Source organism: Bradyrhizobium sp. HKCCYLS3070 (assembly GCF_051167575.1).
GTDB lineage: Bacteria > Pseudomonadota > Alphaproteobacteria > Rhizobiales > Xanthobacteraceae > Bradyrhizobium.
The window spans coordinates 907,043-964,713 of record NZ_JBNPTI010000001.1 but is presented as its reverse complement, the minus strand read 5'-3'; the positions used below and the strand labels follow the sequence as shown (position 1 = coordinate 964,713).

Sequence of the window (57,671 nt, the reverse complement as noted above, 5' to 3'; positions counted from 1 at the left end):
CTCGCGATCGACCAGCAGGCGATCTGGCGCGACCTGCGCAAGTTTCTCGGCGAGCTCGGCATCGTGCTCGTCGACGGTCAGGACGTCACCAAGAGCGAGCGCGCCTGGATCGAGGACCACTTCCTCGCCAACATCTTCCCGCTGCTGACGCCACTCGCGATCGATCCGGCGCATCCGTTCCCGTTCATCCCGAGCCTCGGCTTCACAGTGGCGCTGCAGCTGATCCGCTCCGCCGACGGGCGCCCGATGAACGCCCTGATCCGCATGCCCGGCAAGATCGACCGCTTCATCCGCTTCCCCGGCTCCAAGGATGGCGTGATCCGCCTGATCACCCTGGAACAGGCGACCGGCCTGTTCATCGGCCGGCTGTTTCCGGGCTACACCGTGAAGGGCCAGGGCGCCTTCCGGATCATCCGCGACAGCGAGATCGAGATCGAGGAAGAGGCCGAAGACCTGGTGCGGCTGTTCGAAACCGCGCTGAAGCGGCGCCGTCGCGGCTCGGTGATCCGGCTCGAAATCGAGGCCAACATGCCGGAGGAGCTGCGCCGCTTCGTGCAGAATGCGCTCTCGACCACCGATGACGAGGTGTTCCTGGTCGACGGCGTGCTGGCGATGAACGAGCTGTCGCAACTGACGCGCGTCGACCGGCCCGACCTCGAATTCGCGCCCTATGTGCCGCGCCATCCCGAGCGTGTCCGCGACCATGGCGGCGACATCTTCGCCGCCATCCGGCAGAAGGACCTGATCGTCCATCACCCCTACGAGTCGTTCGACGTCGTCGTGCAGTTCCTGCAGCAGGCGGCGCGCGACCCGGACGTCGTCGCGATCAAGCAGACGCTGTACCGCACCTCCAACAACTCCCCGATCGTGCGCACGCTGGTGGAAGCTGCCGAAGCCGGCAAGTCGGTGACAGCGCTGGTCGAGCTCAAGGCGCGTTTCGACGAGGAGGCCAACATCCGCTGGGCCCGCGATCTGGAGCGCGCCGGCGTGCAGGTCGTCTACGGCTTTCTGGAGCTGAAGACGCATGCCAAGCTGTCGATGGTCGTGCGCCGCGAGGGCGGCAGCCTCACCACCTATGTCCACACCGGCACCGGCAACTATCATCCGGTAACGGCGCGCATCTACACCGACCTGTCCTACTTCACATCGGACCCGGTGATCGGCCGCGACGTCACGCGGGTGTTCAACTACATCACCGGCTATGCCGAGCCGATCGACATCGAGAAGATGGCGGTGTCGCCGCTCACGCTTCGCAAGCGCATGATCGAGCACATCCACGGCGAGACCAGCTTCGCCCGCCAGGGCAAGCCGGCCGTGATCTGGATGAAGATGAACTCGCTGGTCGATCCAGACATCATCGACGCGCTGTATGAGGCCTCGCAGGCCGGCGTCTCGATCGAGCTGATCGTGCGCGGCATCTGCTGCCTGCGTCCCGGCCTCCCCGGACTGTCGGAGAACATTCGCGTCAAATCGGTGATCGGCCGCTTCCTCGAGCATGGCCGCATCTACTGCTTTGGTATGGGTCAGGGCCTGCCGAGCGCCAAGGCCGCCGTCTACATCTCCTCGGCCGACATGATGCCGCGCAATCTCGACCGCCGCGTCGAGGTGCTGTGCCCGCTTCAGAACCCCACCGTCCATCAGCAGGTCCTGGAACAGATCATGGTCGCGAACCTGAAGGATACCGAGCAGAGCTGGCAATTGTTGCCGGACGGGTCGTCAACGCGTATGAAGGCCGCGAAGGGCGAGGAGCCGTTCAACCTGCACAATTACTTCATGACGAATCCGAGTCTGTCCGGCCGTGGAAAGTCGCTCAAGGAATCATCGCCGCGCCGGCTCACGCGCCGGAATGAACGCCCTCCTTCATAGGGGCTGTCTGCACCGGGGCCTTCTGCAACGGGACATGCCGTGGTGAAGCGGCCCGGCACGAGGGCCGCGAGCGTCGGTGTCATCGACATCGGCTCGAATTCGGTCCGTCTCGTCGTCTACCAGGCGATGGAACGCAGTCTCGTCACCGTGTTCAACGAGAAGGCGCTGTGCGGGCTCGGTCGCGAGGTCCAGACCACCGGCCTGCTCGCGGCCGATGCCGTCGACAAGGCGCTGACCGCGCTGAAGCGCTTCCGCGCGTTGTGCAAGGTGCAGCGGGTGGGGCAAGTGCATGCCATCGCGACCGCCGCCTGCCGCGATGCTTCGAACGGCGCTGATTTCATCGCCAAGGCCGAGAAGATCTGCGGCGTCCCGATCCAGATCCTCACCGGACCCGAAGAGGCGCGCTATTCGGCGCTCGGTGTCATTTCCGGCATTCACAAGCCCGACGGCATCGTCGGTGATCTCGGCGGCGGCTCACTTGAGCTGATCGACGTGCGCGGGCACCAGGTCCGCAGCGGCGTTACCCTGCCGCTCGGCAGCCTGGCGCTGCAGGATCTCGCCGAGAAATCGCTGAAGAAGGCGCAGCGGATCGCGAGCGAGGCGCTGACCGACCTACCGCAACTGCTGGCCGGCCAGAACCGCACCTTCTATGCGGTCGGCGGCACCTGGCGCGCGCTGGCGCGCATCCACATCATCCAGAGCGGCTATCCGCTCGGGGTGATGCACGGCTATGCGATTCCGGCGGCCGATGCGCTGGCCTTCGTGCGCCGGCTGCGTCGTCTCGTCGCCGCCGACATGCTGGCCGACATCGAAGCGATCGCCGAGGCGCGGCGCCCGCTGCTTGCCTATGCTGCGCTGGTGCTCGAGCACATCATCCGCGTCGCCAGGCCGACGACCGTCGTGTTCTCGACCTTCGGCGTGCGCGAGGGCCTGCTCTACTCCAAGCTTCCAGACGCCGAGCGCGCCAAGGACGGGCTGCTATGCGCGGCGCAGGGCCTCAACGAGCTGTTGTCGCGCTCGGCCCAGCATGCCCGCGAGCTGATCGACTGGACCGACCGCCTGTTCCGCGTGATGCACATCCGCGAGACCGAGGACGAGCGCCGGCTGCGGCACGCCGCCTGCCTGTTGTCCGACATCGGCTGGCGCATGCATCCGGACCATCGCGGCGAGCAGACCTACGGCATCGTTCTGAACGGCAATTTCGGCTCGATCAACCACGAGGGCCGCATCTTCGTCGCGCTGTCCGTGTTCTTCCGCTACGAGGGCCTGCGCGACGAGGCGGCGGCGCCTGCCCTCACCGAGCAGCTGAGCCCGGCCCAGATCGATCGTGCGCGCCTGCTCGGCACCGCGTTTCGCGTCGCGCATCTGATCTCGGCGGCGCGGCCCGGCGTGCTGCCCGCAACGCATTTCCGCACCCAGGACCGCAAGCTGATGCTGGTGTTCGAGCACCAGATGGTCGACCTCGTCGCCGACCGCGTCGGCGGACGCTTCAAGCAGCTCGCGCGCCTCGTCGGCCGCTCCGGCTCGATCGTGCGCAGCTAGATCCGGATCAGGACCGCCGAGCGCCGACCGAAATTGCGATCATGCGCCTGGCGATGACGCCATAGACCTTGCGCCAGGCCTGCTCGACCTCATCATTCCAATGCGGACCAAGTCCTTTGGCGAGGCTCCACAATAGTGCTTCGCCGACCACCGGATAGTGCTCAGGCCGGACTCCATAGCGCGCATGATTGCGGCCGAGGATGTCGGTGCTCGACAACAGACCAGTCGTCTGATCGAGGCTGCCGACGAGGACCGCCAGGGTCGCGATGAAGTCCCGTTTCAGCACGTCCATGTCGGCTGGAAACATCGCCCGACATTCCGGCGCGAGCTCGAAGACGCGGTCATAGAACGTCGTCGTCATCTGTGTAGCATTGGCAAATACCAAGTCGAACGACGACTTGACGTGCGCAATCTCATCTGCAGTCAGCATGCGCAAGTCCAATTCGAAACAATTCCAATCATGGCCCGATCAGTGGAGCTCGACGTGGTGGTGTCGCGGCGGCGCGAACGGGTTCAAGATTATAAGAAACAGAGGACCGCGCCCTGCGGTACTTGTCAAAGGCGCGGCACCGTGCCGCAGCACTGTGGATTGGTTTGCGATCCTGCCGCCAAGATGGCTGACCGACTCAGTGATCGGAGACGGTAACGGCAACAAACACGACGGCCATCGTGCTTCTCACAGGCCATCGGAGGACGCCGACACGCCAGCCGCCGACCGGCGCCAAGGCCGACTGATCCGTTGGATCGCGCAGACGGCCGCCGATGCGAATGGCGGCCGTCCGCGTCAGCCGACGCCTGGCTCACACCGCGAGGTTCATCCAGACGGATTTCGGCTCCGTGAAGTTGTCCAGCGCGGCCGTGCCGTGCTCGCGGCCCAGTCCGGAGTCACGATCGCCACCCCAAGGCAGCCGCACATCGGTGTAGCCATAGGTGTTGATCCACACGGTGCCAGCGCGCAGGCGCTTGGCGAAGCGATGGACGCGCCCCATGTCGCGGCTCCAGACGCCGGCGGCCAGGCTGTAGGCCGTGCCGTTCGCCATCCGCAGCGCCTCGGCCTCGTCCCTGAACTTGATCACGCTGACCACGGGTCCGAAGATCTCTTCCTGCGAGATCCGCATGTCGTGCGTGACGCCGGCGAAGACGGCGGGGCTGACGAAATAGCCGCGAGCGGCCGCGCGCTGGCCGCCGGTGACGAGCGTGGCGCCTTCGTTGCGTCCGATGTCGACATAGTCGAGGATCGTCTTCATCTGTCGTTCGGAGATGACCGGTCCGAGCGACGTTGCGCGATCGAGCGGATCGCCGATCCGCAGCGCCCGTGCGCGCTCGGTCAGGCGCTCGACCACCTCGTCATACACGCGCTCGTGCACCAGCACCCGCGATCCGGCCGAGCACACCTGCCCGGTGTTGAAGAAGATGCCGCTCGCCGCAGCCTTCGCGGCGGCCTCGATGTTCGCATCGTCGAAGATGATGTTGGCCGACTTGCCGCCGAGCTCGAGCGAGACGCGTTTGAAGTTGCCGGCCGCCGCCTTCATGATGCCGCGGCCGACGCCGGGCGAGCCGGTGAACGTGACCTTGTCGACATCGGGGTGGTTGACCAGCGCCTCGCCGACGGTGCACCCGGGGCCGGTCACGATGTTGAGAACACCGGGCGGCAGTCCGGCTTCGAGCGCGAGCTCCCCGATCCGCAGCGCCGACAGCGACGTCAGCTCGGCGGGCTTCATCACGACGGTGCAGCCGCAGGCCAGCGCCGGCGCTAGCTTCCACATCCCGATCATCAGCGGGAAATTCCACGGCGCGATCGCCGCGACCACGCCGACCGGCTCGCGCACCGTATAGGTCAGCGCATCATCGCGCGTGGAGACGACTTCACCGCTGATCTTGTCGGCCCATCCGGCGTAATAGGTGAGCGTATCGATGGCGGCGGGAAGATCCTGGCGCAGGATCGCCGACACCGGCTTGCCGGCATCGAGGCTTTCGAGCTCGATGATCTCGTCGGCATGGTCGCGCAACAGCTGCGCCCATTTCAGAAGGATCGCGCCGCGCTCCGCCGCACGCATCGTTCGCCACGGCCCTTCGAAGGCCTTGCGGGCCGCGGCGACTGCGAGATCGACATCCTCGGCATTGCCCTCGGCGACCGTCGCAATCGCCTGCTCGGTTGCAGGATTGAGCGACGTGAAGGTGCGTCCCGAAACCGAGGGAACATGCCTGCCGCCGATCAGGAGCTGGAACGGCTTCGTCAGATAGGACGTCCCCCTCGAGCCGCGCTCGTAATCATATGCAATCGACATCATATTTCCTCCGTTTGTTGTATACCAATGAAGGTAAGAACAAATATCTGTTCGTAAATATGATATCTGTTGCCTATGGCCGGCGGTCATATGAAGCCGACTTCACAAGCGGGCACTGATGTTGCGGATCGCGATCGAACCTGTCTGGCGCTTCTACAAGGACGACGGCCCGCAGAGCATCGTCGTGATGCTCCGCGTGCTCAGTGAAATCGGGAGGACGGGCAAGATCACCAGCGCGGCCAGTGACGCGCATCTGTCCTATCGTCACGTCTGGAATCTGATCGAGCAGTGGTCTGAATTCTTCGGCGTGCCGCTGGTCGAGACCCAGCGCGGCAAAGGATCGAAGCTCACGGCGTTCGGCGACAAGCTGGTCTGGGCCGGCGAGCGCATGCAGGCTCGCCTCGGCCCGCAGCTCGACAATCTGGCGCAGGAGCTGGTGACCGAGATCAAGCCGTTCCTGCAGCCGCATCCTGGCGTGATCCGCGTTCACGCCAGCCACGGCTTTGCCGTCGCCAAGCTGCGCGAGCTGTTGGATCGCGAGTCAGGCGTCGGGGTCGATGTCCGCTATGTCAGCAGCCAGCATTCGCTGGCCTCGCTGGCGCAAGGCGAATGCGACCTGTCGGGACTGCATCTGCCGCGCGGCGAGCTGCGTGCCCAGAACATCCAGGCCTGCCGGGATTGGCTCGATCCCAAGCAGGACTGCGTCATCAGCTTCGTGACCCGCGAGATGGGGCTGATGGTCAAGCGCGGCAATCCGCTGTCCATCCGTTCATTGGCCGATCTTGCCGACGGCAGGGCGCGCTTCGTCAATCGCGATCATGATTCCGGCACCCGCCTGTTGTTCGATCAGTTGCTCGCGTCACAAGGCATCGACGAAACCAGCATCAATGGCGCGCAGCAGATCGAGTTCACCCATGCAGCCGTCGCCGCCTATGTCGCGAGCGGCATGGCCGACGTCTGCTTCGGCGTCGAGGCCGCCGCGCGGCAGTTCGGGCTCGACTTCATCCGTATCCTCACCGAGGATTATTTTTTCGCCTGCCATAAATCGTTTCTGGAAACCGACCCGATGCGGCGGGTGCTCGAGGTGATGAAGGGCGACGAATTCCATCGCGCCGTCGCTGCCCTGCCCGGCTACCAGCCAGCCGCCACGGGATCGGTCCACACCGTCCGCGAATTCCTCGATCGGCTGGATGCGGAGTCCTGACGCCGCCCGGTCGGATGCGGCGCGTCCTGACGATCAGCTACGGCAGATCGACGCCGCGCGCCGGCACCGGCTGCAGCTCGCTCTCGGCCTGACGCTGCAGCGCGCGGCCGCGCCAGATCGAGCCGGCGATCAGCACCACACCGGCGCCGATCAGCGACATCAGCGTCTCCATGACATCGACATGGCTCGCGAGATTGGTCTTGCCGGCGAACAGCGCCGAGGTCGCCTCGATGTTGATGAGGACGGTGCCGTCGAGCAGATGGTGCAGCATCGGCTCGATCGCGGGATCGGTCGCGATCACCTCGCCGGCCACCCAGCCGAGCAGCATCGCGCCGAGCCAGACCAGCAGCGGGACCCGATCGAGCACCAGCATGATCAGCGCGGCACCCGCGATGATCAGCGGGATGCTCATGGCAAGGCCGATGATCAGCAGGGACGCCTGGCCGTTGGCGGCCGCAGCCACCGCGATCACGTTGTCGAGGCTCATCACGAGGTCGGCGAGCGCGACGATGCGGACCGCATGCCACAGCGTCGTGCCGGCCGCGATCTCGTCGTTCTCGTCCTCGGGCACCAGCAGCTTGGCGGCGATCACGATCAGTGCCAGCCCGCCGATCAATTTCAGGTATGGCAGCGCCATCAGGGTGGCGACGATGCCGGTAAAGGCGATGCGCAGTGCGACGGCAATGCCGGAGCCGGCCACCATGCCCCAGAAGCGATGCTTGCCGTGCAGGCCGCGGCAGGCGAGCGCGATGACCAGCGCATTGTCGCCCGACAACAGCACATTGATCCAGACGATCTTGCCGAGCGCGAGCCAGAAGCCCGGGCTCTGCAGGTCGGCCTCGAATTGAGCGAGCACATGGCCGAAGCTGGCGGAATCGGCGAGTTGCGATAGCCAGTTCACGGCCGGGCCTTTCAGATAAGTTCAGCGCAGAGCACGAAGGTCGTGCGGCTGAGGGGGCCCTCAGCCGCACGAGGATCGATCAACCGACGATCTCGTTGCCGGAGAAGAACTGCGCGATCTCGATCGCTGCCGTTTCCGCCGCGTCGGAACCGTGCACCGAGTTCTCGCCGATCGACTTCGCATGCAGCTTGCGGATGGTACCGTCGGCCGCCTTCGACGGGTCGGTGGCGCCCATCACGTCGCGGTACTTCAGGATGGCGCCCTCGCCCTCCAGCACCTGGACCACGACCGGGCCGGAGATCATGAAATCGACCAGTTCGCCGAAGAATGGCCGCGCCTTGTGCACGGCATAGAAGGTCTCGGCCTGATCGCGGGTCATGCGGATGCGCTTCTGGGCCACGATCCGCAGGCCGGCCTTCTCGATCAGCGCGTTGATCGCGCCGGTGAGATTACGCTCGGTCGCGTCGGGCTTGATGATCGAAAAGGTGCGCTCAATCGCCATGATATCGTCCTTGGAGGTGCGGGATTTCGGTGAGTTGCGGGCTTATATCGACGCGATCGGCCGACGGCAAGCGACCGGGGCCCCTGCCGGAGCGCGACGCCTTACGACAATTTCACAATTCTGAACATAGTCTGAAGGCTCCGTGCCACCCGTGTTCAGCTCGAAGCTCCTAGGGTGTTGGCATCGGGCGAGGACGAGCCAGCAATACGACCGGTGGCCGCCCTCTCCCAGCCTCATCCGTCGGACAATTTCGGCGCCACCAGCGCTGTCATCCAGGAGACGATCATGTTGCGCAAACTCTCCCTCATCGCGGCGGCCACCGTTGCCCTCGGCGCAGCCGCCCTCGCCCCGACTGCCGCCTCGGCTCACTGGCATGGCGGCTGGCATGGGGGCGGTTGGCACGGAGGCTACGGCGGATGGCACCGTCCGTTCTACGGCCCGCGCTTCTTCGTCGGTGGCCCGGTCTACAGCTACGGCTATGGCGGCTGCTACGTGCGCCGCGTGGTTCCGACCCCGTGGGGACCGCGCTGGCGGTGGATCAACCGCTGCTATTGATACGAGCCTCGGCGCGGCACCCGCCCCCCGCCGCACCGAACTCGCATCGCCCCGGCGTCTCCCCCACGCCGGGGCTTTTTTTGTGCATTTTCAACCTCATTTCGGGGTCTTCCGGTCGGGAGCGGGAAACAAATCGAGCGGTCACGACTTGTTACGGCATCGTCCTGCAACTGCTCGTGGAACTCCCTCATGTCTGGCCGCACCGCCGATTTCAGCGAGGCGCTCGATCGCAAGACCAGCCGGTCGATCTGCGAGGCCGTCGGCGAACGCCTGCAACGCAGCCTGCCGCCGGACGGCTCTCGTCTGCCGGCTCAGCTTGCGGACCTGATGAACGAGTTGCGAAAGCGCGACGAGACCGGGATGAGCCTCTCCGGCCGCTGAGACCGCGACAAAGCGGTTGCCTTTGGCCGCGCGCGCGGTGACAAGGCGCGCATGCTTTCCATCACCGACATCTCCATCCGCCTCGCCGGACGGCTTCTCATCGACCAGAGCTCAGTGCAGATTCCGCCCGGCGCGCGCGTCGGACTGGTCGGCCGCAACGGCACCGGCAAGTCGACCCTGTTCAAGGCGATCCGCGGCGAACTGTCGCTGGAGACCGGCAGCATCACCGTGCCGCCGCGGTGGCGCATCGGCAGCCTGGCCCAGGAAGCCCCGAGCGGGCCCGAAAGCCTGATCGAGGTGGTTCTCCGGGCCGACCTCGAGCGGCATGCGCTGCTGCAGGAGGCCGAGACCGCCCATGACGCACACCGCATCGCCGAGATCCAGACCCGGCTCGTCGACATCGACGCGCATTCCGCCCCGGCGCGCGCGGCCGCTATTCTCAGCGGCCTTGGATTTTCCGCCGCGGATCAGGCGCGAGCCTGCGCCGAGTTCTCCGGCGGCTGGCGCATGCGGGTCGCCCTTGCGGCAACGCTGTTCGCCGCGCCCGACCTGCTCCTGCTGGACGAGCCGACCAACTATCTCGACCTCGAGGGCACGCTGTGGCTCGAGGATCATCTGGCGCATTATCCGCGCACGGTGATCGTGATCAGCCACGACCGCGATCTCCTGGAAACCTCCGTCGACCAGATCCTGCATCTCGACCGTTGCAAGCTCACGCTGTATCGCGGCAGCTACTCCTCCTACGAGGAACAGCGCGCCACCCGCGAGATGCTCGATGCCAAGGCGGTCAAGCGCCAGGAAGCGGAGCGCGCGCGGCTGCAGGCCTTCGTCGAGCGCTTCAAGGCCAAGGCCTCGAAGGCGCGCCAGGCGCAGTCCCGCGTCAAGATGCTGGAGCGGATGAAGCCGATCACCGCGCTCGTCACCCAGGACGTGCACGAGATCACCTTCCCCGCACCGGAGCGACTGCTGTCGCCGCCGATCATCGCGGTCGACAACGCCTCGGTCGGCTACGATCCCGCGCAACCGGTGCTCAACAGAGTCACCTTACGCATCGACAATGACGACCGCGTCGCATTGCTCGGCGCCAACGGCAATGGCAAGTCCACGCTGGTGAAGCTGCTCGCCGGCCGGCTCACACCGTTTTCCGGCAAGGTCACGCGCGCCGACAAGCTGTCGATCGCCTATTTCGCCCAGCACCAGCTCGATGAGCTGGACGAGACCGGATCGCCGTATAGTCACGTGCGCAAGCTGATGGGCGATGCGCCGGAATCGAAAGTGCGCGCGCGCGCCGGCGCGATCGGATTTTCCGGCAAGGCCGCCGACACGCTGGTGAAGAGCCTGTCGGGCGGCGAGAAGGCGCGGCTGCTGCTCGGGCTCGCGACCTTCTTCGGCCCCAACATGATCATCCTGGACGAGCCGACCAACCATCTCGACATCGACAGCCGCGCCGCGCTGGCCGAAGCGATCAACGAATTTCCCGGCGCCGTGATCATGGTGTCGCACGATCGCTATCTGATCGAGGCCTGCGCCGACCGCCTCTGGGTCGTCGCCGACCGCACCGTGAAGACCTATGATGGCGACCTCGATGACTACAGGCGCATGGTCTTGTCGACGCGCAGCACGCCGGCCCGCGACAACGAGCGCTCTCAGGTCGCCGAGAAGACCGAGCGGCCCCGCAGCGATAACAAGCGCAGCGGGCTGAAGCAGAAGATTGCGGCAGCCGAAGCCGAGATCGCCCGCATCACCGAGATCATCGCCAAGATCGACGGCGCGCTGTCGCTGCCCGACATCTTCACGCGCGACCCAAAGCAGGCCGCGCAATTGTCGAAGGCGCGGGCCAATGCCGCCGACGCGCTGGCGCGCGCCGAGGAGCAGTGGCTGGAAGCCAGCACGCTGCATGACGAGGCGGGGAGCTGAAGTGCCCCGAGCCTCGGATCGGCATTCGGCCGAAAGTCGCCGATAGCTCGGCTTTCAGCTGCTTCCAAGTCGAAAGCCTTCGCGGTCGGCGGCTAACACGGCTGAATGCGGGATCGGAGCGAGCGACCGGATCAATTGGTTCGCTGGAACAGGTCGGCACCCGGCAGATTGCCGAGATCACCGTTGGGCTGAATGTAGAAGAGATTCCAATTCGCCCGAAGTTGATTGCCGCCGACTTGGCCTCTCCAACGCGTGATGGAATTGCACTGGGCAAAAGTCACGACCAGCATAACGGCGCTGCCGGCGGATCTGCCGGATACCGGATAGGGAATACCCTGGCATGCGAACCCAGATGCGTTGTTGGTGAATTGCCCTCGCACCTGCCCATCGGTGACTGACCAGATCTCGAGAACCGAGCCTCGTTGATTGGTCCATCTCGACGGCGCCGGCAGGACGTCGGCACGCGCAGCAATCGACGAAACCACGACAATCATGCCTGCGAAAAGATACTTGCTGAAGAACCACTTCATGGCGCGCCTCGCTATGCCCAGAGCTAGAGGTAGCAACGATGACTACATACATCCATAAGATTGAAAGCGCCATTGTAGCAGAATCAAAATTACTCTACTTTTGGTAGCTGACGTTGATGTTTGAGGTTCGATTGAGGCGATTCAGGAGGACGAAACATGAACAAGCAGCTTTACGCTCGACTTGACGGCCTGCTCTACGACGTCTGCGTCAAGGCCGGTCAAAAGGTGAAGACCGGTGAGGTCCTCTACGTCATCGAGGCGGCCAAATCACAGCTGTCGGTGAAAGCTCCCTACTCCGGGACAATCAGTCAGGTCAGGCGCAAAGCGGGCGATACGTTGAACGCGACCGATGTCGTGATGGAGCTGGATGCGGAGGACGCGGCAGCTTAATCGTCGCCGAAGTTCGGAGTCCTCTGCAGATGGATCGGCGACGACGCGCCGTTGTAGACCGTCGCTCGATCCAGCACGCGCTCGGCCTCGGCGGACGGCCAGGATCTTTCGATCTTGGGCCGCTTTCTGTCGAAGGCGCATTGCAGCCCCTCCGGGAGATCCGACCAGAACGGCACGAAGGACAATACGATCAGGGCTCGGTCTTCGCTCGAATTGTTCGCATGGGATGCGTGAAGGAGCCTGCCGTCGCGAACGATGAGATCCCCCTTCCGAACAGCAACATCAACTTCGTCTGGCCTCGTGGAAACCAGCACGTCGTCGACATGCAGAACCCGATCGGGATGTGTCGGCCTGCCCTCGATCAATTCATGTAGATCGTTCTTGCGCCGATGACTGCCGGGAAGCACGCGCAAGCATCCGTTTGCAGCACTCGTGTCGGTCAAATAGTACATGAAATAGAGAATTGGAGGCGTGGCGCCGTAACTCACGGCGCTCGACCAGCCCCACCAATCCTGGTGCCAGTGCAGCCTCGGACACCCGGCCGGCTTGGAGATCAGAAATCCAGCAAAAAAGCGCGCATCCCGGTATCCGGCGCGCTCCAACAATTCATATTGTGCATCGAAGAGAATGATCGGCGCGAAATCGACCGAAAAGTTGACCGAGACAACAAGCCCGAGATGGGGCTCCGCTCTCGCCTCAAGACTGGCCCGAGACTTGATTCGATTGCCGGCCTCCAACAATTCGCGAGGAAGAAAATCACGGCGTACCGCATACCCGGCCTCCTCCAACTCGCGACGGAGGCCGGTTATTTGCATGGCCGCCTCCCGCCGTCAGCTCGTCCGCTTCTTCGCCTTCGGCTTCGCCACCTTCGGCGCCGGTCCCGGATCGGGCGCGCGCTCGACCGAGGTCAGGCGGCCGGAGCTGAACGTGTAGACGCCGGCGCGTGCGCCGCGCAGCCAGGTCACCGTGGCCACGCGCTCGCCGCCATTGCTCGAGATGTTGACGTTGTCGGGTGCACCGATGCCGCGCACCACGTCGCATTCGGTGTGGCCGAGTGCGACGGTGCCGCCGGCAGCCGGCGTCGCGGCGGCGGGATCATTCGCCAGCGCGTTCGCGCCCGCAGCATCGGCCGCAGGCGCCATGCCCGGGCATGCGCCTTCGGCGCTCACAAGATCCTCAGCCGTGACCGGCTTGTCCGGCGTCAGCGGCGGCGCGTCGATCGAGATGTTTCTGATGAACAGGCGCTGCGGCCGGTTGAACCACTCAGCGTCCTTGGACAGGAAATCGGGCGTGCTCGAGCATCCGGCGACGACCGGGGCAAGCACAAGGAACGCCAGAGCGCGCGTCAGCTGTTTGGTGTGGTCTCGCACGATGAACCTTGCTGAATTGCAACCTGTGGACACTCTAACGTGTTGTCCCAACATCACTTTGCGGCACGTTCGTGACTTTGCCAACGCTCTGCCGGTAAATCGGCAGATTATCATTAATCACGCGGCGCTGCCATCATCGGCGCTTCACGGGCCTCCGTATCATTGGCGGCGCTGCCAGCGCCCCCGCTCATCCGCCTGCCAGTAGGTGACCTCGAATCCCCGCGATTTGCAATCGGTCCACGCCGATCTCGCAGCCGCGAGCGCGTCCGCATCATCGCCGTTGAACACGAGCACCATGCGCTCGTAGCTGTGCGAGTCCGATGGCAGCGCCGCGTTATCCACCAGGAAACGGACGTTCGCGCCGTTGGGATTGCTTTCTTCCACCGCGAGCACGATCGGCTGGTCGGCCACATCGGCCACCCGCCAGGTGGCGTGCGGCAGAAACGAATCGTCGCGATAGGTCCACAGATGCGCATCGAGCGCATCCGCGCGCTCCTCCGATGTCGACTGCACCACGACGCGCCAACCGCGCTCGAGCGACTTCTCGAGCAGCGGCGGCAGCACGCCTTCCACGGTCATGTTCTGCAGGTGGTAGAACAGGACTTCGGTCATCGCCCCGCGTCACGCCTTGCCGCCGGATTTGGCTTCGGCTTTGGTGTCGGATCTGGATTCGTAGGAGTCCCACACCAGCCGATCGAGCAGCCGGACGCCATAGCCCGATCCCCAGCTCTGGTTGATCTCCGATTTCGGCGCGCCCATCGCGGTGCCGGCGATGTCGAGATGCGCCCACGGCGTGTCGTTGACGAAGCGCTGCAGGAATTGCGCGGCGGTGATCGAGCCGCCATGGCGTCCGCCGGTATTCTTCATGTCGGCGAACTGCGAATCGATCAGCTTGTCGTATTCGTGGCCGAGCGGCATGCGCCACACCTTCTCACCCGTCTCCTGCCCCGCCTTGAACAGCTTGTCGGCGAGATCATCATTGTTGGTGAAGAGACCGGCATGCTCGGTGCCGAGCGCGACCATGATCGCGCCGGTCAAGGTCGCCAGGTCGATCATGAATTTCGGCTTGAACTTGGTCGCGACGTACCACAGCACGTCGGCGAGCACGAGGCGGCCCTCCGCATCGGTGTTGATGATCTCGATGGTCTGGCCCGACATCGAGGTGACGATGTCGCCCGGACGCTGGGCGTTGCCGTCCGGCATGTTCTCGACCAGGCCGATGGCGCCGATCACGTTGGCCTTGGCCTTGCGTGCGGCGAGTGCATGCATCAGGCCGACCACGCAGGCCGCGCCGCCCATGTCGCCCTTCATATCCTCCATCGAGCCGGCCGGCTTGATCGAGATGCCGCCGGTGTCGAAGCACACGCCCTTGCCGATGAAGGCGACCGGCTGCTCGCCGCGCTTGCCGCCATTGTAGTGCATCACGACGGTGCGGCTCGGCCGTGCCGAGCCCTGGCCGACGCCGAGCAGCGCGCCCATGCCGAGTTTCTTCATCGCGGGCACGTCGAGGATCTCGACGGTGACGCCGAGCTTGCGCAAGGCGGCAGCGCGTTTGGCGAACTCCTCCGGGTAGAGCACGTTCGGCGGCTCGTTGACGAGATCGCGCGCCAGTATCACCCCGTCGGTCACGTGGGATCGCGGCGCGAAGGCCTTCTTGGCCGCCGCGACGTCCGCCACGGCGATCGAGACATTGGCGCTCACGGCGCCCTCCTCGTCCTTCTTCTTGGTCTTGTAACGGTCGAACCGATAGGCCCGCAGCCGGATCCCGGCGGCCAGCGAGCTGACCTGATCCGGCAACAGCGGTCCCGAAGGCAGCTCGGCGAGCACCGCCACCGCTTCAGTTCCGGCGTTCAGCTTTCCGGCTAAAGTCCCGCCGTATTTGAGGAAATCCTTGTCCTTGAGGTCCGAGCCCTTGCCGATGCCGATGACGATCAAGCGCTGAATCTTGATTCCCTCAGGAGCCAGCAGATCCAACACCGCGCCATCCTTGCCCTTGAACCGGGCTGCCCCGGCCGCGCGCTTGATCAGGTCCGAGGCTCCCCCGAGCGCCTTCTCGGTCGCGACTCCAAGACGCAGAGTGTCATCGCAGAACGCCACCACGATGCCACGCGGGGCGGTCGACAGCGGGACGAAGCCGACCTTGACGGCGTCGGACATCAAGCAATCCTCCAAATTTCGACGTGATGAGCCGCCACGTCCGGCCGAAAACCTCAAGGACCAGACGCGGATGGCGGCAGTTCGGAACCCAACTTGGCAGCAGTATGACCTGCCCGGGCCGCGGCTGCCAAGCGCCGCGTGGCGGGCCAGTCACAATCATGAAATTTTGACCGTATTTTCGGGGCGCCACGCCACAGCCATTTTGTCGACGGATCAACGAGATGGTAATGATATTCACTGCTCTTGGAACGTCACGGCGACAGCGGCCTTGGGGGACCCGTTTCAAGGGGGGCTGCAGCGCTCGTTCCGGGACTGCTGATTGGGGATCGAGCGCAGACGATGGGGTCCATCGACAGGTACATCTTTCGCACGACGCTGGCGTCGTTCGCGCTGGTGTTGGTCAGCCTCACCGGCGTTATCTGGATTACGCAGGCGTTGCGCGGCATCGATCTGATGACCAGCCAGGGCCAGACGATCCTGACCTTCCTTGGCATCACCGGGCTCGTGATTCCCTCCCTGCTCGGCGTCATCGCGCCGATCGCGCTGATGATCGCGGTCTCGCACACGCTGAACAAGCTGGCGACCGATTCGGAGATCATCGTCATGAACGCCGCCGGCATGTCGCCGATCCGGCTGTTCGTGCCGTTCGCCTATGCCACCTGCGCGGTAGCCGTGCTGGTGACGGTGATCGCCGCCTTCTTCGCCCCCGACGGCCTGCGCCGGATCAAGCAGTGGGATGCCGAGATCACCGCCGACGTGCTCGCCAACATCCTACAGCCCGGGCGGTTCGCGCAGCTCGACCAGAACCTGACCATCCGGATCCGCGAGCGCCAGCCCGGCGGTGAGCTGTCCGGCATCCTGATCGACGACCGCCGCGACCCCAAGGAGCGAATCACGATCATCGCCGAGAAGGGCACCGTCGTGAAGAATGCCGACGGCTCGTTCCTGGTGCTGGAGGACGGCAATCTCGAACGCTTCGAGCTCGGCAAGCGCGAGCCGGCGATGGTCGCGTTCGCCCGCTACGCCTTCGACATGTCGAAGTTTTCGAACCAGGGCCGCGACGTCACGCTCGGCATCCGCGAGCGCTATCTGTGGGAACTGATGGCGCCCGCCGAAAGCGATCCGATCTACAAGCAGATCCCCGGACAATTCCGCCAGGAATTGCACGACCGCTTCCTGGCGCCGATCTATCCGTTCGCCTTCGCAGCCCTTACCTTCGCATTCCTGGGCGCGCCGCGGACGACACGCCAGAGCCGCAACTTCTCGTTCGGCAGCGCCATTCTCGCCGTGTTCGGCGTCCGCATGGCGGGTTTCGCCTGCTCGGTCATGACCGTGAAGACGCCGATGGCGGCGCTGGTGCAGTACCTCATGCTGTTCGGCGTGCTCGGCCTCAGCATCTGGATCATCATCGGCGGCGTGGTGGTCGAGCCGCCGGCGCGGCTGATGGAAGCCATCAACCGGTCGAACGCGCGGATCGCACGCCTGTTCGGAAGGCCGGCCACCGCATGAGCATGGTCACCAACACGCTCGGGCGCTATTTCGCCGGCCGCTTCCTGGTCTCGGCGGTCGGCGTGTTCGCGAGCATCTTCATCCTGCTCGTGCTCGTCGACTACATCGAGATGGTACGCAAGACCTCCGGGCTCGCCTCGGCCTCGGCGCTGATGGTGGCGGAAACGTCGCTGTTCCGGGTGCCGCAATTGCTCGAGAAGATGATGCCGTTCTGCGTCCTGATCGGCGCCATGACGTGCTATCTCGCGCTGTCGCGCCGGCTCGAGCTCGTGGTGGCGCGCGCAGCCGGGGTCTCCGCCTGGCAGTTCATCGCGCCGGCGCTGGCAAGCGCCATCGTGCTCGGGCTGATGGCGACGACCCTCTACAACCCGATGTCGGCAAATCTGCGCGAGCTCTCCAAGCGCATGGAGGCCGAGCTGTTCGGCGCCGCCCCGGGCGGCGGCGTGCAGGACGCGGCCGGCTTCTGGCTCAACCAGATCAACCCCGACGGCTCTGTCATCATCAATGCCGCGCGCAGCGAGCAGCAGGGCGTCCGCCTGACCGGACTGACCCTGTTCCGTTTTGATACGGACAAGCACTTCAAGGAACGAATCGAAGCGCGCGAGGCGACCCTGGAAGAAGGCCGGTGGGTCTTCCGGTCCGTGCGCCGATTCTCCCTCGATGCGCCGCCGGTCGACGAACCGACGTACATTCTTCCGACCAGCCTGACGCCGGCACAGGTCCGAAACAGCTTCTCCACCCCCGAAACTGTGTCGTTTTGGCAACTTCCGACATACATCCGCTCGTCGGAGAGCTCGGGCTTCGCGACCGCGGGGTACAAACTGCAGTATCATAAGCTGATCGCGCAGCCGTTTTTGCTGGCTGCGATGGTCATGCTGGCTGCGTCCGTGTCGCTCAGGTTCTTCCGAATGGGTGGCGTACAGAAAATGGTTTTGAGTGGCGTGGGCGCCGGGTTTCTGCTCTACGTTCTGTCGAAAGTAACTGAAGATTTGAGCAAGGCTGAGTTGATGAATCCGATCGCTGCGGCGTGGCTGCCGGTGTTCGTCGGCGGCCTCACGGGCTTCATGGCCTTGCTCTACCAGGAGGACGGCTAGTGTCGTTCGTTGCCGTCCGTCAGACAGCGCTCGCCGCGCTTCGGCAGCATGCCGTTGCGCGCGTCGGTTGCGCGCGCGTGCGTCGCGCCGGGTCTGGCGTACTTGGATTCGTTTTGGCCTGCGGGCTCGGCCTGATGGTCGCTGCTGCGACCGCGGTCGTGGCGCCGACCCCTGCCGTCGCGCAGGGCTTCACCTACAATCCGCGCCCGCCCAAGGCGCCGCCGCCGCGCGTCGCCAACGACAACCAGATGCTGGTGCAGGCGACCGAGGTCGATTACGACTACAACAACTCGCGCGTGTCGGCGGTCGGCAACGTGCAACTGTTCTACAACGGCACCTCGGTCGAGGCCGACCGGGTGATCTACGACCAGAAGACCAAGCGCCTGCATGCGGAAGGCAACATCCGCATGACCGACGCCGACGGCAAGATCACCTACGCCAACAGCCTCGATCTGTCGGACGACTATCGTGACGGCTTTGTCGATTCGCTGCGCGTCGAGACCGAGGATCAGACGCGGATGGCGGCGACCCGCGCCGACCGCTCCAAGGGCAATTACACCGTCTTCGAGAACGGCGTGTACACCGCCTGCGCGCCGTGCAAGGACGATCCGAAGAAGCCGCCGCTGTGGCAGGTCAAGGGTGCGCGCATCATCCACGACCAGACCGAGAAGATGCTGTATTTCGAGAACGCCCAGCTCGAATTCTTCGGCGTTCCTCTGGCCTACATCCCCTACTTCTCGACGCCCGATCCGACCGTGAAGCGCAAGAGCGGCTTCCTGATGCCCGGCGTCACCCAGACCGGCGGCTACGGCTTCGGCGTCGACATCCCCTATTACTGGGCGATCGCGCCGGATTACGACGCGACCTTCACGCCGCGCATCACCTCCAAGCAGGGCGTGCTGCTGCAGACCGAGTTCCGCCAGCGCCTCAGCAATGGCGGCTATCAGGTGCGCCTGTACGGCATCGATCAGCTCGACCGCAACGCCTTCGCCGGCCAGCCGGGCGACCGCCAGTTCCGCGGCGGTGTCGACACCAAGGGCCAGTTCGCGCTCAACGACAAGTGGGTCTGGGGCTGGGACGGCATCCTGCTGTCCGACTACATGTTCCTGTCGGATTACCGGCTGGCGCAGTACCGCGACCCGTTCAACTCGTTCATGAGCCTGCCGACCGAGGCGATCTCGCAGCTGTATTTGACCGGCGTTGGCAGCCGCAGCTTCTTCGACGTCAGGGCGATCCACTATCTGAGCTTCTCGGGCAACCAGCAGACCGTGCCGGTGGTCTATCCGGTGCTGGATTACTCGAACGTGCTGAACTATCCCGTGTTCGGCGGCGAGTTCAGCTACAAGACCAACTTCGTCAATCTGAGCCGCCAGACGGCGGTGTTCGATCCGATCACCACCACGGCCAACACCAACGGCCTGTGCACGACGACATCGGCTGACCCGCTTGCGCGCCTGCCGACGCAGTGCCTGCTGCGCGCCACGCCCGGCACCTACACCCGCCTGACTGCGCAGGCGGAGTGGCGGCGGTCGTTCACGGATCCCTACGGCCAGATCTGGACGCCGTTCGCGATCCTGCGCGCGGATGCGATCAACGCCAACGTCTCGAACCAGCCGGGTGTGGGCAACTTCCTGCAGACCGGCGACACCCAGGCGCTGCGGCTGATGCCGACGGTCGGCCTGGAATATCGCTACCCGTTCATCAACGTTCAGCCGTGGGGCACTACGACGATCGAGCCGATCGCGCAAGTGATCATCCGGCCGAACGAGACCTATGCCGGCCGGCTGCCGAACGAGGACGCCCAGAGCATGGTGTTCGACGCCAGCAACCTGTTCAGCGTCGACAAGTTCTCCGGCTACGACCGCGTCGAGGGCGGCGGGCGCGCCAATGTCGGCGTCCAGGCGACCACGCAGTTCGACCGCGGCGGCACCATCAACGTGCTGTTCGGCCAGTCCTATCACCTGTTCGGGATGAACTCGTTCGCGGTGCAGGACGCCAACAACACCGCCATCGGCTCCGGCCTGGACAAGAACGTCTCGGACTACGTGGCGCGGGTCGACTACTCGCCGAACCGCACTTACACGTTCAGCATGCGCAGCCGGTTCGACCAGCAGACCCTGAACATCCAGCGCTTCGAAGCGGAAGCCAAGGCGAACTTCGACCGCTGGTCGGTGGCCCTGACCTACGGCAACTATGCTGCCGATCCGGCGATCGGTTATCTCACCCGTCGTGAGGGCATCCTGGGCAGCGGCTCGGTCAAGGTGGCACCGAACTGGGTCGTGACGGGCGCCGCGCGGTGGGACCTCGCTGCCAACAAGATCAACCAGTATGTGATCGGCGCGGGCTATGTGGACGACTGTTTCGTGCTGGCCGCCAACTATGTAACGTCGTATAACTATACGGCAGGCACCACTCCACCCGTTCTGAGCCATGCCTATATGCTCCAGATCGGGCTTCGGACGCTTGCCACGACCTCGTCGACGGGAACCGGGGCTGGCGGCCTTCAGTAGTGCGCGCCAGTCTCCGACGGGCCGCTCCGTGGGGTTCGAAAGTCCCTCGTCTGGAGCCGTGGCGCGGCTTCCAGTTGGATCAATAGCGACAGCGAAGCTTGGTCATGACGATCGCGTTCTCTCCTCGCCTTCGGGCCCTGGCCATCTGCACTCTTGCCGCACTCGCCTGCGGCATCGGAACGATGTCGGCTCGCGCCCAGAGCATCGTCGTCATGGTCAATGGCGATCCCATCACCGACTATGACATCGAGCAGCGCACCAAGCTGAACTTCCTGAGCACGCGCAAGCATCAGTCCCGCCAGGAGATCATCGACGAGCTGATCGACGACAAGGTGAAGATCAAGGAAGGCAAGAAGTTCGGCGTCGAGCCGACCGCCTCCGACGTCGACCAATCGTTTGCTGGCATGGGCTCTCGCATGCGGCTCAACCCGGAACAGTTGACCAAATCGCTGGAGAGCCAGGGCGTGCGGCCGGAGACGCTGAAGGCCCGCATCAAGGCGGAGATCGTCTGGAGCAGCCTGGTGCGCGGCCGCTACAAGGAGCGTCTGCTCGTCTCCGACAAGGACGTGGCCGCGGCCGTCGCCGCTGCCGGCGGCGACGGCGATCAGCAGGGCCAGGCGTTCGAGTACAAGATGCAGCCGATCGTGCTGATCGTGTCGAACTCCTCGAACCAGGGCTTGATGGAAGCACGTCACAAGGAGGCGGAAGCGCTGCGCTCACGGGTGCAGACCTGCGCCGAAGCCAACAACATCTTCAAGACGACGGCGAACGCGGTCATCAAGGAGATCGTCGTCAAGACGTCCGCCGACATTCCGCCGAATCTGCGCAAGCTGCTCGATGACACACCGATCGGCCACCTGACTCCGCCGGAAGCGACGCGGCAGGGCATTCAGATGGTGGCGCTCTGCTCGCGGACTCCGACCACGATCGACACGCCGAAGAAGCGCGAGATCAAGGAGCAGATGTACACCAAGAAATACGAGGCCACCTCCAAGGCCTATCTGCAGGAAGTCCGCAAGGCGGCGATGATCGAATATCGCTGATGACGAAGCCGCTCGCGCTGACCCTGGGGGAACCGGCAGGCATTGGCCCCGACATCACCCTGCAGGCGTGGCTGCGCCGCACCGAGCTCGGCCTCCCCGCCTTCTACGTGCGCGGTGATCCTGCCTTCCTGGCTCAGCGCGCCAAGCTGCTCGACCTCCCCGTCACCGTGGACGAGGTTCGTCCCGAACAAGCGGCGCAGGCGTTTGCGACCGCGCTGCCCGTGGTCCCCACCGGGCACGCCGTGACGGCCCTGCCGGGCCGCCCGGACACGACGAGTGCCGAGGCGGCCATCGGCTCGATCCGGGAGGCCGTGGCCGACGTGAGGGCCGGACGCGCCAGCGCCGTCGTGACCAACCCGATCGCCAAGGCCGTGCTCTACCGTGCCGGCTTCTCGCATCCCGGCCATACCGAATTTCTCGCCGAGCTCGCCGCGGATGGCGGAGCCACGCCACAGCCGGTCATGATGCTGTGGTCGCCTGTTCTCGCCGTGGTGCCTGTGACGATCCACGTCGCGTTGCGCGATGCGATCGACCAGCTGACGAGCCCGCTGATCACGTCGACGACGCGAATCGTCGCGGCGAGCCTGCGCCGCTATTTCGGCGTATCGCGGCCGCGCATTGCGATGTCGGGCCTCAATCCGCATGCGGGCGAGGACGGCACGCTCGGCACCGAAGAGGACACGATCATCGCGCCCGCGATCGCAACCTTGCGCAATGCTGGCCTCGACGTGCAGGGACCGCTGCCGGCAGACACGATGTTTCATGAAGCCGCGCGCAAGACCTATGACTGCGCCATCTGCATGTACCACGATCAGGCACTGATCCCGATCAAGACGCTGGCGTTCGACGAGGGCGTCAACGTGACGCTCGGCCTGCCCTTCATCCGCACCTCGCCCGACCACGGCACGGCGTTCGACATTGCCGGCAAGGGCACCGCCAATCCGGCGAGCCTGATCGCGGCGCTCGAGCTCGCGGCGCGCATGGCCAGCCAGTCGTCATGAGCGCGATCGACGACCTCCCGCCGCTGCGCGAGGTCATTCGCGATCATCAGCTGTCGGCTCGCAAGGCGCTCGGCCAGAACTTCCTGCTCGATCTCAATCTCACCGCCCGGATCGCGCGCGCCGCCGGCCCGCTGGAGGACGCCACCGTGGTGGAGATCGGCCCCGGTCCGGGAGGCCTGACGCGGGCGCTGCTCGCGCTCGGCGCGCGCCACGTGATCGCGGTCGAGCACGACGAGCGCGCGATCCCGGCGCTGCAGGCGATCGCCGCGCGCTATCCGGGGCGGCTCGAAATCGTCTGCACCGACGCCCGCACCTTCGACGTCCGGCCCTACCTCGGCAGCACCAAGGCGAAGATCGTCGCCAACCTGCCCTACAACATCGCGACGCACCTCCTGATCGGCTGGCTTTCCGCAGAGCCGTGGCCGCCCTGGTACGACATGATGGTGCTGATGTTTCAGCGCGAGGTCGCCGAGCGCATCGTCGCGCGCGAGAACGAGGACGCCTATGGCCGGCTCGGCGTGCTCGCCAACTGGCGCTGCGAGACCAAGATCCTGTTCGACATCTCGCCATCCGCCTTCGTGCCGCCGCCGAAGGTCACGTCGTCCGTGGTGCGGCTGGTGCCGCGCCCGTCGCCCGAACCCTGCGACCGCCGCGCGCTCGAGCAGGTCGCCGCCGCCGCCTTCGGCCAGCGCCGCAAGATGCTGCGGCAGAGCCTGAAGTCGCTGCCGGCGGATCCCGCGCGGCTCGCGGCCGCCGCAGGCGTCGATCCCACCCGCCGCGCCGAGACCATTCCGGTGTCGGGCTTTGTTGCCATGGCCCGCGAATTGACCAATAGTCGCGACGAGAACAAGTCTTAATCAACAAGCATTTCAGGGAGTTTCATCATGGCGTTGATGCGCCGTCAGTCGCTCGTCAAGTTCGACGCACCGCTGTGCGAAACCATCGTCGAGACGCCGAAGCCGCAAGGTCGGGAAGTTCTGGTTCGCATCGAGCGCTGCGGCCTGTGCCACTCCGACCTGCATATCCAGGACGGCTATGCCGATCTCGGCGGCGGCAAGCGCCTGGACACCACGCGCGGCATGACCCTCCCCTTCACGCTCGGACACGAGATTGCCGGCGTCGTCGATGAGGTCGGACCCGACGTGCCGAAGGAACTGATCGGCGCGCGCCGCGCAGTGTTTCCGTGGATCGGCTGCGGCCAATGCCGCGACTGCGCCAATGGCGACGAGAATTTGTGCGCCAAGCAGCGCTTCCTCGGCGTCTCGATTGACGGCGGCTTCGCCACCCACGTGCTGGTGCCGGATGCGAAGTATCTGCTGGAATACGATCCGCTGCCGGTCAATCAGGCCGCGACGCTGATGTGCTCCGGCGTAACGGCCTATGGCGCGCTCAAGCGCCTCGTGGATCGGCCGCGCCAGCGCAATCTGCTGCTGATCGGACTCGGCGGCGTCGGCATGATGGGCCTGTCGTTCGCGCAGGCGATGTTCAAGCAACCGATCTCGGTGGCCGACCTCTCGGCGGCCGCGCGCGAGACCGCGCTGAAGAATGGCGCCGCGACGGCCTACGATCCGGCCGAGCCGGATGTGATCAAGCGCATCCTCAAGGAGACCGAGGGCGGCTTCGACGAGGTCGTCGACTTCGCCGGCAACGAGAAGTCGATGGCCTTTGCGGTGTCCGTCGTTGCACGCGGCGGCAAGATCGTCGTCTCCGGACTGATGGGCGGCCAGTTCACCCTGCCGATGGTTCAATGGGTGTACAAGCGCATGACCATCGAGGGCTTCATGGTCGGCACGCTGACTGAGGCGCACGAGTTGATGGCGCTCGCGCGCGCCGGCAAGATCAAGCCGCCGCCGATGCGCGAGGAGCCGATGGCTGACGTACAGAAGTGGATCGATGCACTGCGCGCCGGCCATGTGGTCGGACGTGTGGTGCTGACGAACTGATCCCTCGTCCGTTGCGACATCGCACGCGGCGGCGGTGCTGCACCGCTGCCGCCGTGGCCAATCATTTGTCCACAAACGTAGAGGTTGTCGGCGCCGCGCCTCGGATCCCTGAGGGTGAAAAGTCAGGTCCATCTTCACGGATGTGACCGATTTGGCGCGCTAGCGCGGCCAAAATCGAGGCGGGATGCGGATCCTTTTGTGGGAAAAAAGCCGCACTCGGGCACGAAAGGATCGCGACAGAATTAATCCGGAATTGCGGCTCATTGCCACCCAACTTCTCTCCGAGAACGCGCCGTTGCGTAAGCGTATCCGGAGTCTTCAATGGCAAGCCGAACGGCAGGAGTTGCGTTTGCCATTGCAGCCGGAATCGCCGGCACCGTCGTGCTCGTGCTGCCGCGCGTCGTGTTGGCGGCGGAGGAATGTCTGACCGAGCCGACGGGAGAGAAGTCTGACGCGCAACGCTGGTACTATCGTTTCGATCGTGGCACCAATCGGCGTTGCTGGTATCTGAAAGACGCCAACGGCAATACCCGTGACGCCGCGGCACCGATGCGGGCCGCGCAGCAGCCGACTCCCTGGGACTTCGCCCAGCCCGCTCCACCCAAACTGACGCCGAGACGCACCGATGGCCCGGTCGCTCGCACCAGCGACGCCCTCGCCGAAGCGCCGCAGCCGCGGCTGCGTGCCGATCTCGCCGTGCGGGGCACGCCGAAGCCGCAGAATCTCGCCACGCCGACGACGCTGACGGCATCGGACACCAGCCTGCCGCGCAGCCTCGATAGCTCGCCCTGGCCCTCTGCCCCGCCGCAACAGGCGGACCCGATCGCCGCCGATGCGCCACCACCGGCAATGGCCGACGACGGCAATGCGGAGCCGGACGCGAATGCGGCGCCGACTGCCGACGGGCCGATCATCGCACCCAAGCCGAGCAAGCCCGAAGCGCCCATCCACGTGCTCATGCTCGTGGTCATCGGTGCACTCGCGATTTCAGGACTGCTGGCCAGCGCGCTCTATCGGCTCAGCCGGATGGGGCGGCGGCAACGGCGCAACGGCAGCTGGCACGCGGACGCAGTACGGATGCGCCGTAGTCGCATCAAACCACGCTCCAAGGCGCCGCAGGGCGGGATACGTGCGAGCCGCGGCAGCATGCCGGCGGCACCATCCCATCCAGGCGGCAGCCGCGGCTCCCAGCCGGCTTCGGCGCTCGACCTCGCGAGCGCGCGGCTGTCCGCTTCAACGGACCAGATCGACCCCCGTGCGCAGCGACCGGCGCCGTCTCCCCAGCATCAGGATCACCCAGCCGTGGCCGCACGCCGACGCGACCGGGACGCGGCTGCGGAGATGCAGCGATCACAGTCCACCGACGCAGTATGGCAGGCGGTCGATGAGTTGGTGGATCGCGCAGCAGTGCGCCGGGCCGAGCCTTCCGGGACACAGATCGCTGCGACCAACGCGCCGCCATCGCCGGTTGCCGCAACTGCCGCATCGCCTGCTGCTCCGGCGCAGGCACAACTGACGGCTGCCCAGATGGCCGCCGCGCAGGCCGCTGCCGCCAAGATTGCAGCAGCCCAGGCGAGCGCCGCCGCTGCAGCCGCCTCGCCGCGCTCGCCGACCTATGCGGCACCGACCGCGCCCGCCGAGCCCTGGCCGGCGGCGCAGCGGGTTGAACCAGCGAATCCCACCCGCATCCAGGCAGCCGCAGCAATGCCGCCAGCCGCCCCGCCACCGGCGCAAGCTGCCGCGACCGCCGCCCCACCTGCCCCTGTCGACGTCAGCGAAATCGTGTCGGCGCTGCGCAAGGCCCGAAGCAGCGATGTCACGTCCCCCTCTGCCGGCGCTCCGATCGACGCCGCCAAGGTGATTGCCGCGCTGCTGGTGTCGCGCGCGGCCAAGCGGCACGCCACGCAACCCGGCGAGGCTAGCGATGATCCGGCTGCAGCGGCCCTCGCTGAGACGGCTCCGCCAACGCAGGCGGACGCTGCACCCCGGACCACGCAGGCGTCGCAACACCTGACGAACCATCCGCGTGGCGGCCAGCCCGTCGCTCAGCCCGTTCCCGGGACGCCCGATCAGCCTGCCTCCCCGCGCGCGCCGTCAACGGCGCCAGCCGATCCAGCGGCCGCACTGATCGAGACGCTTCGCGCGCATGCGGCACGACAACCGGCCCCTCAGCCTGACGATGACATCGCCGTGGGCGGACCCGCGATGATGTCGGAAGCCCCTGCCGCCGAAGACGATGAGCTCGACGATCCTGCGGCGGCGCTGATCAACCTTCTGCAGTCGCGCTTTTCATTGCCCGAAGACGAGCTGGAGGCAGAGCCGCAGCAGGAGGAGTTCTCCGTCGAGGCTCAGCAGGACGTCGTGCACATGCATGATGATCCCGCGGCCCGACTGATGAGTCTCCTGGAATCGCGGTCGTCGATCCCCGCCGCGCTACCTATCGACAGACCGCAGGCGCAGCAGCAGCCACAGCGCCCGTCGCAGCAGCGTCCCCTGTTCGTGCCGACGCCGTTCGAGGATCCGGCGACCCCGCCGCTCGACTTCATTCCGCGGCCTCCGGCGCTGCGGCCGCGGCCGCGCAACATTCAGCAGGATGATGAGCTCGACGGCATCCAGGACATCCTGGCGCGCCTCGGCCGGCGGGCGTAAACGGAAGGCGTTTCAGCTCTCGAGCTGGCGCTGCAGCTCGCGCACGAAGGTCGTCAATCCGGTCCGGCGCTCGCGCTTCAGGCGCTCGGCCTTGAGGATCGACTGCACCTCGGCGAACGCATCGTCCACGTTGCGGTTGATGACGATGTAGTCGTACTCCGCCCAGTGGCTCATCTCGTGGCTGGCGCGGCTCATGCGCCCGCGGATGACCTCGTCGGAGTCCTGCGCGCGCGTGTGGAGACGCTTCTCCAGATCGGCGGCGGACGGCGGCAGGATGAACACGCTGACGACGTCCTGCCGCGCCTTCTCGCGCAGTTGCTGCGTGCCCTGCCAGTCGATGTCGAACAGCACGTCCTGGCCCGCCGACAACGCCGCTTCGACCGGCGCGCGCGGCGTGCCATAGCGATTGTCGAACACGGTGGCCCATTCGAGCAGCTCGTTGCGCTTGGCCATGTCCTCGAAGCGCGCCCGGTCGACGAAGTGATAGTCGCGGCCGTCGACCTCACCAGGCCGCATCGGACGCGTCGTCGCCGAGACCGACATCCGCAGGCCCGACATGCGCTCGATCAGCAGGCGCGACAGCGTCGTCTTGCCTGCCCCCGAAGGCGATGACAGCACGAACATCAGCCCGCGCCGCTCGACCCCATCGAAGCTTCCGTCGTGAGCCGCCATGGATCACTCCAGATTCTGAACCTGTTCGCGAAACTGCTCGACCACGGTCTTCATCTCCAGGCCGATGTTCGTCAGCTCGATGTCGTTCGACTTCGAGCAGGTGGTGTTGACCTCGCGATGGAATTCCTGGGCGAGGAAGTCGAGCCGGCGGCCGACGGGCCCGCCCTTGCCGAGCATCTCGCGCGCCTGCGCGATGTGCGAGGCGATGCGATCGAGTTCCTCGCGCACGTCGGCCTTGGCCGCGATCAGCAGCGCCTCCTGCGCCAGGCGATCGGGATCGAAGCGGTCGGAGGTTTCGAGCAGGGCTGCCACCTGTTCGGCCAGCCGCGCCTTGATCGCCTCGGGCTTGCGGCCCGGCGACGCCTCCGCCCTTTTCGCCAACGCCTCGATTTCGTCGACGCGCTGATTGAGGATCTGACCGAGCGTGTCGCCCTCGCGCCGGCGCATCTCGACGAGATGTTTCAGAGCGGTGTCGAAGCCTGCAATCGCCGCCTCTTTGGCGGCCTTGTCCTCGGCCTCGTCACTCTCCGGCTCGGCCACCTCGATCACGCCCTTGATCGACAGCAGCCCGTCAATGCTCGGTGCGACCGCGTCAATCCTGCCGGCGAGCGAGCTCGCCATCTTCACCACCGCAGCCAGCACGTCCTCGTTGATTCGCACCGTCGACCCGGTCTCGGTGCGCTTGACGGTGAGATTCGCATAGACCGTGCCGCGCGACAGGACTTCCGTCGCGCGCTTCTTGGCGAAGGCCTCGACCTCGTCCCAGCCCTGCGGCAATCGCACCCGGACGTCCAATCCCTTGGCGTTGACCGACTTCAACTCCCACTCGAACGAGTAGGGACCGCTTGCCCCGTGGCTACGGGCAAAGCCGGTCATGCTCGACAGCGCCATTTCGTCCATGTCTCCGGCACATTGGGAACGGGGACAGACTCAACCCCCGCCGAAAGTGCGCGAACCTTACGGCCTTTTGGGCAAATGTTAAGCCCGGTTCTGCGCGGCCGACATGCGTGGGAAATTATTGCTGAACGACCGGCGGGCTCGGCTGCGCCGCCCCCTGACGGGCGCCGTTGCCAGGTGCGGCCCCCGGTGCAACTCCGCCGGTGGCGCGGTTGGCCGGCGGCTTCTTTGCCGCTGCGGGCGCCCGTGGGGTCGCTCCGGCCGCCGGATCGGCCGCGCCACCCGCGACGGCAGGCGGCGCCTCGTCGGGCTCGACGGTGTCGTTCTGGGTCTGCCGCTCCATCGCCCTGAGCTTGGCGACGTTCTTCTGGTGCAGGTCGTAGGTTTCGGTGAAAGCATGGCCGCCGGTGCCGTCGGCGACGAAATAGAGATCGCGCGTGCGCGCCGGATTGGCCGTCGCCTCCAGCGAGGCGCGGCCGGGGTTGGAGATCGGTCCCGGCGGCAGGCCCTCGATCACATAGGTGTTGTAGGGCGACGGCTGGGTGATCTCGCTGCGCTTGATCGGACGGCCCAGCGTGCCCTTGCCGCCGACCAGACCATAGATGATGGTCGGATCGGACTGCAGCTTGATCCTCTGCTTCAGCCGGTTGACGAACACGGCGGCCACCCGGCTGCGCTCGTCGGGCTTGCCGGTCTCCTTCTCGACGATCGAAGCCAGCGTCACCAGCTGCTCCGGCGTCCTGACCGGCAGATCCGGACTACGCCGTTCCCAGATCTCGGCCAACACGCGCTTCTGCGCCTGCTGCATGCGTTGCACGACCTGATCGCGGCTGGTGCCGCGCGGAAACTTGTAGGTCTCCGGCAACAACGTGCCTTCGCGCGGAATCTCGCGGACGCTGCCGGTGAAGATCTCGTTCTCGGACAGGCGGGCCACGATCTGCTCTGACGTCAGGCCCTCGGGCACGGTCACCGAATGCTGCACGACCTTGCCTTCGACGATGACGCCGATCACGTCGCGCAACGATGCATTCTTCTGGAACGCATACTCGCCCGGCTTGAGGTCGGAACTGGCCTTCAGGGCATAGACTCCACCGATGAAGATCCACGGATTGACGTCGATCACACCTTCACGCGCGAGCACGTCGGCAATATCGCGTTTGCCCGCGCGCTGCGGGATGTTGACGACCTTGTCCTCCTGCAGCGGTCCTGCCGCTTCCAGGATCTGCCGTCCATAATAGTAGGCCGCGCCCACGCCGAGCATGGCCAGGATGAGCAAGGTGATGATCGCGTTGCCGACAACCACGAACGGATTGCGGGCGCGGTCGGAGCGGCGCGGCGGCGGCGGCACGCGTTCCGGCTCCAGCGCTGCGCGCGGGCTGCGGGGCGAGATGGGCGGCCGTTCACTCATCGATGCAACCTTCAGTCCTGTCGCTCTCGTCGTGGCCGTGCGCTCCCCAACGCAAGCGACCTGAAGTCCACGCCCATTTAACGATTCGTCATCTCGTCATCGAATACGGCGAAAAGGTGTTTTCGCCGGGCCTCACCGCCATGCGCATCCACTTACCGCATCGGCGCCGAAGGCCGACCTGCGAAAGACACGCGAAGTCTTGGGTTCTAGTGTGGCTGCAGTCGGATATCCGCGTGACCAAGCGACAATCGGGCCGAGCGGCATCCGTCCTTCCGCACTAGGTCACCACGCGCCGCAAAACCACCGACGCGTTGGTGCCGCCGAAACCAAACGAGTTCGACAGTGCCACGTTGATCTCGCGTTTGCGAGGTGCATGCGGCACGAGATCGATCGCGGTTTCCACCGACGGGTTCTCCAGATTGATCGTCGGCGGGGCGATGTTATCCCGAATCGCGAGAATGCTGAAGATGGCTTCGACGGCGCCGGCCGCGCCGAGCAGATGTCCGATCGACGATTTGGTCGACGACATCGAGATCTTCGAAGCGGCATTGCCAAGCAGGCGCTCGACCGCGCCGAGTTCGATCTCGTCGCCGACTTGAGTCGAGGTGCCGTGCGCGTTGATGTAGTCGAGGTCGGCGGCCGTGATGCCGGCGCGCTTCAGCGCCGCACTCATGCTGCGAAAACCGCCGTCGCCGTCCGGAGATGGCGAGGTGATGTGATAGGCATCTCCGGAGAGTCCGTAGCCGGAGACCTCGGCGTAGATCCGCGCGCCACGTGCTTTGGCGTGCTCATACTCCTCGAGCACGACCACGCCGGCGCCCTCGCCCATCACGAAGCCGTCGCGATCCTTGTCGTAAGGGCGCGACGCGCGCTCGGGCGTCTCGTTGAATCCGGTCGACAGCGCGCGCGCCGCGCAGAACCCGGCCATGCCAATTCGGCAAATCGGCGATTCGGTGCCGCCGGCGACCATGACATCGGCATCGCCGAGCGCGATCAGGCGGCTGGCGTCGCCGATCGCATGCGCGCCGGTCGAGCACGCAGTGACGACCGAATGATTGGGACCCTTGAGCCCGTGCTCGATCGAGACATAGCCCGAGGCGAGATTGATCAGACGTCCAGGAATGAAGAAGGGCGACACTTTGCGCGGACCGCGCTCCTTCAGGAGGATCGCAGTGTCGGCAATGCCCGAGAGGCCCCCGATGCCGGACCCGATCAGCGTGCCGGTGGCACAGCGGTCCTCTTCCGTCGCAGGATGCCAGTTGGCGTCATCGAGCGCCTGACGCGCCGCAGCCATCGCGAAAATGATGAAATCGTCGACCTTGCGCTGGTCCTTCGGCTCCATCCACTGGTCGGCATTGAAGGTGCCGTCGGAGCCATCGCCGCGCGGCACCTGACAGGCCACCTTGGCGGGAAGATCGGAGACCTCGAACGACTCGATCAAGCGCGCACCGCTCTTGCCCTGAAGGATGCGCTGCCAGGTCGTTTCCACACCACAGCCAAGCGGCGAAACCATGCCAAGGCCAGTGACGACAACCCGCCTCATGTTCGTTTCTCCAGACCCGACCTTGAGCGCTTGTGCATCGGCTGACGGCCGTCGCCGCACCTCGGGTCAATTGTTCGAGTAACACGTTCTGGCCGGGCAGCGCGTCCGAATCGTCCATCGCCAGCCGCCAGATGACGGCTCATCACGACGCCGCCAACAGCAAGAAACCGGTCGACCGCACAAGACGGATCGGCCGGTTTCGCGCAACTCTCGCCGGAGCGTCAGCTCTTGGCGTTCTTCTCGAGGAACTTGGTGGCGTCGCCGACGGTCAGGATCGTCTCCGCGGCATCGTCCGGAATCTCGCAACCGAACTCTTCCTCGAAGGCCATGACGAGCTCGACCGTATCGAGGCTGTCAGCACCGAGGTCGTCAATGAAGCTCGCGTTGTCGACCACTTTCTCGGGCTCGACACCAAGGTGTTCGACCACGATCTTCTTAACCCGCTCGCCAATCTCACTCATCGTTCAAACCTCGTGCTTGTTCCTTTAAGACCCGACCCCCGGATGATCCGCATCACCCCGGCCGCTAAACTTCCTTCGCGATCGCGCAAAACCAGATTTGCCCCGCAGCGCCCCTTTACCGAAATTTGGCGGACGACTTGCGGTCCGAAAACTTCGGAAACGGGGCCACTCACAAACTCCAATCCACACTCTCCATGAGGCCGGTACGGCTCCGATCCAGAGCGCTCAAACAGGAACCCGGATCAGCAGCACCAGCCGACGGAGGCCCGGCGAACGATGGCAGCTCGCCCCGCCAATATACAGGGTTTGGAAATCCTGCAATGGCGTTCTTCGTGCCCCCATCAGCCGCCCGGTTACCATACACGCGAATCATTGACCACACGGCCCGGTATAGTGGTCGCGACGTCTTTTCGCCGCATTCCGAGCCACGGCAGAGCCTAGATCATGGCCATGCCGCCATTGACGTGGATGGTCTGCCCCGTGACATACGCCGCCTCGTTGGAGGCGAGGTACACCGCAGCTGCAGCAATGTCCTCCGGCGTGCCCAACCGCGCCGCCGGCACCTTGGCGAGGATCGACTCGCGCTGCTTCTCGTTCAGAGCGTCGGTCATCGGTGTCTTGATGAAGCCGGGTGCGATGCAGTTGGCGGTCACGCCGCGTTTGGCATATTCGGCGCCGAGCGTCTTGATCATGCCGATGATGCCGGCCTTGGACGCCGTGTAATTGCCCTGCCCCGGATTGCCGGTGACGCCGACGATCGAGGTGATCGCGATGATGCGGCCGAAGCGCTTGCGCATCATCAGCTTGGTGGCGGCACGCGAGAGACGGAATGTCGCGGTCAGGTTGACCTTGATCACCTCGTCCCAATCCTCGTCGCGGAGCTGCACGAACAGGTTGTCGCGGGTGATGCCGGCGTTGGCGACGAGAATGTCGACCTGCCCCATCGCCTGCTCGGCGGCCGGCACCAGCGCCTCGACCTCGGCCGCGTCGGACAGGTTGCAAGGCAGCACATGCACACGGCTGCCCAGCTCGCCGGCGAGGGTCTCGAGCACCTCGCGCCGGGTGCCGGAAACGGCAACGGTCGCCCCCTGGGCATGCAAGGCCTTCGCGATCGCGTTGCCGATGCCGCCGGTCGCGCCGGTCACCAGCGCGGTCCTGCCACTCAGATCGAACATCCAACTCTCCTCAATGCCGCTTCCAAGCGGCCACTTACGACGTTTTCGCCGCGGCCAGCGCATCCTTCGCGGCCACGATATCCGACGGGCCGCCGACGGCGACGCCGACCGCACCATCCGCGATCCGCTTGACCAGGCCGCTGAGCACCTTGCCGGCGCCGATCTCGAAGAACCGTGTCACGCCCTGGCCCGCCATATATGCGATCGATTCGCGCCAGCGCACCGTACCCGTGACCTGCTCGACCAGGCGACGGCGAATCTCGTTGGGATCGCTGATCGGCGCCGCGAGTACGTTCGAGACCAGGGGCGAGGCCGGAGCCTTGATCGTGACCTTGGACAGCGCCTCCGCCATGACGTCCGCCGCCGGCTGCATCAGCTTGCAGTGGAACGGCGCGGAGACCGGCAGCAGCATGGCGCGCTTCGCGCCCTTGGCGCGGGCGATCTCGACGGCGCGATCGACGGCGGCCTTGTTGCCGGACACCACCACCTGGCCGCCGCCATTGTCGTTGGCGGCCTGGCAGACCTCGCCCTGGGCCGCCTCTTCGGCGACCGCAACAGCCGCCTCATAATCCATCCCGAGCAGCGCGGCCATGGCGCCGACGCCCACCGGAACGGCCTTCTGCATGGCAAGCCCACGGGTGCGCAGCAGGCGGGCAGTATCCGCAATCGTCAGGCTGCCGGCGGCGGCCAGCGCCGAGTATTCGCCCAATGAGTGACCTGCGACAAAGGCGGCGTCGCGTCCGACCGAGAATCCGGCCTCGGTTTCCAGCACCCGCAAGGTTGCCATCGAGACCGCCATCAGAGCGGGTTGGGCATTTTCGGTCAGCTGCAGGGTCTCGGCCGGACCTTCCCAAATGATGGTCGTCAGCTTCTCACCGAGGGCGGCATCGACCTCCTCGAACACCGAACGAGCCACCGGGAAGGAGTCGGCGAGCGCCTTGCCCATGCCGACGGCTTGGGACCCCTGCCCCGGAAAAGTGAATGCTGCCGTCATGGCCGCCCCCTGAACGTTCCAAAATCCCTGGAATTGAGTAACTTTGGCCGGAAAGACACTGGCCGGCCCTGTGATGTCAAGCACGTGACGGGCGCAATTCGACCACTTTCCCTTGCCTTGGCCCCGAAAATCGGTATAAGGCGCGCCATCCGTGGATCCCGAGCCGGGAGCTGAACGGACGGTCCCAGCAAACTCACCTTGCTCAACCTTGGGGATTTAACCTCTCCAAGCTGTCCTGGTGACTTTGATGTGGCAGGGCCAGTCGGCCCGTCGTCCCGTGTTCCCGCCTTCTGAGCTGACGTCTGCGAGTCCTTTCCACAAGGTCTCGAAGGGCTTGACGCCGGGATTTGCGCCAACTTGGAAAGGACAGCCATGCCGCTTTACGAGCATGTATTCCTCGCGCGTCAGGACGCGAGCACCCAGCAGGTGGAAGAACTGACGGCTCAGATGACCGGTATCGTCGAAGGTCTCGGCGGTAAGGTCACGAAGTCTGAGAATTGGGGCGTTCGCTCCCTCACCTACCGCATGAACAAGAACCGCAAGGCCCACTTCGTGCTGCTCAACATCGACGCTCCGTCCGCGGCGATCGCCGAGATCGAGCGCCAGGAGCGGATCAGCGAAGACGTGATCCGCTACCTCAGCGTCCGCGTCGACGAGCTCGAGGAAGGCCCGTCGGCGATGATGCGCAAGGCCGATCGCGACCGTGAGCGCGACGACCGCGGCGGTGGCTTCCGTGGTGAGCGCGATGGCGGCGGCTTCCGTGGCGATCGCGGTGACCGTGGCGATCGCGGCCCGCGCCGGGCCCGTGACGAAGAAACTGCGGACGAGGAGTAAGATCAATGGCTGAAGCCCCCGCACGTCGCCCGTTCTTCCGCCGCCGCAAGACCTGCCCGTTCTCCGGGCCGAACGCGCCGAAGATCGACTACAAGGACTCCAAGCTGCTGATGCGTTACGTCTCTGAGCGCGGCAAGATCGTGCCGAGCCGCATCACGGCCGTGTCCGCCAAGAAGCAGCGCGAACTCGCGCGCGCCATCAAGCGCGCCCGCTTCCTCGGCCTGCTGCCTTACGTCATCCGCTGATTGCGGACCTCGGACCGGCGGCCCCGCGCCGCCGGCTCCTTCCGTTGAATTCTCATAAGGCTTCCGGGTCGTCCGGTCGCCGATGGTTGGGGCGAAGGCGCCTCTAACCGCTCGAAGGGAGCGGGACAGCTGATGATCGGAACGCTTCTCATCGCGCTCGCGGCAGGCGCTGCCTCCGCGGTCATGTTCGCCTCGACCGGATCGGGCGTGATGACGGCGCTCGTGCTTGCGCTGCTCGCGCCCGTGCCGCTGCTCGTCGCTGCAATCGCCTGGGGCCGGCTTTGCGCCGTCATCGGCGGTCTCGTAGCAACCGCTTGCGTGCTGGCCATCTTCGGCTTCGATCGCGCTCTCGCCTTTGCCGTCTCCGTGACGCTGCCGGCCTGGTGGCTCGGCCACCTCATCCTGCTCGGCCGTCCGACGACCAGCCCGTCCGGCCAGGATGGCATCGAATGGTATCCGCCCGGCAACATCCTGCTGTGGATCGCGGTGATCGCAGCGCTGATTGCCGCGTTCTCCTTCGGCACCGACATGACGGCCACCAATCAGGGTCTCAGGCGGCTGCTGTCGCGCGTGCTCAGCAATACCGTCACGTCGACCGACGCGGTCGACATTCCCCGGCTGGTCGAGATCCTGGTGTTCATGGCGCCGCCGATGGCCGCGGTGATCATGACCACGATCCTGTCGCTCAACGTCCTGGCGGCCGCAAAGATCACGGCGATCTCCGGCCGGCTGATGCGCCCATGGCCGCGCCTGCGCGACACCAAGCTGCCGCTGATGACGCTGCCGGCGCTGTTTGCGATCATCGCGTTCTGCTTCCCGGGCGGGCTGATCGGCATGCTGGCGCGAATCGCCGCCGCAGCGCTGCTGACCGCCTATGCGCTCACCGGCTTCGCGGTCCTGCATACGCTGACCTTGCCGCTGCGCACCCGGCCGCTTTGGCTCGGTCTCGCCTACGCGCTGATGCTGACCTTCATCTGGCCGATCCCCATGCTGGCGATGATCGTCCTCGGCCTCGCCGACGCCGCCTTCGACCTCCGTCACCGTTACGGCCCGCGGCAGCCGCCGCCTTTGCCGGTGCCGTAAAAGTTCAACCTCACACCAACCGCTTCCGAACATCACAAGGAGAACATCGATGGAAGTCATTCTGCTGGAACGTGTCGCCAAGCTCGGCCAGATGGGCGAGATCGTGAAGGTCAAGGACGGGTTCGCCCGCAACTTCCTGCTGAAGCGCAAGAAGGCGCTGCGGGCCACCGCCGAGAACAAGGCCAAGTATGAGGGCATGAAGGCCGAGCTCGAAGCCAACAACATCAAGGCCAAGGGCGAGGCGGCCAAGGTCGCCGAGAAGATCGACGGCCGCGACATCGTCATCATCCGCCAGGCCTCCGAATCCGGCCAGCTGTTCGGCTCGGTCTCGGTGCGCGACATCGTCGCCGCCCTCGCCGCCGACGGCATCACCGTGAGCCGGCCGCAGGTCTGGCTCGACGCCCCGATCAAGACGATCGGCAAGCAGACGATCACCATCGCAATCCACCCGGAGGTCGAGACCTCGGTGACCGTGACGGTCGCCCGCAGCGCCGACGAGGCCGAGCGCATCAAGCGCGGCGAGGACATCTCGACCCGCCAGGAGGACCGCGACGCCGCCGCCGAAGCGATCGCGGCCGCCGGCGAGTTCTTCGATCCGGAAGCCCAGGACGAGGGCGCTGCCGGCGAGCCTGCGCAGCAGTAAGCGCGCCAGCCCATTTGCGGAAAAGCCCGGCTCCCCGAGCCGGGCTTTTTCATTGTCGTCTCACCGCGAGGGCGAGGACGGAACCGAGGGATCCGACGGCACCGACTGGGTCGTGGCCGGCGCCGGCGTCACCGGCGGGACCGGGTCGGCGCGCAGCGCCGGCGCGGCCTCGCTCGATCTTGCCGGCTCGACCCGCGGCGGCTCGGAGCCGGCAGCGCTGTCCTCGCGCGACGCCGACGGGCGGGTCGCACCGGTCGGCTCGCCGCGCGTCTCTTCCGCAGCCGAGCCCTCCTGGGCCGGCTTCTTGCGCTTGCCGAGCCGGCCCTTCTTCGCGGGCGCGCTGCCCTCGCCGTCGGCCGGCGCAGCGGCTGGATCTGCTGCCGCGTCGGGCCTCGCCTCGGCCGGCGCGGAGCGCTTGGAGTGATGACCCGAACGGCGGCGCGGCTCGCCTGGGCTCGCAGCAGCATCCGCGGCGGCCGGTTTCGCCTCGGGCGGCTCGGTGGCGGCTGACCGGGCGCGGCGCTCGGACCGCGTCTCCTTGCCGGAGTGGCCCGTTGATCGCGCATCCGCAGCGCCGTTCGCAATCAGGTAGTTGGCGAGCACGCCGGCCATCTCGGGGCTCGTCGTGTAATGCTGGCGCAGAAACCCGGGCAGCGAGCTGGCCGAGGTGTTCTTGGCCAGGCCGCGCGGCGACTTGTGGCAGACCACGCAGGTCCCGTTGTAGATCTGCGCAGGACTCTTGCCCGCATCGAGATTTTCCTGCGCAACGGCGGCCCCCGCGAAGCCCATGCAGAACACCGCCACCACCGTCGCCAAATTGAGCGCTCGGCCCACCATTCTCATTCTCCAGCTATGGTTTCGCCCACACGGCGCCGCCCCGCGCGACATCCGCTGCCGTGTTTCCTCTCGCTATCAGCCGAACGTGACAGCGGACATTGCGGTCGCTCCACGCCTTCGACGGCGATCCCTTCAGACCTCGTCCGGCGGTCAGATGCCGGACACCGGCCAAAAGGCCGGCGGCCGCGGCCTTTTTAACGGATTGCGGAGCGAATGAAAGCGCACAGATGTTCCTGCGCCGAGATGTCCATCGATCAATGACGGTTCGGAATATCGGCGTTGTGTTCATGGCAGTGGCGTCGGCTTGTGCCCGCCGGGTAACATAACAACGTGATGATAGGGAACCAATCGGTTCTCAACGCGTCGAGTGCGACGGCCGGGAAAGTCAGCAACTCACGGGAATAGCTCGTTGGGTGGTGTGGATGGACCGTTTGCTGCGAAGTCTGTTGAGTAGCTTCATTCGCCGTGGCTCGATCAGCTTTACGACCGCCAGCGGCACGTCGTTCAGCTGCGGGGATGGAACCGGCGTCCCCGTGGCGGCACGATTTCTGACTCGTGAAGCCGAGCGCCGGATTCTGGCCAACCCCGAGCTCGCGCTCGGCGAGGTCTATATGGACGGCTCGTTCGTGGTCGAACGAGGAACGATCGCGGACCTGCTGTCGATCGTGATGAGCCAGCCGGCCGTGGTGCCCGACTGGGCCAGGCCGCAATGGTGGCTGCGCTATCTGATCCGGCACCTGCGCCAGCTCAATATCCGGGCACGCGCGCGCCGCAACGTCGCCCATCATTACGATCTCGATGGGCGGCTGTATTCGCTGTTCCTCGATGCCGACCGGCAATATTCCTGCGCCTATTTCGAGACGCCGGACGCGACGCTGGACGATGCCCAGCTCGCCAAGAAACGTCATCTCGCGGCCAAGCTGCTGATCGGCCGCCGCCATCGCGTCCTCGACATCGGCTGCGGCTGGGGCGGGCTTGGACTTTACCTGGCTGAGATGTGTGATGCCGACGTCACCGGCGTGACCTTGTCGGCCGAGCAGTTGCAGGTCGCCGAGGCCCGCGCGGCCGAACGGCACCTCTCCGCCTCCGCCCGCTTTCTGCTGCAGGATTATCGCGACGTACCCGGCACGTTCGATCGCATCGTCTCGGTCGGCATGTTCGAGCATGTCGGGGTCGCCTTCTACGACACCTTCTTTCGCCGCTGCGCCGAGCTCCTCGCGGACGACGGCGTCATGCTGCTGCATTCGATCGGACGCTCCGAGGGCCCTGATGCGACCAATCCCTGGATCGCCAAATACATCTTCCCCGGCGGCTACGTCCCAGCCCTCTCGGAGGTTCTGCCGGCGATCGAGCGCGCCGGGCTCCTCGTCTGCGACATCGAGATCCTGCGTCTGCACTACGCGGAGACCCTGAAGGCGTGGCGCGAACGCTTCATGGCCCGGCGCGACGAGGCCGTGCAGCTCTATGACGAGCGCTTCGCGCGGATGTGGGAGTTCTACCTGGCGGCCGCGGAAATGGGGTTCCGCAAGCAGAACCTGATGAATGTCCAGATCCAGCTGACGAAGCGCCAGGGCGTCGTGCCGATGACGCGCGACTACGTCCACCGTGAGGAGACGCGGCTGCGGGCGCGCGAGCGCGGCAGCCGCCCGGCGCTGCAGATGGCGGGTGAGTAGCGCGCGCGGCCCGCGACGACAGCGGAGGGCGGCGCCAGTGCAATGGTCCTGCAGAGACGGACGGCCGCATTCCCTCGGCTGTGCCGCGCCGGTCTCGACTTCAATTCTGAGATGCTCGGTGGACGGCTTACATCCCAAACGCGAGATTATGCCCATCCGACTCAAATTTTCAAACAAATCGTGCGGTCTGTGAACTGGCTCACAGACCCCGGGGAAGCCCGGCCGTAGTGTCCTGGCATGTCCCCGAGCCCCGCCAGAGCCATGTTGGAACCCCAGACCGACTTCAGCACCGACTACGCGCTGATCGCCGCGGGCGTGGGAGCATCCCTGATCGCCCTCCTGTATCTGCTGCTGGTCTGACGCCGGGCGCGGATCCACGCGCGGCCCTGGCACGCCCTGCCGTACCGGCTCTCGTTCCCGCCTCGCCGACGTGTCGAACGATCGCGCCGGTTGATTGCACCGGCGTGTCGCTCGCGCTCGCGCGGCGTTGAGTCCTGTCGGTTCCGTCAAGCGCGGCATCTGGCGAGTCCGGATTCATCCACCAGATTTACCAGACGGTGAATTGCGCTCAGCTTTCGCTTCCGCTTCGCGCGCGACTGGCGCTTTATCCCCTCCCCTTCAAAGCTGCTAAACACGCGGTCATGGCACTCACTGATTCGAACGTTCACAAGCTGGCGTCGGCTGACGCAGCAACGCCGGCCTATCGCAGCGCTCCTCACAACATCGAGGCGGAACAGGGTCTGCTCGGCGCGATCCTGGTCAACAACGACGCGTTCTATCGCGTGTCGGACTTCCTCGAGCCGAAGCATTTCTTCGAGCCGCTGCACCAGACCGTGTTCGAGACCGCGTCCAGCCTGATCCGGATGGGCAAGGTCGCGACGCCCGTGACCTTGAAGACGTTCCTGCCGGCCGACGTCGACATCGGCGGCATGACCGTCGGGCAGTATCTGGCACGGCTCGCGGCCGAAGCGACCACGATCATCAACGCCCAGGACTATGGCCGCACCATCTACGACCTGTCGTTGCGCCGCGACCTGATCGGCATCGGCGAGGACATGGTCAACGTCGCCTATGACGCACCGGTCGACTTCGCGCCGCGCAACCAGATCGAGGACGCCGAGCGCCGGCTGTACGAGCTCGCGGAGTCCGGCCGCTATGACGGCGGGTTCCAGAAATTCTCCCAGGCGCTGACGACCGCGCTCGACATGGCCGCCAAGGCCTTCCAGCGCGACGGCAAGCTGTCCGGTATCTCCACCGGCCTGCGCGATCTCGACGCCAAGATGGGCGGCCTGCAGCATTCGGACTTGATCATCCTCGCCGGCCGTCCCGGCATGGGCAAGACCTCGCTCGCCACCAACATCGCCTACAACGTCGCCCAGGCCTATGTTCCCGAATTGCAGCCCGATGGCACCTATCGCGCCGCGCAGGGCGGCGTGGTCGGGTTCTTCTCCTGCGAAATGAGCGGCGAGCAGCTCGCCACCCGTATCATCGCCGAGCGCTCTGGCATTCCCTCCAGCCACATCCGCCGTGGCGGCATCACGGAGGCCGATTTCGAGAAGCTGCGCGAATGCTCGATCGAGCTGCAGTCGCTGCCGTTCTATGTCGACGAAACCGGCGGCATCTCGATCGCGCAGGTGATGGCGCGCGCCCGCCGGCTGAAGCGCCAGAAGGGCCTCGACCTGCTGGTGATCGACTACATCCAGCTGCTGTCGGGCTCGGGCAAGCGCGGCAACGACAACCGCGTCCAGGAAATCACCGAGATCACCACCAGCCTGAAGGCGCTGGCCAAGGAGCTCAGCGTTCCCATCATCGCGCTGTCGCAGCTGTCGCGCCAGGTCGAAAACCGCGAGGACAAGCGGCCGCAACTGTCGGACCTGCGTGAATCCGGCTCGATCGAGCAGGACGCCGACGTGGTGCTGTTCGTGTATCGCGGCGAGTACTATCTGGCCGCCAAGGAGCCGCGTCCCGGCACCGAGGAGCACCAGAAGTGGCAGATGGAAATGGATCTGGCACTCGGCAAGGCCGAAGTGATCATCGGCAAGCAGCGCCACGGTCCGACCGGCACGGTCGAGCTGCACTTCGACGCCTCGGTCACCCGCTTCGGCGACCTCGCCCATGACGGCCTGCCGCCGCAGCACCACGACTATTGACCTGACGCGGTTGAACCGTGACGCCGCGGCGCGTAAAAGCGCCACATGAGTGTTCCCGAACAGAAACCCGCCGAGCAACCTGTCTCGGCGGTCGACGAGGCTGTCCCGGCCAGCGCCACCGGCGTGCTGACCATCGATCTCGACGCGCTCGCCGCCAATTGGCGCAAGCTGGAAAAGACCGCAGTGCCGGCCGAATGCGCCGGGGTGATCAAGGCCGACGCCTATGGCTGCGGCATTCCCCAGGTGGCGCGCACGCTCGCCGCGGCCGGCTGCAAGACCTTCTTCGTCGCGACGCTCGCGGAGGCAAAAGTCGCCCGCGCCGCTTTGCCGGACAGCGCCGCGCTCTACGTGCTCGACGGCTTCTTCCAGAACACCGGCGACGACTACGCGACGATCAACTGCCGTCCTGTCATCGGCGACCTCAACGAGCTCGCCGAATGGGACATGTTCTGCCGTCGCACCGGCTGGAAGGGCGGCGCGGCCATCCATGTCGACACCGGCATGAACCGGCTCGGCCTCAGCCCGATCGACGCGCAGGGCATGATCCCGCGCATCCAGACCGGCGACCATGGCATCACGCTGGTGATGAGCCATCTGGCCTCCGCCGAGCAGATCAACAGCCCGTCGAATGCACGCCAGCTCGCGACGTTCCGCGAGGTCGTCAGCGTGTTCGCCGGCGTGCCCGCCGCGCTTGCCGCCTCCTCCGGCATCTTCCTCGGCGCCGCTTTCCAGTTCGACATGGTCCGGCCCGGTGCCGCGCTTTACGGCGTCAATCCGACGCCGGAGGCCGACAATCCCATGCAGCCGGTCGCCGAGATCAAGGCGCGCATCGTGCAGCTGCGCGATCTCGCGCGCGGCGACACGGTCGGCTATGGCGGCACCTGGACGGCGCGCCGCCCGACAAAGATCGCGATCCTCTCCGCCGGCTATGCCGACGGCTACTTCCGCGCCGCCTCTTCCAACGACGGCACCCGCGGCGCCGACGTCATCATCGCCGGCCAGCGCTGCCCGATCGCAGGGCGCATCTCGATGGACCTGATCGCCGTCGACGTCACCGACCTGCCGCCGAAGGCCGCCCGCCGCGGCCACTTCGCCACCCTGCTCGGCGAAGGCATCACCGTCGACGAACTCGCGCATCATTTCGGCACCATCGGCTACGAAGTCCTGACCAATCTCGGCCGGCGCTATCACCGCATCTACAAGGGCGGTGCGGCGGCCGCGGAAAGCTGATCGCGCGGAGCAACGCTCTCTGTCTGACGTGCACACAGCTGCTGCCACATCGTCATTGCGAGCGCAGCAATCCAGAGTCCCGCACACCACCCTGAATTGCTTCCGCCTTCGCTCTTCGAGCTACGGCGGACAAGTCGCTGCGCTCGCAATGATGGTGAACTGACATGAGCCATCGGTCTCGCGGCATACAACGCCCGAGGCTTGCATCTCTTTTTCACCCTCTTCGAAAGACGAGGGCGCAGGGAATGCCGGGTGAAGGCCTCACCCATGGCCCGCCTGCAGAAAAAAAGCAGGCGGCAGTCACCACAGGTTCAGCCGGTCAACCGGCATTCCCCGCGCGATGGCTTTACGCCTTATGCGTACTCTCCCCGGGGATCGGCTGTCTTGCCCCCGTGACCGGCGGATCATCACCGCCAGCGTAGCATCAGCGTCGAGATGCCAGGACCATACGTCTTCGACGTGCGCCTCGTGCCGTTCGTCCGCACGGCCTCAAGCCATGCTGCGACCCCAAGCGCCCACCACATCCCACCCCGCGTGTCATGACGATCGCGATACGCCCCTCGTGCCGAGGCGGGACGGAGGGAGTGAAGCATGTTTTTCTGATAAACGGAAGTACAATATTTTTCGCGGAAGGACTGGACAGGGTGAGTCGCGTTGAGATCGTTGATGAATTCCGCGTTTCGGCGCGCCCGTTAGGGCCAAGCTACGCTGGCTAGGGTGCCTGGTCATGACGGATGTCGTTGGCGCGCTTCATCTCTCGCGCCAGATCGTCGACAACCTGCGCCAGGGAGCGGCCATCACTCGCAGTGAGCGACTTCCGCAGCTGCCGCGAACTCCAGAGAATTGCGGCAACGAATATGATGAAGGGAAGCCAGGAGACAATCAGGCTTACATACCATGGAATATCATTAGTCATACCCAGCTTCTTCCCTGCAAATATCTACGAGACCGCCCGGCTCGTTCAGATGAGTCGCGCGACCGGCTACAATCTTCTGTCATTCGCCCGCTTCATCTCATCCGCCAGATCACCGACGATCTGCGCCAGCGAGCGACCATCGCCGGCCGTCAGAGACGTCTGAATCCGACGGGTGCTCCATGCAACGGCCAAGACGAACATGATCAGTGGCAACCAGGCTATGATCAGACTTACGTACCAAGGCACATCGTCATTCACACCCAACCTCCACGCATGGTCTCCGCTCGGCGGACCAGGGGCGAGGCTATGATCTTAATCATTAAAAAGTCGGCTGGATGACAACGAGAATCTGCACAATGAGCACATGTAGCTAGGGGCCATACTTTGGTGAGAGGAAGCGCCTCCGCCTCAGGCGCCCGAGCGCGCGCCACATCGTCATTACGAGCGCAGCGGCGAAGCGACGCAATCCAGAATCCCACATGCCACCCTGGATTGCTTCGCTGCGCTCGCAATGACGGGCTGATGGATATCGGCACACGGCTGCGACAGCGCCCGCTGCTGTAGCCCGGATGAGCGCAGCGATATCCGGGGGTCTCACGTGCCGTATCGGAAAACCCGGATGTCGCCGCGCTCATCCGGGCTGCGGGGCTGGTCGCGCAAGAGCGCCATCATTCGATCAAGATGGGCGCTGCGGGTCGGTCGTGGCCGGCGCTCACGCCTTGAAGTAGTCCGGCTGGCCAATGTCGGCGATCAAACCGATCCCGTCCGGTCTCCAGCCCAGGCGCTGCTGTGTCAGGACGCTGGAGGCCGGCATGTCCAGCCCTGCGAACATCGCCAGTGGACCGTAGTAGTCGCCCGCCTCCTCCTTGCTGATCGACACGACCGGCACGTTCAGCGCGCGGCCGATCACCTCGATGACCTCGCGCATGGGGACGCCCTCCTCGCCGACGGCGTGGTAGATCGCGTCTGCAATGCCCTTCTCCAGGGCGAGCCGGTAGAGGCGGGCGACATCCGATCGATGCGCCGCGGCCCAGCGCTCGGTGCCTTCGCCGACATAGGCGGCGCGGCCCTTCTGTCGCGCGAGCTCCACCAGATAGGAGATCAGCCCGGCCCTTCCGGGGGCGCCGTGAACCTGCGGCAGGCGGATCACCATTGCGCGCACGCCGCGCGACGCATAGGCGAGACCCGTCTGCTCGGACACGCGCGGGACATGCGCTGACGACTCGCGCCGCATGTCTTCGGTGACCACCACATTGGCCGCAACGAGCCCCGTTCCGGAGGTGACGATGAACGGCTTGTTCGTGCCCACCAGCACCTCGCCCATGGCGTCGATGGCGGCCTTGTCGATGGCGCCGTTCTCCGCGAATTTCGCGAAGTCGTGGATGAAGGCGAGATGGATCACGCCGTCGGCATCCCTCGCGCCGCGCTTCAGGCTGTCGAGGTCCTGCAGCGAGCCGCGATGAACCTGCGCGCCCAGTTGCTCGAGCGTGCGGACGTTCTCGGCGGAGCGCGCGAGGCCGATGACCTGATGCCCGGCGGCGATCAGCTCCCTGGTGGTTTCGGAGCCGATGAATCCGGCGGCGCCGGTGACGAATACGCGCATGAGACACACTCCCTGTTCAGACCGCCGGGATATTGCTAGGCTGCTCATAAGGGTAAAGTCGTGACTTTATACGGGTATAATCGCTAACAGGATGACGGACGCCAACCCTCTCGGGACCTATCTCAGGGATCGCCGCGCCAAGCTCGATCCGACCGCCTTCGGCCTGCCGCTGCAGCGGCGGCGAACGCCGGGGCTTCGGCGCGAAGAGGTGGCGCAACGCGCCAATGTGAGCGCCACCTGGTACACCTGGCTCGAGCAAGGGCGCGGCGGCGCGCCCTCCGCCGACGTGCTGGACCGCATCGCTCGCGCCATGATGCTGACCGACGCCGAGCGCGAGCATCTGTTCCTGCTCGGTCTCGGCCGGCTACCCGAAGCCCGCTATCACGCGATCGACGGCATCTCACCCCGTCTCCAACGCGTGCTCGACACGCTGGAATACAGTCCCGCCTTCGTTCGCACGGCGACATGGGACATCCTCGCCTGGAACAGGGCGGCTGCGGCTGTCCTCACCGACTACAGCACCCTGCCGGAGGGCCAGCGCAATGTTCTGCGCATGATGTTCCACGACAGCCGTGTCCGCGCAGCACAGCCCAACTGGCAGGCCGTGGCGCGCTATGTGGTCGCGTCCTTCCGCGCCGACGTGGCCCGCGCCGGCGCGGCCCGCAATGTCCAATCGCTGGTCGACGAGCTCTGCGCGACGAGCCCGGAATTCGCGGCGATGTGGCGCGACAACGATGTGCAAGGGCGGCACGGTGACGGCGTGAAGACCCTGCAGCATCCCGTCGCCGGATCGCTCTCGATGGAATTTTCGGGCTTCGCCGTCGATGGCCGGCCCGACCTCACCATGGTGATCTACAATCCCGCGACGCCGGAGGATGCCGACAAGATCCGTGCGCTGGTGACGTCGCGACCGAAGTAGGTGCGAGTGCCCTCTCGACTCGCGCCGCCGAGAAGCGCGCGGGTCGCCTGACAGGCCGGGCTTTCGTAGGCAGCCTTGGCTGCATCGACGCTGCCGCGTGAACAAAAAGCCGATTGCGAGCTTGGTCATCCGGACCATCCCCACGGCGACGGGCATCATGAAGATCGCGACCTTCAACATCAACAATGTCCGGCGGCGGCTCCCCAATCTGCTGCGCTGGCTGCGCGCGGCCAGGCCCGACATCGTCTGCCTGCAGGAGCTGAAATGCACCCAGGCCGATTTCCCCGTCGATGCGATCGCCAAGGCCGGCTATGGCGCGGTGTGGCAGGGACAGAAGACCTGGAACGGCGTCGCGATCCTTGCGCGCAAGGCCGAGCCGGTGCTGACCCGCACCGCCCTGCCCGGCAATCCCGGAGACCAGGAGGCGCGCTACATCGAGGCCGCGGTGCGCGGCCTCGTCGTCGGCTGCCTCTATTTGCCGAACGGCAATCCGCAGCCGGGGCCGAAATTCGACTATAAGCTCGCCTGGTTCAAACGCCTGCAGAAGCACGCGGCTGATTTCATCAAGGACGACCTGCCGGCCGTGCTCGCCGGCGACTACAATGTGGCGCCTGCTACGCTCGACATCTATCCGACGCGATCCTGGGACAAGGACGCGCTGATCCAGCCGAAGAGCCGCGCCGCCTTCAAGGCGCTGGTCGATCAAGGCTGGTGCGACGCGATCCGGATGCTGCATCCGGACGCGCCGATGTTCACGTTCTGGGACTACAAGCGCAACCGCTGGCCGCGCGATGCCGGCCTGCGGCTCGACCACCTGCTGCTGAGCCCGCAACTCGCGCCGCGCCTTGCCAAGGCCGGCGTCGACCGCGCCATCCGCGGCGAGGACGGCGCCAGCGACCACGCGCCAGCCTGGATCGTGCTGAAATAATCCGAACTCGCCTGTCCGCGTCGGAGCCTCAGCCGCGGTCGGGCCAGGTCTGCTGCAGATTGGTCGCGCGCTCGGGCAGGCCCTCGGTCAGCACCGCCATGCCGCCGCACACCGGCAGATGCACGACGAGGCTCGCGGCATCCGGCACGTTCGGACGCGGCGTCACGTTCCACAGCATGATCTCCTGGCGCGTGCGGCGGATCTCCTTGAACTCGTAACTATACGTCTCCGAGCCGCGCGGATATTCGCGCCAGAGCTGGCCTTCCTTGCGGAAGCTGCTCTGCGTGCCGTCATAGCGATCGGCATAGGACAGGCAGGCCGGCACGTTCAGCGCTTCGAGCACGGCCGCGCCGACGTTCGACGCCGCGGGAAGGACGCTGTTCACCGCGCCGATCGCGGCGAACACGGTCGTGATCGCGCCGGCGGCCATCGCGAGCCAGCCGGCCTTGGTCGCGGCCGGCCGCGCGGGCGCATTCGCGGCGGACACCTTGGATGCAAGTCCGCGAGGGGACGTCAGATGGAGCTGGGCCATGACGCGTTCTCCGATGTGCGGCGAGGACGGATGCCCCGCCGGGCTGCATTCATCGGAGATCAGTCTGGCCGATCGCGCTCCCGGCGAATGTGACGCCGATCACAACCTGAAATGATGACCGACCGGCGCCACACCGGGAGCGTGACGACACGCGCCGTCAATCGCGTCCCGCATCCATGATCGCCTGCGCGAGCCGGCCGGGATCGGAGAAGCACAGCTCATGGCTGCCGGGCACCTGGACCAGCCGGAACAGGCCGAGCTTGCCGGACAGCCGCGGATGCCATGGCAGGCTGTGCGGCAGCGCCGTGTCCTCGGTGCAGTTGATGTAGGATTTCGCGATTGCCATCTCGGCGGGATTGGCGCGCAGCTTGATCTTGTCGGTGAAGGTCTTGTTGGGATGCGGATTGAGCATCTCATAGGTGCGCGTCGCGGTGGCGAGATCGGCGTCGTTGATGAAGGCCTCGCGCCAGACCGGGAACGGCAGCACCACCGAACCGTCGCCGCGCTCCGCAGCGACCGCGTCGAACAGCGCAACATAGTGCGGTGGCACCATGTCGTTGAGGCACTCGCCGTCGTTGGGCACGAACGCATTCCAGTAGACCAGGCGGCGGATGCGCTGAGCGATGCGGTCGGCGACGCCGGTGATGACCATGCCGCCATACGAATGCCCCATCAGCACGGCGTCGGTGATGTCGTGCTCGGTGAAGTAGTCGCAGATCGAGGCGATCGCCTCGTCGAGTCCAGTGGTCTTTGCGTCGCCGGGGCGGTTGCCGCGGATGGTCGGCAGATGGACGGTGTGGCCGGCGGAGCGAACATGCGCGGCGACCGGCTCGAGCTCGGCGCCGGTATGCCAGGCGCCATGGACCAGGACGTAGGTTGACATGATCACGTTCCTTTGCACGATGGAAGGCGGTGCAAGGACTATGGGCCGGACCGCGCCCGCGGCGCTTGGCTGCAACTGAACCCGATTGGTCTCGGAGTGAACCGATGGGCGCCGAGCCGGAACGGCAGCGGAGCTGGAATACGGCGACGGTGCGGCCGGAGGAGCAGTTCTCGTATTACCGCGAGGCGATCTGCCAGGCCTTCATGAACTTGACGCCGGAGCCGGCGCGCGGCATCGGATTCGCTGCGGAGGTGCAAAGCATCAGCCTCGGGAGCGGCGCCATCAACCGCGTCAGCTTTCCCGAGCACATCGTACGCCGCTCGCGCACGGACATCGCCGCTTCCACCCAGCGCTGCTTCTATCTCAACCTCAAGCTCGCCGGCCGCTGCACCATCCTGCAGGACGAATGCGATGTCAGCCTGTCCGCCGGTCAGGTCGGCATCTTCGACAGCGATCGCACCTTCGTGCTGCAGCACGATCGCGGGCCGTCGCTCGGCGTGATCTCGTTCCGCGTCCCCGCCGATGCGCTGTGCAGCCGCCTGCCGGCCGAGCCGGACATCGCGCCGACGCGGCTGTCCGACGATCCATGCGTCGGCGCACTGATCGTGGAGACGGCCCGCTCCCTCAACGCCAATGCGCTGCGGCTCGCGCCCGACGATGCGTCGGCGCTGTTCGGCGTGCTGCTCGATCTGGTGGCGCTGAGCCTGGCGCGCCGCGGCCGCCGCGAGCCGCATGCGACCACCTCATTTGCCGATGCGACGACCTTGGCGCTACGCCGCGCCATTCACGAGCGGGTGCGCGAGCCCGGCCTGACGGTGGCGACCATCGCATCTGTCGTCGGGATCAGCGAGCGCTATGTGCACAAGCTGCTGGCCGCGCAGGCACCAGCTTCTCCGACCTGGTGATGGAGCGCCGGCTCGATGGCGCAGCGCGCGATCTGCGCGATCCCGCCCGATGCGGCCGGGACATCGGCCGCATCGCCTTCGACTGGGGCTTTTCGGATCTGTCGCACTTCACGCGCCGCTTCAAGCAGCGCTTCGGCATGCGCCCGCGCGACTGGCGCGCGGAGACCGCGCGTCACCCGGGCTGACAGCCGCCTGGGGTCAGCGCGGCCTCGGTTCGCGGGCTGCGCCCCACAACCAGATTGCCGCCAGCAGGACCAGCGAGCCGACGAACGCCGCGACGACATCGCGCAGCGAAATGACGATGCTGCCCATGCCTGGAAACAACCCGAACAGGTTGAACAAGACGCCACCGATGAGGGCGCCGACGCATCCCAATCCGATGTTGGTGAGGAGCCCGAAACCGGCTCGGCGGCGCTTCACCAGGATTCCGGCAAGGCCGCCACCAATCAAGCCGACGACGAGCCAAGTCCCTGCATGTGCCAGTGTGAACATTCTTCACTCCGTCGGTCTGCCGTCACCCCTCAGCTGGAGCATCACGGCCAGCAGCAAGATCATGAGAACACATTGCCGAGCGAAGCGAGACCGCCAGTTGCTACACGGAAGCAGCCAGATCAGGGGTCTTGCTCGCAGAGCCACACGAATCGCACGCTTGCAGGTTACATCGATTTCGTTGCCATGAGCTGAACTCTGCACATCGGATGAGTTCGCAACCCACTCGCAAACTGGCGCAGGCCGGCGTCCATGACAAGGTGATGCGGCCCCTGCTTGCTTTGAATTGGCCATTCCGCTTCGGACGTCGCGTACTTCCTCCCGAAATGACAGTCATTCGAATCTAATCGTCTCGAACACGCACGGCTCATGCGAACGCTTCGCACGCGAAGGGCTACGTAGTTCCCCCGAGTTCATATGATCCGCGGAATCAAGAAGAATGCGTTTCCCGCAGAGCGTGTAAGGATGAATGCATGTGCATCGCATGCAACTGGGCAAGATTCCGTGGTTTGCTCCAGCTTGATTTTGGCTCCGTCAACGAGGCCGAGCCGTCACGACGCAGGCTCCTGCAGGCAGGCGCGGCGTTCGCCGCAGCCGGCGTTGCTTCGGTGTCCGCTCCGACGAACGCCGAGGCGCGAACCGGCGGCGGCAAGGCCGACATCGTGTTTCGCAACGGCCCGGTCTACACCGTGAACGGCGGCCGGGAATGGGCCCGCGCGGTCGCCGTCAAGCAAAAGCACATCGTCTATGTCGGCGATGACGCGGGCGTCCGGTCCTTCATCGGCCCGAAGACCCGCGTCGTCGATCTCGCCGGCAGGATGCTGCTGCCCGGCTTCGTGGAAGGACACATCCATCCGATAGCGGGCGCTGTCGTGACTCGGGGTGTCGATCTTCAGTACGACACAAGGGAGGAGATGCTCGACGCCCTGAAGGCCTATCGCGCCAAGCTGGGCCAGGCCGGCATCGTCCGCGGCTTCGGCTGGCGCTATAACGCTTTTCCGCCGACCGGCCCTCGCAAGGAGGATCTCGATCAGATCTGGCCGGACACGCCCGTCTTTCTCGTCGGGATCGATGGCCATTCCGCCTGGGTCAATTCCAAGACGCTGGCGATTGCCAAGGTGACCAAGGCGACCAAGGATCCGTTGCCCGGCTACAGCTACTTCGAGCGGGACCCGGCCTCGGGAGAGCCGACCGGCTATCTGGTCGAGCCACCGGCGATGTTTCCGGTCCTCAACGCGATCTCGCCGTTCACGACCGGCTATATTGCGGACTCGCTCGCACAGTGGCTGCCGAAGGCGTCGGCGGCCGGCATCACCAGCGTGTTCGATGCCGGACTGCTCGTTCTGCCCGAGGAGACAGGCTACGAACTCTATCAGGATCTGGAGCGCAAAGGAAAACTGCCGTTCCGTGTGGTCGGATCGACCTACCACAACAATCCGGCGATCGACCCCGTGCCGATCGCGATGGCCCTGCGTCGACGCTTCAATTCCGAACTGGTGCAGGCGCCCGTTCTCAAGCTCAACATCGACGGCGGCGAAGCCCAACGGACCGCCGCATTGCTGGCCCCCTATAGCGACGATCCGAGCACGAGCGGCGAGACGCTGGTCCCGCCGGAGCAGTTCAAGGACATCGTCCGCCGCGCCGACAGGGCGGGCCTCAATATTCACATCCATTCCTACGGTGATCGCGCCAACCGCCTGTCGCTGGACGCGTTCGAAGCCGCGATCAAGGCCAATCCGCCGCGCGATCGCCGGCACACGCTGGCGCATCTCATATTTGTTTCACCTGACGATCTGCCGCGCTTCGCCAAGCTCGGCGTCACCGCGCAGTTCTCCGCCCAATGGTCGGTGGCGGATGCCTATTGGCAGGGCGTGATGCGGCCGCGCGTCGGCGCGCGCGCCGAGCAGGCGTTTCGCACCGGCTCGATCCTGCGTCACGGCGCCAACATCTCGCTCGGCACCGATTGGCCGGCCGCCGGCTATTACAGCACCTACAAGCCGCTGGATGCGATCGAGATCGCGACCACGCGGCGGGAGTTGAACAAGCCGGATCAGCCGGCTTTGGTGCCGCTCGACGAGCGGATCAGCCTCGAAGAGGCGATCCGCGCCGCCACCATGGGCCCGGCCTATCAGCTCGGGCTCGACCAGAAGGTCGGTTCGATCGAGGTCGGCAAGCTCGCCGATCTGATCGTGCTTGAAAGAAACCTGTTCGAAGTCGCCCCGCACGACATCCACAACACAAAGGTGCTGATGACCGTCATGAACGGTCAGGTCAGGCACGAACAGCGAAGCTGACTCCGGCGACGTCTCGGACCGACACCTTCAGGACCACATCGACATACTCAGACCGATTCCCGGACATGCGGAGGCGTATATGATCAACAGAAGAATGCTCATCAAAGGCGCGGGAGCGGCGTTGGTCGCGTCCGAACTCGGTTTGCCGGCCGCGCGGGCCGAGTCTGCCGATCCGCTCTGCTACGCGTCGGTCGCCGATCTCATCGCCATGTTCCGGGCCCGCAAGGCGTCGCCGGTCGATCTCTTGAAGGCGCAGATCAAGCGGATCGAAGCCTACAACACGAAGGTCAATTGCATCACCTACGAGCATTTCGATCAGGCGCTCAAGGAGGCCAAGCTGTCCGAGGACCGCTATCGGCGCGGCAACCAGAGGCCGCTCGAAGGGATCACGGTAGCCATCAAGGACGAATTCTCCAGGCCGGGCTGGCGGACCACACAGGGCTCGCTCATCTACAAGGACTCGCCGCCGGCAACGGAAAACTCGGCCATCACCGACTTGCTCGAGGCAGCCGGCGCCGTCATGCCGTTCCAGACGACCGTGCCGGAATTCTACCTCTTCCTCGGCGCGTCCACCCGCGCCTGGGGCACGACACGCAATCCATGGAATCTCGAATACTCTCCGGGCGGGTCGTCGGCGGGATCGGGCGCGGCGCTGGCCGCAGGCTTCACGACGCTCGCCATGGGCTCGGACATGGGCGGCTCGATCCGAATTCCCGCCTCGCAATGTGGTCTCTATGGCTTCAGGCCGCCGTTCGGACGCGTGGCCGGTGGGGAAATCCCGTTCGCGACCTCGGGCCCGATGGCGCGGCGCTTCGACGACCTCGTCCGCCTCCAGAACGCGATCGTCGGTCCGTCCGAGCGGATGATGGCCGCGATGCGCCCTCGCCTCGACTATCCCACCCGTTATCCGCGCCTTTCCGGGTGGCGCATCGCCGTGGATTGGGGCGCCGGCATTGCGGACGTCATACCGTCCGTGAAGGCTGCGATGCTGAGAGGCATCGAGGCTCTGCGCGCCGCGGGTTGCACGGTGGACGAAGTCGATTGCGGCTTCACGAAGGCCCACAAGATGGTCTTCATCCGCGGGCTGATGTCGACGTCCATCGGCACTGCGATCGAGATCTCGAATGCGCATCGCGATCAGCTCTCGCCCTACATGACCGAAATGCTCGACCAGGTCGGCCCGGTCGGACCGCGCCAGGCCGAAGAAGCCGAAGAGCTGCTGCAGCGGCTGCACCGCCAGGTCCAGCAGCGCGTGTTCGGCAAGGGGTACCGCATCCTGCTCATGCCGACCATGGCAACGCCTCTTGTCGGGGCCGACATGTTCAAGAGCAAGGAAAACAAGGTGGACCCGTGGGTAGGCACCGGTCTGGGCTTGGCGCTGACGTGGCACTGGAATCTGCTCAACCGCTATCCGGTCGTCGATGTCCCGCTCGGCTTGGTCGAGGACCGCATGCCCTCGGGCATGCAGGTGATCGGCCAGACCTACACCGATCTCGACACGTTCCAGTTCGCGTCCAACTGGTCTCGTCTCCGGCGGTCCCTGTTCGCGGGCGAGCGTTTTCCGACCTTCACGTGATGCAGCGGGGCCACACGGTGCGGGCGCGAGACAGTGGCTGCAAGAGCGGCGCTTCGACAGCGAGGTCGACAAGGACGCCGAGAGCCTTCCGACACGTGGTTCTGTTGCTCCTGATCTCGGCACTCTGCCATGACTCCGGCGCCCTGGCACAGCAGGCCAAGACGCCGTCGCTCGAAGATCTGGCCAAGGCGGCGCAGAACCCGATCGCGGACACGATCAGCGTCGGCCTTGAGAATATCGCTATGCCGAATACGGGCCCGTACCGGCAGACGGCCGACGTCTTCAAGATCGAGCCGGTCATCCCGTTCCAGCTCAATGCCGACTGGAATCTGGTGACGCGCACGACCATTCCCGGCATCGCCCAGATCCGCTTTTCCCCCGAGCAAGGCCGGATCGGCGGGGTCGGCGACATCAACCAGATCTTCGCGCTCACCCCGTCCCATTCGGGCGCCCTCATCTGGGGTGTCGGCCCGACCTTTTCCTATCCGTCGGCGACCGATCCCGCCCTCGGTTCGGGAAAATGGAGCGCAGGTCCGACCATTGTCGCGCTGACCATGCCGGGTCCATGGGTGCTGGGGGTGCTCGCCAGCAACATCTGGTCGTTTGCAGGTCCGAGCGACCGCGCGCCGGTGAACCAGATGATGCTGCAGTACTTCGTGACCTACAACTTCTCCGACGGATCCTACATCAGCTCGAGTCCCATCATCACGGCGAACTGGCTCGCGAAGGGCAATGATCGCTGGGTCGTCCCGATCGGCGTCGGCGTGGGCAAGCTCTTCATGGTCGACAAGCAGCCGATCAATGCCGAGGTGGGCGCGTACTACAATCTGCTGAAACCGGACCAGGCATCGCATTGGCAGTTTCGGGCCAGCCTGGCTTTCCTGTTTCCAAAATGACGCTGCTTGGAACGAGCGGCCTCCGTGGCCGTGAGCAGCAATCCGGTCTGCAATCCTGTCTGAAGGCATTCGATTTGAATTTTCACCATCAGCAAGCATCCAGAGCATCAGTCTGCGTGCGTACGCTCGACGCCTTTGAGGCCGATTTGATCGCGGTCAATCCTGGCGGCCGCGGAGGAACGTAGTTTAGCGTTCGATCAGGGAAGGATGCGGCTCACGCGGAACGCGGGCTTTTCGGAGCAGGACAATGTGCATCGCATGCGGCTCAGCCATCGGTTCGCTGTTCGCGGCGTCGAAGCCGGAGGGCGGCGGACTGACCCGTCGCCAGATGGTTGCAACAACGGCTGCCGCCGCAGCATTCGCGGCCGCGGGCTCGGCTCCGGCTTTTGCCGCCCCCAATCGCACGACCGTGTTTCGCGGCGGGCGCGTCTACACGGTGGAAGACTCGCAGCCCTGGGCGGCGGCCGTCGTCGTCAAGGGCGACAAGATCGTCTATGTCGGCGACGATGCCGGAGCGATGAAGTTTGCCGGACGGGGGGCTGAGGTCATCGACCTCAAGGGCCGCATGCTGATGCCGGGCTTCGTCGAGGCGCATTGGCATCTTTGCACTCTGGCATTTGCCCGCGGCGCCTGGGTCAACGAGGAAGATCCTGAGCGCATCTCCGAGATCCTGCGCGATTACGCCAAGACGCATTCCGACGAGAAGTTCATTCTCGGCTTCGGATGGATCGCGGGCGCGTTTCCCGCCTCGGGTCCCCGCAAGGAACCGCTGGACGCGATCTTCCCCGACCGGCCGGTCCTGCTCGTCAGTTGCGATCTGCACAGCTACTGGGTCAATTCCAAGCTGCTGGAGATGGCCGGCATCACGAGGGACACCCCACGCGACGTCGTGCCCGGCTCCTCCTGGTACGAAAAGGATCCCAATGGCGAGCCGACTGGCTTCATTTCGGAAGTACCCGCGCTGTTCGCGGTACTGAAGACGCTCGAAAAGCACGGCATCGAACCGTTCGGCCTCAAGTCGGCCGCCGCGGCCATCGAGGAATGGCAGCCCAAGCTCGCAGCCGCCGGCATCACCACCCTCTTCGATGCCGGCTTCAGCGCCTGGCCGACCGAGCAGCATCACGGTTTCGACATGCTGGTCGACCTCGAGAGCCGCGGCAAGCTGCTGCAACGCGTGATCGGCAGCCTCTATCACAACGACCCCAACGTCGATCCGCTGCCGATCATTCGGGCCTATCGGAAGCGCTATCGCACTCCGCTGGTCAAGGCCGAGGTGCTCAAGCTGATCGTCGATGGCACCGAGCTGAGCCGCACCGCCTATCTGCTGGATCCCTATGCCGGAAGGCAGGATTGGCGCGGCGAACCATTGTTGCCATCGCCCGTGTTGAATCGAATCCTGCGCGAAGCCCATGCGGAGGGAATCGATACGCACCTTCACGCCGTCGGCGACGCCGCAGTTCGCATGAGCCTGGATGGATACGAAGCCGCGTTCGGCAGGCAGGGCCCCGGCAACCGCCGCCATACCATCTGCCACGCGTTCCTCACCGCGCCCTCGGACATTGCGCGCTTCAGAAAGCTCGGCCTGATTGCGAACACCCAGATCCAGTGGGGCGTGCCGGATACGAGCCAGCGCCGCATCCGCGAGATCTACGGCGAAGAGCGCTGGAGCCGCATGTACAGCTTCAAGACGTTCATCGACCAAGGCGTCACGGTGTCGTTCGGAATGGATGCCCTGGCGACCGGCTCCAAGGTCGTGGTCAAGCCGCTCGAGGCGGTGCAGGCCGGCCATACGCGCCAGGAGCCCGGCAAGCCCGACGGCCTGGTCCATCCGCCCGCTGCCGAACGCCTGAGCCTGCCGCAGCTCATCCGAGGCTACACAATCAACGGAGCTTACCAGATGCGCATGGAGGATAAGATCGGCTCCATCAAGGTCGGGAAGCTGGCCGATCTGATCGTGCTGGAGAAGAACCTGTTCGATGTCGGGCCGCACGAGATCGGCAAGGTGAACGTTCAGTTGACGATGATGAACGGCCGGATCACGCATCGCGACAGACTCTGAACGGGAATGAGGACGGTGCACGAGATGGCGAATGCGCGGACTGAACAGAATCTTGCGCCGGCGGATTCGCCGATGTCGAAACGTAATCGCTGGCTGATCCTCCTGACCGTCTCCAGCGCGCTGGCGCTCGTCGTCATCGACATGACGGTGCTCTATACCGCGCTGCCCAGCCTGACCCATGAGCTCGGAGCAACCGCCTCGGAGAAATTGTGGATCGTCATGGCCTACGGGCTCGTCGTCGCCGGCCTGCTTCCAGGCTTCGGCTCGCTCGGCGATCGCGTCGGGCACAAGAGGACATTCGTCGCCGGCCTCATCGTCTTCGGACTGGCCTCGGTCGTCGCCGCCTATTCGCCGACCGCCACGATCCTGGTTGGCGGACGCGTCCTGCTCGCGATCGGCGCCGCTCTGATGATGCCGGCGACGCTGTCGATCATTCGCATCACCTTCTCCGATGACCACGAACGGGCGCTCGCC

Annotated in this window: 51 protein-coding genes and 1 pseudogene (2 of these 52 running past the window's edge); 31 read left to right on the top strand and 21 right to left on the bottom strand. The window is 65.5% G+C overall.

Going from position 1 to position 57,671, the window contains the following annotated elements; genetic code table 11:
* Both ACQR03_RS04390 and ppx read left to right on the top strand, forming a co-directional pair.
* A protein-coding gene (locus tag ACQR03_RS04390; protein ID WP_316170417.1) for an RNA degradosome polyphosphate kinase crosses the window boundary here: on the top strand, positions 1–1,866 show its 3' portion. The gene continues 330 nt to the left of window position 1, outside the view; only the last 1,866 of its 2,196 coding nucleotides appear in the window; the start codon falls outside the window, past its left edge; it ends in the stop codon at positions 1,864–1,866.
* A 42-nt stretch (positions 1,867–1,908) separates the two neighbouring features.
* Entirely contained in the window at positions 1,909–3,408 is a 1,500-nt protein-coding gene (gene ppx / locus ACQR03_RS04385) for an exopolyphosphatase (RefSeq protein ID WP_315750044.1), read from the top strand.
* Between the two features lie 7 nt (positions 3,409–3,415).
* Here the strand turns inward: ppx and ACQR03_RS04380 are convergent, their stop codons facing one another.
* Positions 3,416–3,838: a globin family protein gene (locus ACQR03_RS04380; protein ID WP_434840982.1), complete on the bottom strand. Its 423-nt coding sequence runs from the start codon at positions 3,836–3,838 to the stop codon at positions 3,416–3,418.
* 370 nt (positions 3,839–4,208) lie between these two features.
* Complete coding sequence (locus tag ACQR03_RS04375; RefSeq protein ID WP_315749964.1) at positions 4,209–5,696, bottom strand: aldehyde dehydrogenase family protein; 1,488 nt, start codon at positions 5,694–5,696, stop codon at positions 4,209–4,211.
* A gap of 118 nt (positions 5,697–5,814) precedes the next feature.
* Between ACQR03_RS04375 and ACQR03_RS04370 the strand changes: the two genes are divergently transcribed.
* Entirely contained in the window at positions 5,815–6,900 is a 1,086-nt protein-coding gene (locus ACQR03_RS04370) for a substrate-binding domain-containing protein (RefSeq protein ID WP_315749963.1), read from the top strand.
* A gap of 37 nt (positions 6,901–6,937) precedes the next feature.
* Here the strand turns inward: ACQR03_RS04370 and ACQR03_RS04365 are convergent, their stop codons facing one another.
* Together ACQR03_RS04365 and ndk are read right to left on the bottom strand one after the other, a co-directional pair.
* Positions 6,938–7,801: a TerC family protein gene (locus ACQR03_RS04365; RefSeq protein ID WP_315712379.1), complete on the bottom strand. Its 864-nt coding sequence runs from the start codon at positions 7,799–7,801 to the stop codon at positions 6,938–6,940.
* 79 nt (positions 7,802–7,880) lie between these two features.
* Positions 7,881–8,303 carry a nucleoside-diphosphate kinase gene (gene ndk / locus ACQR03_RS04360; protein ID WP_315712380.1) on the bottom strand — a complete coding sequence of 141 codons (423 nt, stop codon included), beginning with the start codon at positions 8,301–8,303 and terminating at the stop codon, positions 7,881–7,883.
* A 285-nt stretch (positions 8,304–8,588) separates the two neighbouring features.
* Between ndk and ACQR03_RS04355 the strand changes: the two genes are divergently transcribed.
* From ACQR03_RS04355 to ACQR03_RS04345, 3 genes are all read left to right on the top strand, one after another.
* Positions 8,589–8,858, top strand: a complete 270-nt coding sequence (locus ACQR03_RS04355; protein WP_315712648.1) for a sulfur globule protein precursor — start codon at positions 8,589–8,591, stop codon at positions 8,856–8,858.
* A 189-nt stretch (positions 8,859–9,047) separates the two neighbouring features.
* Entirely contained in the window at positions 9,048–9,239 is a 192-nt protein-coding gene (locus ACQR03_RS04350) for a hypothetical protein (RefSeq protein ID WP_315712381.1), read from the top strand.
* Positions 9,240–9,290: 51 nt separating this feature from the next.
* Entirely contained in the window at positions 9,291–11,156 is a 1,866-nt protein-coding gene (locus tag ACQR03_RS04345) for an ABC-F family ATP-binding cassette domain-containing protein (protein ID WP_315826797.1), read from the top strand.
* A gap of 131 nt (positions 11,157–11,287) precedes the next feature.
* On the opposite strand, the gene ACQR03_RS04340 is transcribed toward ACQR03_RS04345, so the two are convergent.
* Positions 11,288–11,686, bottom strand: a complete 399-nt coding sequence (locus ACQR03_RS04340; protein ID WP_315712383.1) for an avidin/streptavidin family protein — start codon at positions 11,684–11,686, stop codon at positions 11,288–11,290.
* A gap of 156 nt (positions 11,687–11,842) precedes the next feature.
* On the opposite strand from ACQR03_RS04340, the gene ACQR03_RS04335 reads away from it, so the two are divergent.
* Complete coding sequence (locus ACQR03_RS04335) at positions 11,843–12,076, top strand: acetyl-CoA carboxylase biotin carboxyl carrier protein subunit (RefSeq protein ID WP_315712384.1); 234 nt, start codon at positions 11,843–11,845, stop codon at positions 12,074–12,076.
* Here the strand turns inward: ACQR03_RS04335 and ACQR03_RS04330 are convergent.
* The 4 genes from ACQR03_RS04330 to ACQR03_RS04315 form a co-directional block, all read right to left on the bottom strand.
* Positions 12,073–12,891, bottom strand: a complete 819-nt coding sequence (locus ACQR03_RS04330; RefSeq protein WP_315826796.1) for a phytanoyl-CoA dioxygenase family protein — start codon at positions 12,889–12,891, stop codon at positions 12,073–12,075. The two genes, ACQR03_RS04335 and ACQR03_RS04330, sit on opposite strands and share 4 nt — an antisense overlap.
* Positions 12,892–12,906: 15 nt before the next feature.
* Entirely contained in the window at positions 12,907–13,401 is a 495-nt protein-coding gene (locus tag ACQR03_RS04325; protein ID WP_315712649.1) for a hypothetical protein, read from the bottom strand.
* A 204-nt stretch (positions 13,402–13,605) separates the two neighbouring features.
* Positions 13,606–14,058, bottom strand: a complete 453-nt coding sequence (locus ACQR03_RS04320) for a DNA polymerase III subunit chi (protein WP_315749957.1) — start codon at positions 14,056–14,058, stop codon at positions 13,606–13,608.
* A 9-nt stretch (positions 14,059–14,067) separates the two neighbouring features.
* Complete coding sequence (locus tag ACQR03_RS04315) at positions 14,068–15,603, bottom strand: leucyl aminopeptidase (protein ID WP_434840981.1); 1,536 nt, start codon at positions 15,601–15,603, stop codon at positions 14,068–14,070.
* 339 nt (positions 15,604–15,942) lie between these two features.
* Between ACQR03_RS04315 and lptF the strand changes: the two genes are divergently transcribed.
* From lptF to ACQR03_RS04275, 8 genes are all read left to right on the top strand, one after another.
* Positions 15,943–17,112, top strand: a complete 1,170-nt coding sequence (lptF, locus tag ACQR03_RS04310) for an LPS export ABC transporter permease LptF (protein WP_434840980.1) — start codon at positions 15,943–15,945, stop codon at positions 17,110–17,112.
* Positions 17,109–18,206: an LPS export ABC transporter permease LptG gene (lptG, locus tag ACQR03_RS04305; protein ID WP_315712392.1), complete on the top strand. Its 1,098-nt coding sequence runs from the start codon at positions 17,109–17,111 to the stop codon at positions 18,204–18,206. The genes lptF and lptG overlap by 4 nt, the downstream gene beginning before the upstream one ends.
* Complete coding sequence (locus tag ACQR03_RS04300; protein ID WP_315712394.1) at positions 18,206–20,716, top strand: LPS-assembly protein LptD; 2,511 nt, start codon at positions 18,206–18,208, stop codon at positions 20,714–20,716. Before lptG ends, ACQR03_RS04300 begins: the two co-directional genes overlap by 1 nt.
* Positions 20,717–20,820: 104 nt before the next feature.
* A complete protein-coding gene (locus ACQR03_RS04295) occupies positions 20,821–21,759 on the top strand; it encodes a SurA N-terminal domain-containing protein (protein ID WP_315712396.1) in 939 nt (312 codons plus the stop codon).
* Entirely contained in the window at positions 21,759–22,760 is a 1,002-nt protein-coding gene (gene pdxA, locus ACQR03_RS04290; RefSeq protein WP_316164704.1) for a 4-hydroxythreonine-4-phosphate dehydrogenase PdxA, read from the top strand. The genes ACQR03_RS04295 and pdxA overlap by 1 nt, the downstream gene beginning before the upstream one ends.
* A complete protein-coding gene (rsmA, locus tag ACQR03_RS04285; RefSeq protein WP_315800294.1) occupies positions 22,757–23,617 on the top strand; it encodes a 16S rRNA (adenine(1518)-N(6)/adenine(1519)-N(6))-dimethyltransferase RsmA in 861 nt (286 codons plus the stop codon). The genes pdxA and rsmA overlap by 4 nt, the downstream gene beginning before the upstream one ends.
* Before the next feature lie 27 nt (positions 23,618–23,644).
* Complete coding sequence (locus tag ACQR03_RS04280; RefSeq protein WP_315712400.1) at positions 23,645–24,703, top strand: alcohol dehydrogenase; 1,059 nt, start codon at positions 23,645–23,647, stop codon at positions 24,701–24,703.
* A gap of 381 nt (positions 24,704–25,084) precedes the next feature.
* The gene (locus tag ACQR03_RS04275) at positions 25,085–27,352 is read left to right on the top strand and encodes a hypothetical protein (RefSeq protein ID WP_434840979.1); all 2,268 of its coding nucleotides are present in this window, start codon (positions 25,085–25,087) and stop codon (positions 27,350–27,352) included.
* Between the two features lie 12 nt (positions 27,353–27,364).
* On the opposite strand, the gene gmk is transcribed toward ACQR03_RS04275, so the two are convergent.
* From gmk to fabD, 7 genes are all read right to left on the bottom strand, one after another.
* Positions 27,365–28,024 (bottom strand): guanylate kinase, encoded by a 660-nt coding sequence (gene gmk / locus ACQR03_RS04270; protein ID WP_172109343.1) that lies wholly within the window; start codon positions 28,022–28,024, stop codon positions 27,365–27,367.
* Positions 28,025–28,027: 3 nt separating this feature from the next.
* Positions 28,028–28,915 carry a YicC/YloC family endoribonuclease gene (locus tag ACQR03_RS04265; RefSeq protein ID WP_315712651.1) on the bottom strand — a complete coding sequence of 296 codons (888 nt, stop codon included), beginning with the start codon at positions 28,913–28,915 and terminating at the stop codon, positions 28,028–28,030.
* A gap of 124 nt (positions 28,916–29,039) precedes the next feature.
* Positions 29,040–30,329: an endolytic transglycosylase MltG gene (gene mltG / locus ACQR03_RS04260; protein WP_315767262.1), complete on the bottom strand. Its 1,290-nt coding sequence runs from the start codon at positions 30,327–30,329 to the stop codon at positions 29,040–29,042.
* Positions 30,330–30,606: 277 nt separating this feature from the next.
* On the bottom strand, positions 30,607–31,872 hold the full coding sequence (gene fabF, locus ACQR03_RS04255) for a beta-ketoacyl-ACP synthase II (RefSeq protein ID WP_315712404.1): 1,266 nt from the start codon (positions 31,870–31,872) through the stop codon (positions 30,607–30,609).
* A 221-nt stretch (positions 31,873–32,093) separates the two neighbouring features.
* On the bottom strand, positions 32,094–32,333 hold the full coding sequence (locus ACQR03_RS04250; RefSeq protein WP_006610957.1) for an acyl carrier protein: 240 nt from the start codon (positions 32,331–32,333) through the stop codon (positions 32,094–32,096).
* Positions 32,334–32,770: 437 nt separating this feature from the next.
* Positions 32,771–33,508, bottom strand: coding sequence for a 3-oxoacyl-[acyl-carrier-protein] reductase (gene fabG / locus ACQR03_RS04245; protein WP_172109347.1), 738 nt, complete (start codon positions 33,506–33,508; stop codon positions 32,771–32,773).
* A gap of 34 nt (positions 33,509–33,542) precedes the next feature.
* Positions 33,543–34,502 (bottom strand): ACP S-malonyltransferase, encoded by a 960-nt coding sequence (gene fabD, locus ACQR03_RS04240; RefSeq protein WP_315712421.1) that lies wholly within the window; start codon positions 34,500–34,502, stop codon positions 33,543–33,545.
* 372 nt (positions 34,503–34,874) lie between these two features.
* Here fabD and rpsF point away from each other — a divergent pair, with 372 nt between their 5' ends.
* From rpsF to rplI, 4 genes are all read left to right on the top strand, one after another.
* Positions 34,875–35,336, top strand: a complete 462-nt coding sequence (gene rpsF, locus ACQR03_RS04235) for a 30S ribosomal protein S6 (RefSeq protein WP_315826788.1) — start codon at positions 34,875–34,877, stop codon at positions 35,334–35,336.
* Positions 35,337–35,341: 5 nt separating this feature from the next.
* The gene (gene rpsR, locus ACQR03_RS04230; protein WP_008963441.1) at positions 35,342–35,581 is read left to right on the top strand and encodes a 30S ribosomal protein S18; all 240 of its coding nucleotides are present in this window, start codon (positions 35,342–35,344) and stop codon (positions 35,579–35,581) included.
* Between the two features lie 132 nt (positions 35,582–35,713).
* Positions 35,714–36,664 (top strand): hypothetical protein, encoded by a 951-nt coding sequence (locus tag ACQR03_RS04225; protein ID WP_315826787.1) that lies wholly within the window; start codon positions 35,714–35,716, stop codon positions 36,662–36,664.
* 49 nt (positions 36,665–36,713) lie between these two features.
* Complete coding sequence (gene rplI / locus ACQR03_RS04220; protein ID WP_315826786.1) at positions 36,714–37,307, top strand: 50S ribosomal protein L9; 594 nt, start codon at positions 36,714–36,716, stop codon at positions 37,305–37,307.
* 60 nt (positions 37,308–37,367) lie between these two features.
* Here rplI and ACQR03_RS04215 read toward each other — a convergent pair whose 3' ends face one another.
* Positions 37,368–38,144: a hypothetical protein gene (locus ACQR03_RS04215; protein ID WP_316170409.1), complete on the bottom strand. Its 777-nt coding sequence runs from the start codon at positions 38,142–38,144 to the stop codon at positions 37,368–37,370.
* A 422-nt stretch (positions 38,145–38,566) separates the two neighbouring features.
* Here ACQR03_RS04215 and ACQR03_RS04210 point away from each other — a divergent pair, with 422 nt between their 5' ends.
* The 4 genes from ACQR03_RS04210 to ACQR03_RS04195 all read left to right on the top strand — a co-directional run bounded on the left by ACQR03_RS04210 (position 38,567) and on the right by ACQR03_RS04195 (position 44,452).
* Positions 38,567–39,817, top strand: coding sequence for a class I SAM-dependent methyltransferase (locus ACQR03_RS04210; RefSeq protein ID WP_434840978.1), 1,251 nt, complete (start codon positions 38,567–38,569; stop codon positions 39,815–39,817).
* A gap of 641 nt (positions 39,818–40,458) precedes the next feature.
* On the top strand, positions 40,459–41,967 hold the full coding sequence (locus ACQR03_RS04205; protein ID WP_315712432.1) for a replicative DNA helicase: 1,509 nt from the start codon (positions 40,459–40,461) through the stop codon (positions 41,965–41,967).
* Positions 41,968–42,012: 45 nt separating this feature from the next.
* Positions 42,013–43,197 carry an alanine racemase gene (gene alr, locus ACQR03_RS04200; protein ID WP_316164700.1) on the top strand — a complete coding sequence of 395 codons (1,185 nt, stop codon included), beginning with the start codon at positions 42,013–42,015 and terminating at the stop codon, positions 43,195–43,197.
* Between the two features lie 727 nt (positions 43,198–43,924).
* Positions 43,925–44,452, top strand: coding sequence for a hypothetical protein (locus tag ACQR03_RS04195; protein ID WP_315712435.1), 528 nt, complete (start codon positions 43,925–43,927; stop codon positions 44,450–44,452).
* Between the two features lie 373 nt (positions 44,453–44,825).
* Here the strand turns inward: ACQR03_RS04195 and ACQR03_RS04190 are convergent, their stop codons facing one another.
* The gene (locus ACQR03_RS04190; protein WP_315826783.1) at positions 44,826–45,716 is read right to left on the bottom strand and encodes an SDR family oxidoreductase; all 891 of its coding nucleotides are present in this window, start codon (positions 45,714–45,716) and stop codon (positions 44,826–44,828) included.
* 91 nt (positions 45,717–45,807) lie between these two features.
* Here ACQR03_RS04190 and ACQR03_RS04185 point away from each other — a divergent pair, with 91 nt between their 5' ends.
* Both ACQR03_RS04185 and xth read left to right on the top strand, forming a co-directional pair.
* Positions 45,808–46,635: a helix-turn-helix transcriptional regulator gene (locus ACQR03_RS04185; protein WP_316173827.1), complete on the top strand. Its 828-nt coding sequence runs from the start codon at positions 45,808–45,810 to the stop codon at positions 46,633–46,635.
* A gap of 157 nt (positions 46,636–46,792) precedes the next feature.
* Entirely contained in the window at positions 46,793–47,563 is a 771-nt protein-coding gene (xth, locus tag ACQR03_RS04180) for an exodeoxyribonuclease III (protein WP_434841202.1), read from the top strand.
* A gap of 28 nt (positions 47,564–47,591) precedes the next feature.
* On the opposite strand, the gene ACQR03_RS04175 is transcribed toward xth, so the two are convergent.
* The gene (locus ACQR03_RS04175; RefSeq protein ID WP_315755755.1) at positions 47,592–48,095 is read right to left on the bottom strand and encodes a hypothetical protein; all 504 of its coding nucleotides are present in this window, start codon (positions 48,093–48,095) and stop codon (positions 47,592–47,594) included.
* 157 nt (positions 48,096–48,252) lie between these two features.
* Positions 48,253–48,978 (bottom strand): alpha/beta fold hydrolase, encoded by a 726-nt coding sequence (locus ACQR03_RS04170; RefSeq protein WP_434840977.1) that lies wholly within the window; start codon positions 48,976–48,978, stop codon positions 48,253–48,255.
* Positions 48,979–49,082: 104 nt separating this feature from the next.
* Between ACQR03_RS04170 and ACQR03_RS04165 the strand changes: the two are divergent.
* Positions 49,083–50,068 (top strand): annotated as a pseudogene (locus tag ACQR03_RS04165) (helix-turn-helix domain-containing protein).
* Between the two features lie 13 nt (positions 50,069–50,081).
* Here ACQR03_RS04165 and ACQR03_RS04160 read toward each other — a convergent pair.
* Complete coding sequence (locus ACQR03_RS04160) at positions 50,082–50,375, bottom strand: GlsB/YeaQ/YmgE family stress response membrane protein (RefSeq protein WP_434840976.1); 294 nt, start codon at positions 50,373–50,375, stop codon at positions 50,082–50,084.
* A 605-nt stretch (positions 50,376–50,980) separates the two neighbouring features.
* Between ACQR03_RS04160 and ACQR03_RS04155 the strand changes: the two genes are divergently transcribed.
* From ACQR03_RS04155 to ACQR03_RS04135, 5 genes are all read left to right on the top strand, one after another.
* A complete protein-coding gene (locus tag ACQR03_RS04155) occupies positions 50,981–52,666 on the top strand; it encodes an amidohydrolase (RefSeq protein ID WP_315749936.1) in 1,686 nt (561 codons plus the stop codon).
* Positions 52,667–52,745: 79 nt separating this feature from the next.
* The gene (locus ACQR03_RS04150) at positions 52,746–54,242 is read left to right on the top strand and encodes an amidase (RefSeq protein ID WP_315749935.1); all 1,497 of its coding nucleotides are present in this window, start codon (positions 52,746–52,748) and stop codon (positions 54,240–54,242) included.
* Positions 54,243–54,337: 95 nt separating this feature from the next.
* Complete coding sequence (locus tag ACQR03_RS04145) at positions 54,338–55,138, top strand: hypothetical protein (RefSeq protein ID WP_315749934.1); 801 nt, start codon at positions 54,338–54,340, stop codon at positions 55,136–55,138.
* Positions 55,139–55,385: 247 nt separating this feature from the next.
* Positions 55,386–57,197: an amidohydrolase gene (locus tag ACQR03_RS04140; RefSeq protein ID WP_315749932.1), complete on the top strand. Its 1,812-nt coding sequence runs from the start codon at positions 55,386–55,388 to the stop codon at positions 57,195–57,197.
* Positions 57,198–57,269: 72 nt separating this feature from the next.
* Positions 57,270–57,671: the start of an MFS transporter gene (locus ACQR03_RS04135; RefSeq protein ID WP_315749931.1), read on the top strand. It continues 1,104 nt past the right edge of the window; 402 of the gene's 1,506 nt are visible here — the first part of the coding sequence; the start codon lies at positions 57,270–57,272; the stop codon falls past the right edge of the window.

Bases quoted from the DNA above. Each gene is read 5' to 3' on its own strand.
- ACQR03_RS04380 (WP_434840982.1), bottom strand. From the start codon at position 3,838: ATGCTGACTGCAGATGAGATTGCGCACGTCAAGTCGTCGTTCGACTTG.
- ACQR03_RS04375 (WP_315749964.1), bottom strand. From the start codon at position 5,696: ATGTCGATTGCATATGATTACGAGCGCGGCTCGAGGGGGACGTCCTAT.
- ACQR03_RS04370 (WP_315749963.1), top strand. From the start codon at position 5,815: ATGTTGCGGATCGCGATCGAACCTGTCTGGCGCTTCTACAAGGACGAC.
- ndk (WP_315712380.1), bottom strand. From the start codon at position 8,303: ATGGCGATTGAGCGCACCTTTTCGATCATCAAGCCCGACGCGACCGAG.
- ACQR03_RS04355 (WP_315712648.1), top strand. From the start codon at position 8,589: ATGTTGCGCAAACTCTCCCTCATCGCGGCGGCCACCGTTGCCCTCGGC.
- ACQR03_RS04350 (WP_315712381.1), top strand. From the start codon at position 9,048: ATGTCTGGCCGCACCGCCGATTTCAGCGAGGCGCTCGATCGCAAGACC.
- ACQR03_RS04345 (WP_315826797.1), top strand. From the start codon at position 9,291: ATGCTTTCCATCACCGACATCTCCATCCGCCTCGCCGGACGGCTTCTC.
- ACQR03_RS04340 (WP_315712383.1), bottom strand. From the start codon at position 11,686: ATGAAGTGGTTCTTCAGCAAGTATCTTTTCGCAGGCATGATTGTCGTG.
- ACQR03_RS04335 (WP_315712384.1), top strand. From the start codon at position 11,843: ATGAACAAGCAGCTTTACGCTCGACTTGACGGCCTGCTCTACGACGTC.
- ACQR03_RS04330 (WP_315826796.1), bottom strand. From the start codon at position 12,891: ATGCAAATAACCGGCCTCCGTCGCGAGTTGGAGGAGGCCGGGTATGCG.
- ACQR03_RS04320 (WP_315749957.1), bottom strand. From the start codon at position 14,058: ATGACCGAAGTCCTGTTCTACCACCTGCAGAACATGACCGTGGAAGGC.
- ACQR03_RS04315 (WP_434840981.1), bottom strand. From the start codon at position 15,603: ATGTCCGACGCCGTCAAGGTCGGCTTCGTCCCGCTGTCGACCGCCCCG.
- lptF (WP_434840980.1), top strand. From the start codon at position 15,943: ATGGGGTCCATCGACAGGTACATCTTTCGCACGACGCTGGCGTCGTTC.
- lptG (WP_315712392.1), top strand. From the start codon at position 17,109: ATGAGCATGGTCACCAACACGCTCGGGCGCTATTTCGCCGGCCGCTTC.
- ACQR03_RS04295 (WP_315712396.1), top strand. From the start codon at position 20,821: ATGACGATCGCGTTCTCTCCTCGCCTTCGGGCCCTGGCCATCTGCACT.
- pdxA (WP_316164704.1), top strand. From the start codon at position 21,759: ATGACGAAGCCGCTCGCGCTGACCCTGGGGGAACCGGCAGGCATTGGC.
- rsmA (WP_315800294.1), top strand. From the start codon at position 22,757: ATGAGCGCGATCGACGACCTCCCGCCGCTGCGCGAGGTCATTCGCGAT.
- ACQR03_RS04280 (WP_315712400.1), top strand. From the start codon at position 23,645: ATGGCGTTGATGCGCCGTCAGTCGCTCGTCAAGTTCGACGCACCGCTG.
- gmk (WP_172109343.1), bottom strand. From the start codon at position 28,024: ATGGCGGCTCACGACGGAAGCTTCGATGGGGTCGAGCGGCGCGGGCTG.
- ACQR03_RS04265 (WP_315712651.1), bottom strand. From the start codon at position 28,915: ATGGCGCTGTCGAGCATGACCGGCTTTGCCCGTAGCCACGGGGCAAGC.
- mltG (WP_315767262.1), bottom strand. From the start codon at position 30,329: ATGAGTGAACGGCCGCCCATCTCGCCCCGCAGCCCGCGCGCAGCGCTG.
- fabF (WP_315712404.1), bottom strand. From the start codon at position 31,872: ATGAGGCGGGTTGTCGTCACTGGCCTTGGCATGGTTTCGCCGCTTGGC.
- ACQR03_RS04250 (WP_006610957.1), bottom strand. From the start codon at position 32,333: ATGAGTGAGATTGGCGAGCGGGTTAAGAAGATCGTGGTCGAACACCTT.
- fabG (WP_172109347.1), bottom strand. From the start codon at position 33,508: ATGTTCGATCTGAGTGGCAGGACCGCGCTGGTGACCGGCGCGACCGGC.
- fabD (WP_315712421.1), bottom strand. From the start codon at position 34,502: ATGACGGCAGCATTCACTTTTCCGGGGCAGGGGTCCCAAGCCGTCGGC.
- rpsF (WP_315826788.1), top strand. From the start codon at position 34,875: ATGCCGCTTTACGAGCATGTATTCCTCGCGCGTCAGGACGCGAGCACC.
- rpsR (WP_008963441.1), top strand. From the start codon at position 35,342: ATGGCTGAAGCCCCCGCACGTCGCCCGTTCTTCCGCCGCCGCAAGACC.
- ACQR03_RS04225 (WP_315826787.1), top strand. From the start codon at position 35,714: ATGATCGGAACGCTTCTCATCGCGCTCGCGGCAGGCGCTGCCTCCGCG.
- rplI (WP_315826786.1), top strand. From the start codon at position 36,714: ATGGAAGTCATTCTGCTGGAACGTGTCGCCAAGCTCGGCCAGATGGGC.
- ACQR03_RS04215 (WP_316170409.1), bottom strand. From the start codon at position 38,144: ATGGTGGGCCGAGCGCTCAATTTGGCGACGGTGGTGGCGGTGTTCTGC.
- ACQR03_RS04210 (WP_434840978.1), top strand. From the start codon at position 38,567: ATGGACCGTTTGCTGCGAAGTCTGTTGAGTAGCTTCATTCGCCGTGGC.
- ACQR03_RS04205 (WP_315712432.1), top strand. From the start codon at position 40,459: ATGGCACTCACTGATTCGAACGTTCACAAGCTGGCGTCGGCTGACGCA.
- alr (WP_316164700.1), top strand. From the start codon at position 42,013: ATGAGTGTTCCCGAACAGAAACCCGCCGAGCAACCTGTCTCGGCGGTC.
- ACQR03_RS04195 (WP_315712435.1), top strand. From the start codon at position 43,925: ATGACGGATGTCGTTGGCGCGCTTCATCTCTCGCGCCAGATCGTCGAC.
- ACQR03_RS04190 (WP_315826783.1), bottom strand. From the start codon at position 45,716: ATGCGCGTATTCGTCACCGGCGCCGCCGGATTCATCGGCTCCGAAACC.
- ACQR03_RS04185 (WP_316173827.1), top strand. From the start codon at position 45,808: ATGACGGACGCCAACCCTCTCGGGACCTATCTCAGGGATCGCCGCGCC.
- xth (WP_434841202.1), top strand. From the start codon at position 46,793: ATGAAGATCGCGACCTTCAACATCAACAATGTCCGGCGGCGGCTCCCC.
- ACQR03_RS04175 (WP_315755755.1), bottom strand. From the start codon at position 48,095: ATGGCCCAGCTCCATCTGACGTCCCCTCGCGGACTTGCATCCAAGGTG.
- ACQR03_RS04170 (WP_434840977.1), bottom strand. From the start codon at position 48,978: ATGTCAACCTACGTCCTGGTCCATGGCGCCTGGCATACCGGCGCCGAG.
- ACQR03_RS04160 (WP_434840976.1), bottom strand. From the start codon at position 50,375: ATGTTCACACTGGCACATGCAGGGACTTGGCTCGTCGTCGGCTTGATT.
- ACQR03_RS04150 (WP_315749935.1), top strand. From the start codon at position 52,746: ATGATCAACAGAAGAATGCTCATCAAAGGCGCGGGAGCGGCGTTGGTC.
- ACQR03_RS04140 (WP_315749932.1), top strand. From the start codon at position 55,386: ATGTGCATCGCATGCGGCTCAGCCATCGGTTCGCTGTTCGCGGCGTCG.